We start from the raw sequence: 56,196 nt of genomic DNA on the forward strand, positions 1-56,196 counted from the left end.
CGCCATGTCCCGCGAACTGGGCGTGCAGTTCGCGCGCGAGGGCATCCGCGTCAACGCCCTGTGCCCCGGCCCGGTCAACACCCCGCTGCTCCAGGAGCTGTTCGCCAAGGACCCCGAGCGGGCCGCCCGCCGCCTGGTGCACATTCCGGTCGGCCGGTTCGCCGAGGCCGAGGAGATCGCCGCCGCCGTCGCCTTCCTGGCCAGCGACGACTCCTCCTTCGTCAACGCCAGTGACTTCCTCGTCGACGGCGGGATCTCGGGGGCGTACGTCACACCGCTGTAGGTCTCGCCCTACAGTGCCCGGATGAGCAGGACGCTCCCGCCCGGCTGGTACCCGGACCCCGACGCCCCGCACCTGGAGCGCCGGTGGGACGGGACCGCCTGGACGGACCACCGGCGCGCCCCCGAGCCCCCCGGCCCGCCACGAGCGGCCGGCGGGGCCTCCGGGCGCGCCAAGGCCGTCGCCCTCACCGCCTCCGGGGTCGTCCTCGTCGCGGCGATCGTCAGCGGGGCGTTCGCCCTCGCCCGCGGCGAGGGGGACGACATGGTGGCGGACACGGCACCGACGGTCGCGAGCCCGTCGCCCACCACGGCCTCCCCGCGACCGTCCCGCCTGGTCGACGAACTCGACGACATCAGCCTGCCGTTGCCCGACGGCTGGGTCCCCGCGAAGTACGTCACCCGCGACAACGTCGTGATGACCACCGGGGGCGGCAGGGTCTCCACCCGCACGCTGCCCGCCGGTTCCGGGAGGACCCCGGCGGCCCTCGCCGCGAAGGACATACCGCAGGCCGCCCACAGCGCCTACGACGGCATCCGCGGCCACCGGGTCATCAGGTCGGAGCGCGTGGCCGTCGCCGGATGCGCCGGATACCTGGTGCGCTGGCGGGTCAGGACGGCCCAGGGGCCCGGCGCCTACGTCCAGTCCGTGGCCTTCACCCCGCCTCGCGGCAGGACTCCGGACGCCGTAGTCGTCCGCTTCGCCTTCGACGCGGGTCCGGACGGGCCGCCGCTCACCGACATGGACCGGATCACCGAGGGGATCCGGCCGGTCGGCCGCTGATTCAGAGGAACGTGTGTCCTTCCCCGCGGTACGTCGGGACGGTCGCCGTCACCGCGTCCCCCTCGACCAGGTGCAGCTTCTCGAACCGCTCGCACAGCTCACCGGCCTTCGCGTGCCGGAACCACACCTTGTCGCCGAGCAGCAGATCGTCGGCGGGGGCGCCGAGCAGCGGGGTCTGCACCTCGCCGGGCCCCTCCTGCGGGTCGTACGTCAGCCCCTCCGGCAGATACGGCACCGGCAGCCGGTCGGGACCGGCCGCGCCGGAGGCCGGGTAGCCGCCACCGAGGACGGTCACCACACCCACCCCGGGCCTGCGGACGACGGGCATGGCGAACAGGGCCGCCGGACGCCCGCTGAAGGACGTGTAGTTGTCGAACAGCCTCGGCACGTACAGCCCCGAACCCGCGCCGATCTCCGTGACGGCGTCCTCCGCGGCGGTGTGCTGCACACTGCCCGTGCCGCCGCCGTTGACGAACTCCAGGTCCGGTACGACGGCCCGCACCGCACGCACCACGGCGGCGCGGCGCTCGGCCAGTTCCCGGCGGGCGGTGGCCTGCATCAGCCGCACGGCCCGGGAGCGCAGCGGCCGTCCGGCGACCGAGTCCCCGACGCCGGCGATGTGCCCCTCGTAGGCCATGATCCCGACGACCTCGAACCCGGGGCGCCGGGCCACCGCGCGGGCCATGTCGGCGACCTGGGCGGGGGAGTGCAGCGGCGAACGCCGGGCGCCGACGCGCACCCTGCCGCCGAGGAGCTTCAGCGAGGTGTCCAACTCCAGGCAGACCCGGATGACTTCGGTGCCGCCCGCGCGGGCCCCGTCGATGAGGGCGAGCTGCGCGGGGTCGTCGACCATCACCGTGACGGCGGCCGCGAGCTTGGGATCGGCGGCGAGTTCGGCGTATCCGGCGCGGTCGGCGGAGGGGTAGGCGAGCAGGATGTCGTCGAAGCCGCTCCGCGCCAGCCACAGGGACTCGGCGAGGGTGAAGGACATGATGCCCGCGAAGCCGTCCCTGGCCAGGACGCGTTCGAGCAGCGCACGGCACCGTACGGACTTGCTGGCGACGCGGATGGGCTTCCCCGCCGCCCGGCGGACGAGATCGTCCGCGTTGGCGTCGAATGCGTCCAGGTCCACGATCGCGAGGGGAGCGTCGAGAGGGGAGGTGGCCCGGTCGTACCGGGCCCGGTCGGCGGCGCGCGCAGTCATGAACGAAGCCTGCCAGACAGGATTACCGCAGGGTAGGGGGACGTTCCGGGCAGATGCCCCCGGCCTGCTGGACTGGTTCCCGTTCGCCCAGGAACAACCCGTAGAGTGACGCGCACGCACGCAGGGCCGTACGCCCCCCGTCGCCGCCGCGCCGGGATACCGGCCCTTCCGTGCGGGTATGCGTGCCCGGACGGCCGTCTCTCACACCTGGCGACCGCGACGAGGGCCCGCGCACGACCGAACGGCCCGGACATGAGGAAACGGGGGGTGCATGAGCACGGAAGCACGCCGCGCCTCGATTCCTCCACGGCCGGCTCAGCCGCCGACGGTGGGCGAGCCCGGTGCCGAGGACGACTTGGCCGCCCGGGAGTTCCCCGCTCCGGGCCCACCTGCGACGGACGACACCGAGTGGCAGGCCTTCGGTGAGCGCGGCCGACGGGGCGCGGGAGCGCCGGACCGGCCGGTGTTCGGCGGATTCGACTGGCAGGGCTCCGGTGAGAGCGACGGACGGGCGGCCGGTGCGCCGCGCGGGGAGCGGCCCCCCGCGCCGAGCTCCGAGGGACGTCCCCCGATACGTACGACGAACGGCTCCGGCTCGACGTCGACCAGCGGCGAGGCACGCGGCATGTCCGGCGGGCGCGGGCCCGAGACCGGCGGTCCCGCCGCGGCGACGGGAGGCAACGGCTCCGGCGCGGCGCCCGACGGGGCGGTCCACCCTGCCCCGGGCGCGTCCCGTACGGGCGACGCGTCGGCGAACCCCGGCAGCACGCCCCCGCCCCCGCCTCCGGCCTCGGCCCGCTTCCCGGACACATCACCGGCGTCCGGACGCGGCACGGCGACTTCCGCGACTCCGGGTACCGAACCACGCACGCCGAGGTCCGCGACGGCCGGCCCCGGTCCGATGCCGCCCGCCTCTGGACCGACGCCGTCCCGCTCCGATGCCGGTGGGACGGCGACGGCACAGGGAACTCCGTCGCGCTCGGTGATCCCGCCGAGGCCGGGCACCGCCCCGGCCCCCGCCGCTGACGCCGAGCCGCGCGGGTACGGCTCCGCCGCTCCCGCCCGGGGCGCCGGCTCGTCGGCGCCCGGTGTCGTGCCGCCCCGGCCGGGTTCCCGGCCCTCCGTGCCCCCGCGCCGTCCCGCCGCACCCGCCGAGACCGCCTCCGAGACGACCTTCCGGATGCGGCCGGTGCCGACGGGACCGGCGTCCACGTCCGCCACGCCTCCAGCGGCTTCCGCGGGCACCGCCGTGCCGCCCATGCCCGCAACCCGTCCCGACGCGGCGCCCGCCCGCCCCCGTACCGACCCGCCCCGTCCCGCCGCCCCCACCAGCCGGCCGACCGCCCCACCGCCTCCCACCACCCCGCCCTCCGCCTCCCCGGAGTCGCAGGGCGCGGGGTCCAGGACCCCTCTCACGCCCGACCCCGCCCTCTCCTGGAGCGCCTTCATGCCCCCGCACGCCGGGACTCCCGGCAACGGGCGGCCCGTGGTGTCGTTCGGGGAGCCGGAGGTCGGTTACAAGGAGCGGTCGTGGGGGGTGCGGATTCCTCCCCGGATCGCCGCCGTGGCCGCCTGCGTCGTGCTCGGGCTAGGACTCATCGGCGGGGCCGTGACCGGGAGTTGGCTGATCGGGGACTCCGGCGACGAAGGCGGCGGTGACGCCTTCGCCCAGGCCGGCGAGCTGTGGCACAGCGTGCCCGTCGACCAGCTGTTCCCGCCGACCGTCGACGGCCAGGGCGCGGGACCCGGCGGAGCCGACCGCACCTGGACGCGGATCGCCGTCGCCCCGGACAGCGGGTGCGGCAACGCCTTCGACCCCCTGCTCCGCAAAGCCCTCGCCCCCGTCGGCTGCGAACGCCTGCTGCGCGCCACCTACACCGACGCCACCCAGAGCTACGTCACCACCGTCGGCCTCCTGTTCACCGACGCCGACGCCCCGGCCATGCGCGAACTCGACACCCGCTTCACCCGTCAGGGCCTGGCCACCCGCACCGACCTGATGCCCCTCCCGTACGCCGCGAAGAACACCCTGGCGGCGGGCTTCGGCGCGGTGCAGCGGGCCTCCTGGACGATCTCCGTCCTCACCGACGCCCCCGTCGTCGCCTACGCCGTCTCCGGCTGGGCCGACGGCCGTACGGTCGACACCCCGGAGCCCGCCGGGACGGCCATGGAGTCCGGCGACACCAGCCCCGCCGCCCAGGCGGGTCTGGGCAACGAGGCCCAGGGCCTGGCCGACCGGATCGAACGCGCGCTGCGCAAGACCGTCACCTCGCCCCCGGAGCAGGCCTCATGAGCGTCACCACCCGCAGGGCAGGTCTCCTGAGCGTCCTCCTCGCCGCCTCCGTCGCCCTCGTCCCGCCCACCGCCGCGCACGCCGACGGCATCCGCGCCAAGCAGTGGGCCCTGGACGCCATGCACACCCAGCAGGCCTGGCAGACCACCAAGGGCGCGGGCGTCACCGTCGCCGTCCTGGACACCGGCGTCGAGAACGACCACCCCGACCTCGTCGGCAACGTCCTCACCGGCAAGGACATGATCGGCTTCGGCGCCGTACGCGGACAGCGGGCCTGGGCCCGGCACGGCACCGCCATGGCCGGCATCATCGCCGGTCACGGACACGGCGTCGGCAACGGCGACGGGGTCATGGGCATCGCCCCCGAGGCCAAGATCCTCCCCGTCCGCGTGATCCTGGAGGACGGCGACCCGGCCCGCACCAAGGCCCGCAACACCCGCGGCAACGCCCTCGCCGAGGGCATCCGCTGGGCCGCCGACCACGGCGCCGACGTCATCAACCTCTCCCTCGGCGACGACTCCGCCTCCGCGCACCCGGAGGCCGGCGAGGACGACGCCGTCCAGTACGCGCTCAAGAAGGGCGCCGTCGTCGTCGCCTCGGCGGGCAACGGCGGCGAGAAGGGCGACCACATCTCCTACCCGGCCGCCTACCCGGGCGTCATCGCCGCCACCGCTGTCGACAAGTTCGGCACCCGCGCCTCGTTCTCCACCCGCCGCTGGTACGCCACGGTCGCCGCCCCCGGCGACGACGTGGTCATCGCCGACCCCGACCACAAGTACTACGAGGGCTGGGGGACCAGCGCCGCCTCCGCGTTCGTCTCCGGCGCGGTCGCCCTCGTCAAGGCGGCCCACCCCGACCTGACGCCCGCGCAGATCAAGCGGCTCCTGGAGGACACGGCCCGCAACGCCCCGGCAGGCGGGCGCGACGACTCCCGAGGCTTCGGCTTCATCGACCCCGCGGCGGCGCTCAAGGCCGCGGACCGCCTGAAACCGGAGGGCCTGCAACCGGCCTCCTACGGCGAGAAGTACTTCGGGCCGGGCCCGGACACCGCCACGTCGGAGGACGACGCGGCCGGTTGGGCGGCCCCGCTGGCGGGCGGCCTGGGCTTCGCCCTGCTGATCGGCGCGGTGTTCCTGTGGCGCGGGCGCCGCCGTCGGCCCCACGAGGGCTTCTGAGGGACGGGGCGAAGCCTCAGCGCGCCGCCGCACTCGTGGCGTCCGCCGACGCGGGCACGTCCTCGGTCGTGAACACCGACACCGCCGCCTTCGCCGCCGCCTCCACCAGCGAAATCCCCTGCGCCTGCGTGGAGTTGCCGTTCGACAGCACGGCCACCAGATACGCGTGGCCGGCCACCGTCACCCGGCCGACGCTGTTGATGTCCCACAGCCCGGTCGTGCTGCGCGGCAGCCAGCCGTTCTTCAGCGCCCACCCGGAGCCGTCGGCCGCCGCGGACACCCCCCACCGCTGGTCGGCCTCTATCCGCTCCATGAGTCCCCGAAGATACGACCGCGAGGCCTCGCTCAGCTTCGAGTCGTCCCCGAACACCTGCTGGAGCAGGGTGAGTTGGTCGGCCGCCGTGGTCTGGGTGAGACCCCACAGCGCTCCGTCACCGCCCTCAGTGCCGGTCAGCCCGAGCTTCCGGTTGGCGGCGTCGAGCCCCGAGGCCCTCCCGATGACGTCCCACAGCGCGGACGCCGCGGTGTTGTCGCTGTTCTCGATCATCGTGGTGGCGTAGGCCTTCTCCCGCGCGCTCAGCCGCGTGCCCGCCTCCTGGTGCCGCAGCAGCAGCACCGCGAGGATGTCCACCTTCACGATGCTCGCCGTGTCGAAGGCACCGTCGCCGTGGACCGCGCCGGCGCCCGACTTCAGGTCGAGCACCGCCACGGACACCTTCTGCTCGCCCGTCACGCGCACCGGCCTCATGGCGTCGGCCAGCCGCTCGTCGAGATCCACCACCGGTTCCGCCACGGCCACCTCCTCAGTCGTGGTCGCCGGCGACGGCGGGGCCGACGGCGTCACCGCCGACGATACGGAGCCCGTCCCGGAGTGCGCCTGGGCCTTCATGTACACGGTCCCGCCGGCCGTGGCACCGACGACGGCGACGCAGGCGAGCGCGGTGTACGTCAAAGGCCGCCGGAAGGACCTGCGGACGCGGCGACGGGCGGCTGCTCTGGAGGACTCCATCCGCCGATGCTCGGGCCGCCGGCTGTGCGGCCCGTTAGGCGGACGTCAGAGCTGTGTCAACGAACTCTGAGAAACCCGTGAAAGCCGTCACAGGCGGGTTTCCGGGCCCGCACAACCGCAGCAGCAAGCCCCCTATAGGGTCGGTGACCGTGGCGAACAAGAACATTCCCGACCCCGGCTTCTCCGACGACGACGGCTCCGCCGATCCCCGGCTGAGCGCGGCGCTCGCGGCCTGGGCCGAGGACGGCGCCGCCGTGGGCCCCGTCCTGGAGGCCCTCAAGGGCGCCCGGCTGCTCGTCCCCGTGGTGGCCGTGCTCGGCGAGGTAGAGGAAGGCGAGAACGGGCTGCGCCGCGAGAAGACCAGCGACATGGCCGTCCCCACCCTCAAGGCCGGATCCCGGACCGCCCTGCCGGCCTTCACCTCCACCGACTCCCTGGCCCGCTGGGACCCGCAGGCCCGCCCCGTCGCCGTACCCCTGCACCAGGCGCTCCAGGCCGCCGCTCACGAGAAGGCCGACACCGTCGTACTGGACCTGGCGGGTCCGGTGCCCTTCGAGCTGACCGGCTCCGCGCTGCTCGCGCTCGCCGAGGGCCGCGTGAGCGCCGATCCGCTCGCCGATCCGGCCGTGGTCGGGGCCGTACGGGACGCGGTGGCCGCCGAGCCCGCCGTGCTCCGCGCCCACCTCGGGCCGGGCCGGGCCGACGGCACCCTGGCCCTCGTACTGGAGCCGACCGCCGAGCCCGCAAAGGCCGCGCGGGCCGTGGCCGAACGGCTCGCCGCCGACGAGACACTGAGGGCCCGCCTGGTGCACGGCCTCGACCTGGCAGTCCTGCCGGCCGGGGCCACGCCTCCGGGCGAGCCCTTGTACGTACGGGGATGAGTCAGCCGTAGATCGGCCCGGTGTACTTCTCACCGGGGCCCTGGCCCGGCTCGTCCGGGACCAGGGACGCCTCGCGGAAGGCCAGCTGGAGCGACTTCAGGCCGTCCCGCAGCGGGGCCGCGTGGAAGGAGCTGATCTCCGTCGCGCTGCCGTCCAGCAGGCCTGCGAGGGCGTGGATCAGCTTGCGGGCCTCGTCCAGGTCCTTGTACTTGTCGCCCTCCTCGGTCAGACCGAGCTTCACGGCGGCGGCGCTCATCAGGTTGACGGCGACCGTCACGATCACCTCGACGGCGGGGACCTCGGCGATGTCGCGGGTCATCTCGTCGAAGTCGGGGGAGTCAGGGGACGCGGGAGGGGTGTCACTCATGTCCCACACGATAGGGCCCGGTGCACGCCGGTTCGCACCACCCCCCGGATGCTGCTAACCTTGTGTGACGACCGGCCGGACATACTTGTGTGTAAGTGTGCCTGGCCCACAAGTGGAGGCTCCGATCTCCCACCCGACCGCCCTCCGGGACGGCGGGTCACCCCGGTCAGGCGGCCACCATCGTTCCGTACGGACGATGGAGTCGCCCGAAAGCGCGCCCCGCGGCATCGCGGCGGTGCTCCGGCAGTGTTTGGAGCCCCGTCTGTGATCGTCCGGGGCATTTTTTGTGCTTCGGCGCGGTTAGGTCTGACGAAAATGACATACGCGGCGGTCCGCCAGACCGCCGTGTGGTGCTAACCGAGGAGGATCCATCAGCGCCGAGCCCCGCATCAACGACCGGATTCGCGTTCCAGAGGTGCGACTTGTCGGTCCCAGTGGCGAGCAGGTGGGCATCGTCCCGCTGGCCAAGGCACTGGAGCTTGCGCAGGAGTACGACCTGGACCTGGTCGAGGTGGCGGCAACCGCCCGTCCGCCTGTGTGCAAGCTCATGGACTACGGGAAGTTCAAGTACGAGTCGGCCATGAAGGCCCGTGAGGCGCGCAAGAACCAGGCGCACACGGTCATCAAGGAGATGAAGCTCCGGCCGAAGATCGACCCGCACGACTATGACACCAAGAAGGGTCACGTCGTCCGGTTCCTCAAGCAGGGCGACAAGGTCAAGATCACGATCATGTTCCGTGGTCGCGAGCAGTCCCGGCCCGAGCTGGGCTACCGACTGCTGCAGCGTCTCGCGGAGGACGTGGCCGACCTCGGGTTCGTGGAGTCGAACCCGAAGCAGGACGGCCGAAACATGATCATGGTTCTCGGTCCGCACAAGAAGAAGACCGAGGCGATGGCCGAGGCCCGCCAGGCGCAGGAAGCCCGCAAGGCAGACGCGAAGGCCAACCCCGGCAAGTCGCAGAACGCCGCGGAGTCCGACTACGTCGAGGACGAGACCGACGTCGAGGCCGAGGCCCCGGCAGAGGCTTCCGCCGAGGCGTGACCCCGGGGGACGCGAGTCCCCAGGACACAACCGATACAAGAGCGACGCTCACCGTGCCCGGTTTCAGGACCGGGCACCGGAGCGCCACCGACGAGGAGATAACGGCGCTATGCCGAAGAACAAGTCGCACAGCGGTGCCAGCAAGCGCTTCAAGATCACCGGCTCCGGCAAGGTGCTCCGTGAGCGCGCCGGCAAGCGCCACTACCTCGAGCACAAGCCGTCGACCCTGACGCGCCGCCTCACCGGCAACGCCGAGATGGCCCCGGGCGACGCCAAGAAGATCAAGAAGCTTCTCGGCAAGTGACGTACCGGCGCCCTCGTGAGCGCCGTACGTCTGGACCGGGACCCAATCGTTTCCGGGCCGTGTGAGTCCAACCACGGCCCCGCTACAAGGAGTTAACAAGTGGCACGCGTCAAGCGGGCAGTCAACGCCCACAAGAAGCGCCGGGCGATCCTCGAGGCGGCCTCCGGCTACCGCGGTCAGCGTTCGCGCCTGTACCGCAAGGCCAAGGAGCAGGTCACCCACTCGCTGGTCTACAACTACAACGACCGCAAGAAGCGCAAGGGTGACTTCCGCCAGCTGTGGATCCAGCGCATCAACGCCGCTGCCCGCGCCAACGGCATCACGTACAACCGCTTCATCCAGGGTCTGAAGGCCGCGAACATCGAGGTCGACCGCAAGATCCTGGCCGAGCTGGCCGTCAACGACGCCACCGCCTTCGCGGCGCTCGTCGAGGTCGCCCAGAAGGCGCTGCCGGCGGACGTGAACGCCCCCAAGGCCGCGTGACGCCGCGCTTGGCCTAGGCCGACGTGACTGAGTGGACCCGCAGGCTGTGAAGCCTGCGGGTCCGCTGTTTCCCGAACACTTCCGAAGGTGAAGAGCATGCCCCCCGTCACCCCCGAGCTGATCTCCCCCCGTTCCCCCCGTGTCTCGGCCGCGCGGCGGCTCGCCAGGCGGAACTTCCGGGGGAAGGAGCGGCTGTTCCTGGCCGAGGGGCCGCAGGCCGTACGGGAGGCCGCGGGGCACGGTCTGGTGGAGCTGTTCGCCACCGTGGAGGCGGCTGAGCGGTACGCCGACATCGTCGCAGAGGCCCGGGCCGTGGGGGCCCGAGTGCACCTCGCCGCCGAGGAGGTCATCGCCGACATCTCCACCACGGTCACCCCGCAGGGGCTCGTCGGGATCTGCCGGTTCCTCGACACCCCCTTCGAGGAGATCCTCGCCGCCCGCCCCAAGCTCGTCGCCGTCCTCGCCAACGTGCGGGACCCCGGGAACGCCGGCACCGTCCTGCGGTGCGCCGACGCCGCCGGTGCCGAGGCCGTCGTACTGACCGACGCCTCCGTGGATCTCTACAACCCCAAGGCCGTACGGGCCTCCGTGGGCTCCCTGTTCCATCTGCCGGTCGCCGTGGGCGTGCCGGTGGAGGAGGCCGTGGCGGGGCTCAGGCGGGCCGGGGTGCGGATCCTCGCCGCCGACGGGGCGGGCACCGACGACCTCGACGCCGAACTCGACCAGGGCACCATGGGCGGCCCGACCGCCTGGGTGTTCGGCAACGAGGCCTGGGGGCTCCCGGAGGAGACCCGCGCACTCGCGGACGCCGTGGTGCGCGTCCCGATCCACGGGAAGGCGGAGAGCCTGAACCTCGCCACCGCGGCCGCCGTATGTCTCTATGCGTCGGCCCGTGCACAGCGCGCCCCCGGAGGGTGCCGCTCCGTCACCGGGAACCAGTAGGGTGACCAGCTCGGGGGCCCTGCGCCGGCGGAGAGGTGGGGTACGGGGATGAGTGTCGGCACGAGGAGCGCACAGGGCGTGTCCGGAGCCTGTGCCGGTGGTCCCGCCGAGCTCGGCATCGACCCCGACCAGCTGCCCGACGGCCTCGTCGTCGCGGACGAGCAGGGCCGCGTGATCTGCTTCAACACCGCCGCGGCCCGGATCACCGCCCTGCCCGCCGAGGACGCCCTCGGCCAGCGGCTGGAGAAAGCCCTCCCGTTAGAGGACCTGGAGGGACGGCGCTGGTGGCAGCTGACCGATCCCTACGGCGGCCTCGCCATCCGCAGACGGCAGCCCGAGCGGAACCTGCTGCTGCCCGGCGGCCGTGAGGTCCTCGTCTCCGCGCAGTACGTGCGCACCCGGCCCACCGGGCCCGTCCACCGCGTCGTCGTCGCCCTCCGGGACACCGAGGCCCGCCGCCGCACCGAACGCAGCCACGCCGAGCTGATCGCCACCGTCGCCCACGAACTGCGCTCCCCGCTCACCTCCGTCAAGGGCTTCACCGCGACCCTCCTCGCCAAGTGGGAGAGGTTCACCGACGACCAGAAGCGCCTGATGCTGGAGACCGTCGACGCGGACGCCGACCGGGTCACCCGCCTCATCGCCGAACTGCTCGACATCTCCCGCATCGACTCCGGACGCCTCGAGGTGCGCCGCCAGCCCGTCGACATCGGCGCGGCCGTCGGACGCCACATCCAGGCCTACGTCGCCGCAGGACTCGCCGCCGACCGGTTCCTGCTCCGCCTGGAGCAGCCGCTGCCCATGCTGTGGGCCGACCCCGACAAGATCGACCAGGTGCTCAGCAACCTGCTCGAAAATGCGGTGCGGCACGGCGAGGGAACCGTCACGATTGACATCACGCCCACGGCGTCCCCCCGCGAGGGCGAGGACACCGGCACGTCGGTCACGGTGAGCGACGAGGGTCCCGGCATCCCGGAGGAGTCCATGAACCGCGTCTTCACCCGCTTCTGGCGGGGCAGCAAGCGCGGTGGCACCGGCCTCGGGCTCTACATCGTCAAGGGCATCGTCGAAGCCCACGGCGGCACCATCACGGTCGGCCGCGGCCCCCAGGGCGGCGCCGAGTTCCGATTTACGTTGCCCGTGAGCGCTCCGGCCTATCTGACCTGAGCGCCCGCGGGCACATACGTACATCCCCACCCCGTTAGACTCGGCCTTTGGCACCCATGTGTCCCATGGACGGCCCTCTGACCTCTGAGTGAGTCGGTGACGGGGACCTTCAGCCAGCCAATCGGAAGCACGGGAAGAGATGTCGGCACCGAACAAGTCGTACGACCCTGTAGAGGTCGAGGCCCTGAAACCCGAAGAGATCGAGCGCATGCGGGACGAGGCGCTGGCCGCCTTCGCCGCGGCGGACTCCCTCGACGCGCTCCAGGAGGCCAAGGTCGCCCACACCGGCGGCACCTCCCCGCTGGCCCTCGCCAACCGCGAGATCGGCGCCCTGCCCCCGCACGCCAAGGCAGCCGCCGGCAAGCTGGTCGGCCAGGCCCGGGGCGCGGTGAACAAGGCCCTCGCCGGCCGGCAGGCCGAGCTGGAGGCCGAGCGCGACCAGCGGGTGCTGGTCGAGGAGGCGGTGGACGTCACCCTGCCGTACGACCGCGTACCGGCCGGCGCCCGCCACCCGCTCACCACGCTCTCCGAGCGCATCGAGGACGTCTTCGTGGCCATGGGCTACGAGGTCGCCGAGGGTCCGCAGGTCGAGGCCGAGTGGTTCAACTTCGACGCGCTCAACATCGGCCCGGACCACCCGGCCCGCGGTGAGCAGGACACCTTCTTCGTCGAGGGCCCCGAGGGCGGCACCGAGTCCGGTGTCGTGCTGCGCACCCACACCTCGCCCGTGCAGATCCGCTCGCTGCTCAGCCGTGAGCTGCCGGTGTACGTGATCTGCCCCGGTGTCGTCTACCGCACCGACGAGCTGGACGCCACGCACACCCCGGTCTTCCGCCAGGTCGAGCTGCTGGCCGTCGACGAGGGCCTGACCATGGCCGACCTCAAGGGCACCATGGACCACATGGTCCAGGCCCTGTTCGGCGAGGGCATGAAGACCCGGCTGCGCCCGAACTTCTTCCCCTTCACCGAGCCGTCCGCCGAGATGGACATGGTGTGCTACGTCTGCCGCGGCGAGTCCGTCGGCAACCCCGACCGCCCCTGCCGTACCTGCTCCTCGGAGGGCTGGATCGAGCTGGGCGGCTGCGGGATGGTCAACCCCAAGGTGCTGACCGCCTGTGGCGTCGACCCGCAGAAGTACAGCGGCTTCGCCTTCGGGTTCGGCATCGAGCGGATGCTGATGTTCCGCCACAACGTCGAGGACATGCGAGACATGGTCGAGGGTGACGTCCGGTTCACCCGGCCGTTCGGGATGGAGATCTGATGCGGGTCCCGCTTTCTTGGCTGCGGGAGTACGTCGACCTGCCGGCGACCGAAACCGGCCGTGACGTCCAGGCCAAGCTCGTTTCCGCAGGTCTTGAGGTCGAGACCGTCGAGCACCTCGGCGCCGACCTCAAGGGCCCCCTGGTCGTCGGCCAGGTGCTGACCATCGAGGAGCTGGAGGGCTTCAAGAAGCCGATCCGCTTCTGCACGGTCGACGTCGGCCAGGCCAACGGCACCGGCGAGCCCCAGGAGATCGTCTGCGGCGCCCGGAACTTCTCCGTCGGCGACAAGGTCGTGGTCGTGCTGCCGGGTGCCACGCTGCCCGGCGGCTTCTCGATCTCCGCGCGCAAGACCTACGGCAAGACCTCGCACGGCATGATCTGCTCCGGCGACGAGCTGGGCATGGGCGACGACGGCAGCCACGGCATCATCGTGCTGCCGCCGGAGACCGAGGTCGGCAAGGACGCCATCGAGCTCCTGGAACTGGTCGACGAGGTCCTGGACATCGCCGTCACCGCCAACCGCGGCGACTGCCTGTCCATCCGCGGTGTGGCCCGCGAGGCCGCCATCGCCTACGGCCTGCCGCTGCGCGACCCGGCGCTGCTCGACGTGCCGGGCCCGAACGCCTTCGGCTACCCGGTCCAGGTCTCCGACCCCTTCGGCTGCGACCGCTTCACCGCGCGCACCGTCACCGGGCTGAGCCCCGAGGCCCGCTCCCCGCTCTGGCTCCAGCGCCGGCTCCAGAAGGTCGGCATGCGCCCGATCTCGCTCGCCGTCGACGTCACCAACTACGTGATGATGGAGCTCGGCCAGCCCCTGCACGCCTACGACCGCTCCCTGGTCCAGGGCACCATCGGTGTCCGCAGGGCGGCCGAGGGCGAGCAGATCAAGACCCTCGACGGCGTCGAGCGGAAGCTGCACGCCGAGGACCTGGTCATCACGGACGAGCGCGGTCCGATCGGCCTCGCGGGTGTCATGGGCGGCGCCAACACCGAGATCGCCGACCACGCCGAGGGTGAAGGCACCACCGACGTGGTCATCGAGGCCGCGCACTTCGACGCCGTCTCCATCGCGCGTACGGCCCGCCGCCACAAGCTCTCCTCCGAGGCGTCCCGGCGCTTCGAGCGCGGTGTCGACCCGCAGGCCGCCGCCGCTGCCGCGCAGCGCACGGTCGACCTCCTTGTGCTGCTCGCGGGCGGCACCGCCGAGGCCGGTGTCACCGAGGTCACCGCCCCGTCGGCCCCGCACACCATCAGCGTCCCGGCGGACCACCCCGACAAGGTCGCGGGTGTCACCTACGGCCGCGAGACGGTCGTACGGCGTCTCCAGGAAGTCGGCTGCGACGTGTACGGGCAGGACGAGCTGATCGTCACCGTGCCGTCCTGGCGTCCCGACCTCCAGGAGATCAACGACCTGGCCGAAGAGGTCATCCGGCTGGAGGGCTACGAGAACCTGCCCTCCACGCTGCCCAGGCCTCCGGCCGGCCGTGGCCTGACCCACCGCCAGCGGCTGCACCGCCGGGCCGGGCGGGTGCTGGCCGGTGCCGGGTACGTCGAGGCGCCGAACTACCCGTTCGTCTCCGAGCAGGTCTTCGACCAGCTGGGCCTGGAGGCCGACGACCCGGCCCGCCGTGTCGTCAGGCTGACGAATCCGCTGAACGACGAGGAGCCCGCGCTGCGGACCTCGCTGCTGCCGGGGCTGCTCGGCGCGCTGCGGCGCAACGACGGCCGGGGTTCGCACGATCTGGCGCTGTTCGAGACCGGGCTGGTCTTCCTGCCGCGCTCGGAGCAGCGGGTGGCCGCGGTGCTGCCCGTCGACCGGCGTCCCACCGATGAGGAGATCGCCGAGCTGAACGCCGCGCTGCCCGACCAGCCGCGGCACGTGGCCGTGGTGCTCGCCGGTGCCCGGGAGCAGGCCGGCTGGTGGGGCAAGGGCCGTCCGGGCGACTGGGCCGACGCGGTCGAGGCCGGCCGCCTGGTCGCGCGTGAGGCCGGCGTCGAGCTGGTCGTGCGGGGCGGTCAGTACGGGCCCTGGCACCCGGGGCGGTGCGCCGAGTTCGTCGTCGGTGACACCGTGGTGGGTCACGCCGGCGAGCTGCATCCGCGGGTCGTGAAGGCGTTCGGGCTGCCCGCGCGCACCTGTGCGATGGAGCTGGACCTGGACGTCCTGGAGGCGGCCGGCGACGACACCCCGCAGGCACCGGGCATCTCCACCTTCCCGGTGGCCACGCAGGATGTCGCCCTGGTCGTCGACAAGTTCGTCCCGCACGCCGAGGTCGAGGCCGCGCTGCGTGCGGGCGCGGGTGAACTCCTCGAGGCGATCCGGCTGTTCGACGTGTACGAGAACGAGGAGCAGCTGGGCGACGGCAAGAAGTCGCTGGCGTACGCGTTGCGCTTCCGCGCGGCTGACCGGACGCTGACCGTGGATGAGGCTTCTGCGGCTCGGGACGCGGCGGTCGCCCTCGCGGGGGAGCGGACCGGCGCGATGCTGAGGGCCTAGTCGAGGTGGGGGCCGCGCCCCCACACCCATATCGGGTCACCTCACTCGATTGAGTGAGTTCTCCCGGCGATCCGGCCCTTTCGACCCATGCGCTCGACAGAATCGGACCGGCCTTTCGAGGCCGGTCCGATTGCGTGTGCAGGGCCTGTTTGGGGGGCCGTCGGCATGATGTGCGTCAAGGCTGCGGTTCCCCGGGCGGGGTGGTGGCGCCGTGTGATCTCGCTGGGGCTGCCCACTCTGTGGGGTGCCGTAGCGATCATCTTCGCGGTGGGCACCGGGCTGGTCGTCCATGGCCGGCGCGCGCTGCTGCGTGAGCTCAGGCAGGCCCGCCGGGTCGCGGGGGCCGCCCAGAGTGTGCTGCTGCGGCCGTTGCCCCCGCGCGTCGACGGGCTCACCGTGGCCGCGGCCCAGATGTCCGCCGACCGGGGCGCCACCATCGGCGGCGACCTGTACGAGGTGGTCGCCACGGAACACGGCGTGCGGGTCGTCATGGGCGACGTCCGCGGCCACGGCCTCGCCGCCATCGGTACGGCCGCCGCGGTCCTCGGCGGCTTCCGCGAGGCCGTCCACGACGAGCCCGACCTCGGGGGAGTGCTGCGCAGACTGGACCGCGCGCTCGCCCGCCACCTGCGCGGGCGCGCCGAACGGGACGGCACGGACTCCGAGGAGTTCGCCACCGTGCTGGTGCTGGAGATCGGCGCGGGCGGTGAGCTGCGCGCCCTCAATTGCGGGCATCCGTGGCCGTATCTGCTCAGTGGCTCAGTGGTCGAGCCACTCTCCTGCGCGGACCCGATGCCGCCCCTCGGCCCCTTCCCGCTGCCCGGCGACTTACCGGGGCTGCACTGCGGGCACCTGCTGCCGGGCGAGACCCTGGTCCTGCACACGGACGGCGCCGAGGACGCCAGGGATGCTCATGGCCGGTTCTTTTCTCTGGCCGAATGCCTGCAGGGGGCCGCGGAAGCTCCACCTCAGGCGGTATTGGGCAGGGTCTTCACGGCGTTACTGGACCACACGGGCGGCACACCGAAGGACGACGTGGCCTTACTGGTACTGAGAAACGACCGTCAACTGCAGCCCACCCAAGGGGCGCGGGGAACCGCGCGAGCAACCACATCGCACCCGCAGCCGACAACGCACCTCACCTGAACCCCGGTCGAGCCCACGGCCAGGCCACCGCACTGTACGAGGGGGAGCCGGCGGCCCGGCCGGCCTCTTGCGAGGCATTTCAGTCAACCGGGTGGAAACTCTCCGCGACAGCGCGCACACCCTACGGATTCGGACACTCCGTTCACACCCCGTGTGAAGACGAACCCACTAACCTGTCGGCACCGAGCCACCCGGGGGGCATCTATGCAGCCCAACACTCTGCTCGACGCGATCCTCGACGAAGCCGGGATCTCGCACGCGGGGCTAGCCGCACATGTGAACCAGGCCGGGAGGGCACGCGGCCTCGCGCTCAGGTACGAACACACCGCCGTGGCGCGGTGGTTGAAGGGCCAGCGCCCGCGCGGCCAGGTGCCCGACCTGATCTGCGAGGTGCTCGCCGGCCGGCTCCAACGCCCCGTCACCCTCGACGACATCGGCCTCGGCGTGCCCGGCGAACCGTCCGTCCCGCACGGCACCTCCTTGTCCGGTTTCGTCGAGCGGGCCACCGCCCTGTGGCGCTCCGACGAACAGCAGCGCCCGCACATCCTGGGCGCCCCCGCGGTCACCGGCACCCCTGCCGTCATGCCCGTGTGGGAGTGGGAGAACCCGCCCGAGGACGTCGACGTCTCCCGCGGCGGCCGGCACCGGGTCACGCACGCCGACATAGAGATGCTGCGCGCGGCCCGCACCCACTACGAGCAGATGTACCGCAAGGCCGGCGGTGTGGCGACCCGCAGCCGGATCGTCGGTTTCCTCAACGCCGAGGCCGCCCCGCTGCTGCGCGGCAGCTACACCGACGAGACGGGCCGCCAACTGCACCGCGCCACCGGCGGACTCGTCGCGGTCGCCGGCATCTGCGCCTACGACTCCGACGCCCACGGGCTCGCCCAGCGCTACTTCCACCAGGCCCTCAGGCTCGCCAAGGCCAGCGGCGACCGGGGGCTCGGGGCGTACGTCATCGCGCTGCTGGTCAACCAGTCCCTGTTCATGCGGGAGTACCGCCAGGCCGTCGCCTTCGCCGAGGCCGCGCTCCGGGCCGCGGGCAAGCACATCACCCCGGCGCTCGCCTGCGACCTCTACGCGATGCAGGCCAAGGCGTACGCCCACCTCGGCGACGGCACGACCGCGCTGTCCTGCATCCGGCGGGCCGAGCAGGCCGCCGAACGCATCCGGCGCGGATACGAGCCCGACGAGACCGGCTATGTCCAGCCGGGCCTCGTCAACGTCCAGGTGGCGGAGGCGCTTCTCAGCCTCGGCGAGCTCGCGGCGGCGGCCGCGCACGCCGCGGCCGCCGTCGACAACCCGGCCCACGACCGGGGCCGGGTGCACCGGCTCGCCATGCTCAGCACGATCGAGTTGCGCCAGGGCAACGCCGACAAGGCGGTGGCCACCGCCGTGCAGATGGCGGAACAGGCGCGGGGAATGGAGTCCCAGCGCCTGCGCGACAGACTCAGAGCGGTGCGCGAACACCTCGTCCGCAGCGGCTGCGCGGGCACGGGCGCGGCAGCCGAACTGATCGACGGCGCACTGCGCGTGCCCCTGTAGACCGGCACACGGACGCCGACACCCGACAGTCCCTGCTGCGATATTGCCACTTACTCGACGGAAGGTGGCAGAACCGTGCAGTGGACGAAACAGAACGAACAAACTGTGTATGAAAACCGCTGGTTCAGCGTCAATCTCGCCGATGTCGAGCTGCCGGACGGCCGACATCTCGACCACTTCCTGATACGGCTGAGGCCCGTCGCCGTCGCCACGGTGGTGAACGAGGCCAACGAGGTCCTGCTGCTGTGGCGCCATCGCTTCATCACCGACAGCTGGGGCTGGGAACTCGCCGCCGGAGTGGTCGAGGACGGCGAGGACATCGCCGTCGCGGCCGCCAGGGAACTCGAGGAAGAGACCGGCTGGCGGCCGGGGCCGCTCCAGCACCTCATGAGCGTGGAGCCCTCCAACGGGCTCACCGACGCCGTGCACCACATCTACTGGGCCGACGAGGGCGAGTACATCGGGCACCCCGTGGACGACTTCGAGTCCGACCGCCGGGAATGGGTCCCCCTGAAACTCGTTCCCGACATGGTCGTCCGTGGGGAGGTCCCGGCCGCCAACATGGCGGCCGCGTTACTGCTGTTGCACCATCTGAGGCTCGGTCAGGACACCTTGCCCTGATTCCCCCACCCGTCTGTCCCGAGGCCTCAGCGTCCCAGGGCCTGCCAGATCGCCACGACGAGCGCGCCCACGGCGGTGATCGCCGCGACCGCGGGAAGCGGCCAGCGGGCGTGCTCCAGGGCGATGATCCGTGCGCTCAGATCGTCGATCTCCTTGTCCGTCTCCTCCGTACGGTGACTGAGCAGGGCGAGGCCTCCCTCGACACGTGCGTACGCGACGTCGAGGCGGCGCCGTAACTCTGCGAGTTCTCCATGGACCACGGGATGCTCCGGGTCGGCGGTCACGGGTCCGCTCCTTTCCGTAGTCGTCACATCCCTTGCATGCGCATGAAGAGTCAACTCGCCTGGTGGGCGCGTGGGGAGAGTGTGCGAGGGGCATATGCGGGCCCGGCGCGCACACGGTGTGTGAATGACGCAGGCCCGGCGCTCCGAGGAGTGCCGGGCCCGCGTTCGTCGCACTGTGTCATCAGCACCCTGGAACGGACAGGGTGCGCGTCAGCCGTAGGTGTAGAACCCCGAGCCGGTCTTCCGGCCGAGCCGGCCCGCGTCGACCATGCGCTGGAGCAGCGGGGGAGCGGCGTACAGCGGCTCCTTGTACTCCTCGTACATCGAGAAGGCGACCGAGGTCACGGTGTCCAGCCCGATCAGGTCGGACAGCTTCAGCGGGCCCATCGGGTGGGCGCAGCCGAGCTCCATGCCGTTGTCGATGTCCTCGCGGCTGGCGATGCCCGACTCGAACATCCGGATCGCGGACAGGAGATACGGGATCAGCAGCGCGTTGACCACGAAACCCGAGCGGTCCTGGGCGCGGATCGCGTGCTTGCCGAGCAGCTTCTCGGCGAACTGCTGGGCGCGGGCCAGCGTGCCCTCGGAGGTGGTGAGCGCCGGGATCAGCTCGACGAGCTTCTGCACCGGGGCCGGGTTGAAGAAGTGGATGCCGACGACCTGGTCGGGCCGCGAGGTGGCGACCGCCAGCCTCACCAGCGGGATGGAGGAGGTGTTGGAGGCCAGGATCGCGTCCGGGCGGGTCACCACCTGGTCAAGCACCTGGAAGATCTCGGTCTTCACCTGCTCGTTCTCCACGACCGCCTCGATGACCAGGTCGCGGTCCGCGAACTCGCCGAGGTCGGTGGTGAAGGAGAGCCGGGCCTGGGTGGCCGCCAGCTCGTCCGCCGAGATCTTGCCGCGCTCGGCGGCCTTGGTGAGGGAGTTGAACAGCCGGGTGCGGCCGATCTCCAGGGCCTCGCCGGTGGTCTCGGCGACCTTCACGTCCAGACCGGCACGGGCGCACACCTCGGCGATGCCCGCCCCCATCTGGCCGCAGCCCACCACTCCGACGCGTGCGATGTCTCCCGCCGGGAAGTCCGTCACTTCGTCCCTTTCGCTGATCTCCACCTGGTGGCAGGTCGGCCGTGGTCCGGTCCCCTGCTCCGTTCGTGCACGTTACCCCCAAGTATCGATGATCGATCGCCGGGGTCCGGCTCCCGTCGGGCATTCTGGGGCGCGGAGACGATCCGTGACCGAGCGGATCCATGGTGTTGGGGGAGTGTGCACATGGGACGTCTGTCGCGCCGGGCCTTCGCGCTGGCCGCACTGTCCACCCTGACCTCGGCCTCGGGGGCGGCGGCCGCGCCCCGGCGTCCGAGGCGGGCGGCGAGCGAGATGCGGGGCGTGTGGCTGGCCACCGTGTCCAACCGGGACTGGCCGTCGAAGCCGGGGCTGAGCGCCGCACAGCAGCGCGCGGAACTGCTCGCCCACCTCGACCGGGCGGCGGCGGACCGTCTGAACGCGGTGATGTTCCAGGTGCGGCCCACCGCCGACGCCCTGTGGCCCTCGCCGTACGAGCCCTGGTCGCAGTACCTCACCGGCACCCAGGGCAAGAATCCCGGCTGGGATCCGCTCGGCACCGCCGTGACGGAGGCGCACCGGCGGGGCCTGCAGTTGCACGCCTGGTTCAACCCGTACCGGATCGCCAACCACGCCGATCCGACCAGGCTGGTCGCCTCCCACCCCGCCCGCAGGCACCCGGACTGGGTGGTGCCGTACGGCGGGAAGCTCTACTACAACCCCGGGCTGCCCGAGGTCCGCGCCTTCGTCCAGGACGCGATCCTCGACGCCGTGCACAAGTACCCGGTGGACGCGGTGCACTTCGACGACTACTTCTACCCGTACCCGGTGGCCGGCCAGACCTTCGACGACGACGCCGCCTACGACGCGTACGGCGGTGCCTTCTCCAACCGGGCCGACTGGCGGCGGGACAACATCGACAGGCTGGTCCTGGAGACCGCGGCCCGTATCAAGAGGATCCGGCCGACCACCCAGTTCGGCATCAGCCCCTTCGGGGTGTGGCGCAACGCGGCCACCGACCCGCTCGGCTCGGACACGCGCGCGGGCGTGCAGTCGTACGACGACAACTACGCGGACACCCGCAAGTGGGTGCGCGAGGGCTGGATCGACTACCTGGTGCCGCAGCTCTACTGGAACATCGGCCTCGCGGCCGCCGACTACGCCGAGCTCGTGCCCTGGTGGGCGGAGCAGGCGCAGGGGAGCAGGACCAGGCTCTACCTGGGCGAGGCCCTCTACAAGGCGGGGGACCCGGCGCAGCCGGCCGCCTGGCAGGACCCCGCGGAGCTGTCCCGGCACCTCACGCTCGCGCGCGAGTACAAGCAGGTGCGCGGGCACGTGTTCTTCGCCGCGCGCGAGGTCGCCTCCGACCCGGTCGGGGCGATGGCGCGGGTGGTCGCCGACCACTACCAGGAGCCGGCGGCTCCCCCGCGCCGTATCACCGGCCGGTCTGCTGGAACCGGTGCCTGATCTCGGTGTCGGGGCCGGGTGAGCACACACCCTCGTGCCCGTCCTCGAAGCGGACGCGGTACGGGGGGTTGCCCGCCTGGCCCATCACCTCGACGATCTCGCCGACCTTGTCCTGCTGTCCGACCACCCTGCCGTGCTGGACAAGCTGGTCGCCCACGGTTGCGCGCATCAGCGGTGCCTCCTCACCAAGTGAGCGGTCCGTGGCCTGATTTTACGGCGCGGGGGCCCACTCGGAGCCGACGCGTACGCGCCGCTCAACCCCGCGCCCGCTGGGTGACCGCGATGCACACCAGCACCGCCGCGGCCGTCAGCGGGGCGGCCACCGTCAGGTGCTCGCCGAGGAGCAGCACCGACCACACCAGTGTGAGCAGGGGCTGGGCAAGCTGCAACTGGCTGGCCTTGGGGATCCCGATCGCCGCCATGCCCCGGTACCAGACCACCAGCCCGACGAACTGCGAGCCCGCCGCCACCCACAGCAGCCCGGCCACGCTGTGCGCGGTGAGGTGCACGGGCTCGTACGACAGCGCGAGCGCCGCCGCCGGCACGCTGAACGGCAGGCACAGCACCAGCGCCCACGCGATGACCTGCCAGCCCGGCATGACCCGGGCCAGCCGGCCGCCCTCGGTGTAACCGGCCGCGCATACCAGCAGCGCGGCGAAGAGATACAGGTCGGCGGTGGTCAGGGCGCCGCCGCTCTGCTGCACGGTGAAGGCGACCACGGCGGCGGCGCCCGCCAGCGCGGCCGTCCAGAACGTGCGCGAGGGGCGGGTGCCCATGCGCAGGGCGGACAGCAGCGCGGTCGTCAGGGGCAGCAGACCGACCACGACGGCGGCGTGCGCGGTGGTGGACGTCCGCAGGGCGAGCGTGGTCAGCAACGGGAACCCGACGACCACCCCGGCGGCCACGACCGCGAGCCCCGGCCGGTCACGGCGGCTCGGCCACGGCACCCGGAGCGCCAGCAGACAGCCGCCCGCGATCAGTGCCGCGAGCACGCTCCGCACGGCGACGAGGGACCACGGCCCGAAGCCCTCGAGGCCCCACGCGGTGGCGGGGAAGGTGAGGGAGAACGCGGCGACACCGAGGGCGGCCTGGGTGGTGCCGAAGGTCCTGACCGGCGTGCCGACCGCTATCCCGGTCGGTGCGGTAGCGCTACTCTGTGCTCTCATGCAAGAGCGTAGCAGCGTCACCGAACTGGCAGAACAGTTGCGACGGGAGCTGAACCGCTACTCCCCAGGTGGAAAGCTCCCGTCGAGCCGGGCTCTCGTCGACCGGTTCCGGGTCAGCCCGGTCACCGTCTCCCGCGCCCTCGCCCAGCTCGCCGCCGAGGGGCTGGTGGTCACCCGCCCCGGCGCCGGCGCCTTCCGCGCGGCGGCCCGCACCACCGTCGCCGCGCCCGGGGACACCTCGTGGCAGGAGGTCGCGCTGAGCGCGGACGGCGCCGCCGACCTCGTACCGCGCTCGGTGGACGCGTCCGGCGTCCTGGTCTCGCTGGCCGCCCCGCCGCCCGGGGTGATCGAGTTCAACGGCGGCTATCTGCACCCCTCCCTCCAGCCGGAGCGCGCGATGTCCGCCGCCCTGGCCCGCGCGGGCCGCCGCCCCGGAGCCTGGGGGCGGCCGCCGACGGAGGGACTGCCGGAACTGCGCGAGTGGTTCGCGCGGAACATCGGCGGCGCGGTCACGGCCGCGGAGGTGCTGATCACGGCGGGCGGCCAGTCGGCGCTCACGACGGTACTGCGGGCACTGGCCCCGCCCGGGGCGCCGGTGCTCGTCGAGTCGCCCACCTATCCCGGCATGCTGGCGATCGCGCGCTCCGCCGGCCTGCGCCCCGTGCCCGTCCCGGTGGACGCGGACGGAGTGAAGCCGGACCTGCTCGCCGACGCCTTCCGGGCCACCGGCGCCCGGGTGTTCGTCTGCCAGCCGCTGTTCCAGAACCCGACCGGCGCGGTGCTGGCCCCCGAACGCCGGGGCGAGGTGCTGCGGATCGCCCGCGAGGCCGGCGCGTTCGTCGTCGAGGACGACTTCGTACGACGGCTCGTGCACGAGGACGCGGGCCCGCTGCCGCGTCCGCTGGCCGCCGACGACCCCGACGGAGTCGTCGTCCACGTCAGCTCGCTGACCAAGGCGACCTCGCCGAGCTTCCGGGTGAGCGCGCTCGCCGCACGCGGCCCGGTGCTGGAGCGCCTGCGCGCGATCCAGATCGTCGACACCTTCTTCGTGCCCCGCCCGCTCCAGGAGGCGGCCCTGGAACTCGTCGGCTCCCCGGCCTGGCCCCGCCATCTGCGGGCGATCTCGGCGGAGTTGAAAGCCCGCCGCGACACCTTGACGACGGCCCTGCGGCTCGGCCTCCCCGAACTCGCCCTCCCGCACATCCCGTCGGGCGGCTACCACCTGTGGCTGCGCCTGCCCGACGGCACGGAGTCCGCCCTGACCTCGGCCGCCCTCCGCGCGGGCGTCGCGATCACCCCCGGCCGCCCGTACTTCAGCGCGGAGCCCCCGGCGGGCCATGTGCGGCTGAGCTTCGCGGCGGTGGCGGGCCCGCAGGAGATCCAGGAGGGCGTACGGCGGCTCCGTACGGCCTGCGAGGAGGTCCTCTAGACCCGGATGACGACGGCCGCGGACTACGCGTGGCTCAAGGAGCGCTACGAACTCATGTCCGCAGCATCGCACCCGGCACTGACAACGCCCCGCGCCGACCGCGAAAACCGTTCGACGCCGACGCCCGTGAGCTGGGAATCTCCCGGCATGAACGACACCCCGCCCCTCGCCGAGGGCTACGAGATCTCCACCGACCCCGACCGTATCGACGCGGAGCGCGTGCACCGCTGGCTGTCGACCGACGCGTACTGGGCGATCGGGCGGTCGCGCGAGAAGCAGGACCGGGCGATCGCGGGATCGCTCAACTTCGGGGTGTACGAGGTGGAATCGGGGGATCAGGTGGCCTATGCCCGGGTGGTCACCGACCTGGCGAGCTTCGCGTGGCTGTGTGACGTGTACGTGGACCGTTGCGCGCGGGGCAAGGGGATAGGTACCGCGTTGGTCGGATCCGTGCGCGAGCACCTGCGGCCCTACGGCCTCAGGCGGATCCTGCTCGCCACCCACGACGCCCACGGAGTGTACGAGAAGCTGGGGTTCGCCCCGCTCGCCGAGCCGGACCGGTGGATGGCGCTCGTCTTCGGGCAGTGAGCCGCGGCGCACCCAGGGTAACCGCCCGGTAACGCCTCTTGACCTGCGCACTTTCGCGGCTCACGATCGCCGCATGCAACTACGGGTCACGTTCGTCGCCGCCGCGCGCAGCTCCTCGCTGCTCGCCGAACGGTTCGAGGACGACCGTCCGCTCGACCAGGCCGGCTGGGACGAGGTGCTGCGCGTGGCGCACGATCTGCTGCCGCTCGCGGCGGCCGAGCTGCGGTACTGCTCGCCCACGCCGCGCAGCCGCGCCACCGGGGACGCCCTCGGTTACTCCCCTCTGGTCCAACTCGGCCTGCGCGACTGTGACATGGGGCGCTGGCGCGGGCTGACCCTCGGCGAGGCGATGGCCCGCGAACCCGAGTCCGTCGACGCCTGGCTCGCCGACCCGCGCGCGACCCCGCACGGCGGCGAGTCGCTCCTGACCTTCATCTCGCGGGTGGGGGAGTGGCTCGACACCCGGCCGGTGGAGGACGGCGGCAGGGTCGTCGCCGTCGCGGAGCCCGCCGTGATCCGGGCCGCGCTGGTGTACGCGCTGAAGGCCCCGCCGTCGACGTACTGGAACATCGACGTACGTCCCCTGTCGGCGACCACGGTGACCGGCAGGGCCGGCCGGTGGAGCCTGCGCTTCGAGGGGGTTCCTGCGCAGCCTGCTCGGGCGTAGCGGGGGTTCCGCGGAAGCTCACGGTGGTGGTGTGGGGCCAGTGGGGCCGGGTGCCGGTCCGGGGGGGATGGGGTGCGTGGCGTCGGCCCTCGTGCGGGTGGCCGTTGCGGTTTCGCGTGATGGGTCGCGCGCCGTCTTGTGCAGGGACGTGCCCGTGTTGCCCGCCGGGCCCGGCCCCGCCCGTTGAGGTGCCGTTGGTCTCGGGTGGTCAGGGGGTGGGTGTGCCGGCTGTGCGGGTGCTCGCCGGCCCGCGGGTGTAGTCCGTCGTCAGGACCAGGTTCTTCGCCGGGCCCCCGACCCGCCACACCGTGCGCCAGTGGTCCGCGTCCAGGACGGTGAACTCGCCGCGGTAGAGGTCCGCCGCGCAGGGGTGGTCGGCGATGTGGTGGCCGGAGGCCAGGTCCAGGTCGTGGAAAGGGCGTCCGTCGGAGAAGCGGACGTCCGCCGTGCCCGGTGTCCGGCCCGGCAGGAGGCGCAGGGTCCGTTCGGCGGGGCGCGGCACGCCCTGCCAGACGAAGGTGCCCGATTCCCGGGACAGCAGCCCACCGCCCTCCAGTTGGCCGAAAGTGGTGGTGCCCGTGAACTCCCCCTCGTCCCCGCTCGCCAGATCCCGCACGGTTCGCTCGGTCCGCCAGCTCCCCGCCAGATACGTCAGCGCGTCCGCCACCGGCCAGAACTCGCCCATCCCCGCCTCACTTCCGACACTTTCGATACCGCGCGACCCGTTGACGCTCCGGATCACCCTCCCTATCTTGCCGTTCGAAGTGCTGATCACTGTCTGATATTTCGAACCGACTTCGGTAGAACCCCACTTCGACAGAGCCGCGGAGCATCCATGTCACGCACCCGCTGGAGACTCGGTCTCGGCGCCACCGCCTTCCTGGTGGCCGCCGGTCTGATCCCCGCCCCCGCCCACGCCGAGGACGTCACCGACTACGCGATCACCGTCGACCCGGCCGCCAGGGGCGCGAAGATCGACGACACGATGTACGGCGTGTTCTTCGAGGACATCAACCGCGCCGCCGACGGCGGTCTGTACGCCGAGCTCGTACAGAACCGGTCCTTCGAGTACTCCACCGCCGACAACACCTCGTACACCCCGCTGACCTCGTGGACGGTCGACGGCACCGCCCAGGTCGTGAACGACGGCGGACGGCTCAACGCGCGCAACCGCAACTACCTCTCCCTGACCGCCGGTTCATCCGTCACCAACGCCGGATACAACACCGGCATCCACGTCGACGAGGGCAAGAGGTACGACTTCTCGGTGTGGGCCCGCGCGGACGCCGGCACGGCCCTCACCGTCTCCCTGCGGGACGCCGACGGCACGCTCGCCACCGCCCGCGAGGTGGCCGTGACCAAGAGCGGCTGGGCCAAGTACAAGGCCACCTTCACCGCCACCCGGACCAGCAGCGACGGCCGCCTGACCGTGGCCTCCTCGGCCCCGGCCGCCCTCGACATGGTGTCCCTCTTCCCGCGCGACACCTACCGCGGCGAACCCAACGGCCTGCGCAAGGACCTCGCCGAGAAGATCGCCGCCCTGCACCCGGGCTTCGTCCGCTTCCCGGGCGGCTGCCTGGTGAACACGGGGCCCATGGAGGACTACAGCGAGGCCTCCGGCTGGCAGCGCAAGCGCTCCTACCAGTGGAAGGACACCGTCGGCCCGGTAGAGCAGCGCGCGACCAACTCCAACTTCTGGGGCTACAACCAGAGTTACGGCCTCGGCTACTACGAGTACTTCCGCCTCTCCGAGGACATCGGCGCCATGCCGCTGCCCGTCGTCCCCGCCCTGGTGACCGGCTGCGGCCAGAACCAGGCCGTCGCCGACGAGGCACTGCTCAAGCGCCACATCCAGGACACCCTCGACCTCATCGAGTTCGCCAACGGACCGGCGAGTTCGACGTGGGGCAAGGTGCGCGCCCGGATGGGCCACGCCAAGCCGTTCCACCTCACCCACATCGAGGTCGGCAACGAGGAGAACCTGCCGAACGAGTTCTTCGCCCGGTTCAAGGAGTTCCGCGCCGCCATCCAGGCGAAGTACCCGAAGATCCAGGTGATCTCCAACTCCGGTCCGGACGACTCCGGTACGACCTTCGACACGGCCTGGCAGCTCAACAAGGACGCCAAGGTCGACATGGTCGACGAGCACTACTACAACAGCCCGCAGTGGTTCCTGCAGAACAACGACCGCTACGACTCCTACGACCGCAAGGGCCCGAAGGTCTTCCTCGGCGAGTACGCCTCCCAGGGCAACACCTTCAAGAACGGCCTGACCGAGGCCGCGTTCATGACCGGCCTGGAGCGCAACGCGGACGTCGTCAAACTCGCCTCCTACGCCCCGCTGTTCGCCAACGAGGACTACGTCCAGTGGCGCCCGGACCTGATCTGGTTCAACAACCACGCCTCCTGGAACTCCGCCAACTACGAGGTCCAGAAGCTGTTCATGAACAACGTCGGCGACCGCGTGGTGCCCTCCACGGCCACCGGCACGCCCTCGCTGCTCGCCCCGATCACCGGCGCCGTGGGCCTCTCGACCTGGGCGACGACGGCGGCGTACGACGACGTGAAGGTCACGGACGCCGACGGCCGGGCGCTGCTCACCGACGACTTCTCCTCCGGCGCCGCGCAGTGGACCCACACCGGCGCGGGCAGCTGGAGCGTCCAGGACGGGCAGTACGTGCAGACGGACGTGAACGCCGAGAACACCATGGTCTCGGCCGGCGACCCGTCCTGGCACGACTACGACCTGAAGGTGAAGGCCACCAAGAAGGCCGGCAAGGAGGGCTTCCTCGTCGCCTTCGGCGTCAAGGACACCGGCAACTACTACTGGTGGAACATCGGCGGCTGGAACAACACCCAGTCCGCCGTCGAACAGGCCGTGGACGGCGGCAAGTCGACGCTGATCTCCAAGGCCGGGTCGGTCGAGACCGGCCGGGCCTACGACATCGACGTCAAGGTGCGCGGCCGTCAGGTGACCCTCTACCTCGACGGTCAGGAGTGGGGCAGCTTCACCGACGACAAGCCGGCCGAGCCGTTCCGCCAGGTCGTCACCAAGGACGACAAGACCGGTGACCTGATCGTCAAGGTCGTCAACGCCCAGGACTCGGCCGCCCGTACGGCCGTCGACCTGGGCGGCGCCAAGGTCGCCTCCAGGGCCCGGGTGACCACCCTGGCGGCCGCCCCCGACGCCGTGAACAGCGAGACGTCGACCGCGGTCGCCCCGGTCACGTCCACCTTCGACGGGGTCGCCGGGACGTTCTCGTACACCTTCCCGGCGAACTCGGTCACCTTCCTGAGGATCCGGCAGAGGTAGCCGACGGGTCGGCGGGCTGCTGTCCGACGGGCAGCAGTCCCCGCTCGCCGAACACCTCGCCTTTTCCGTTCGCTTTTCGGTGGCTCGGAATTCATTTCGTCGCCATCGGCGGGAGTACAACCAACCGGATTGGCCCTCCGTCTAAATCGGCGCAGAAACAACGCGCTGGGGTGAAGACCCCGGACGGGGGCTCGAATTGACCAGTCAACAGGGCGTGCGACCGACCATCCCGCCCGAACCGAAGACCGCGGACGACGTCATAGGTGAGCGGCCGCCCCTGAGTGTGCCGGGGCGGCCGGGCCGTTCGACCCCCGGCCCGGGGCAGGCCGCCCTGCTGGCGGCGACGATCACCGTCGTCGTGCTCTGCGCGGCCGACGCCGTGGCCCGCAGCTACCCCTTCGGGCCGCGCACCCGCAACGTCAACGACCTGGGCAACCAGTACGTGCCGTTCCACGCCCACCTGTGGGACCTGCTGCACGGACGGGCCACCGGCGGCCTCCTCGTCAACTGGCAGTCGGGATTCGGCACCAGCTTCCTGCCCGACCTCGGCACCTACCTCACCAGCCCGTTCGCGCTGCTCGTGGCGGTGTTCCCGCGCGACGAGATCGACCTCGCGGTGTACGTGATCACCGTGCTGAAGATCGCGTGCGCGGGCGCCGCCATGGCCTGGCTGCTGCTGAGGCTGCGCCCCGGGCGCTGGTGGGCGGCGGGCCTGCTGGGCGCGTCCTACGCCCTGTGCGGCTGGACCGTGGCGACCGCGTCGTACAACCTGATGTGGCTCGACGGGCTGATTGCCCTGCCGTTGCTGTGCCTGGTCGGCGAGTGGGTCCTGACCGGCCGGCGCCCGCTCCTGGCCGTGCTGGTCGTGACGGCCGCCTGGATCGCCAACTTCTACACCGCGTACATGGCCACCCTCGCCGCCGCTCTCGTGTTCCTGCTGCGGCTGTGGCTCACCGACCTGCCGCGCCGCCGCAGGCTCACCGCGGCGGGCCGGGCCGTCCTGACCTTCGCCCTCGGCATGGGCCTGGCCGCACCCCTGGTGACGGTCGTGTACTTCGGCAGCGCGCACGCCTCCGAGGGCCGGTTCACGCAGTTCGCGCCCTCGGGCACGGAGGACCTGCTGGCCCGGCTGCTGCCGACGACGTACAGCTTCGGTTCCCCGGCGCTCTTCGTCGGCACCACGGCACTGCTGCTCGCCCTCGCCCTGCCCTTCCACCGGGCCGCCCCCCGCCGGGTGCGGGCCGGGTGGACGCTGCTCGTGCTCCTGGTGACCCTCTCCATGCAGTGGGGCCCGACCCATCTGATGTGGCACGCCTTCGCCGAGCCGCAGGGCAGTTCGTACCGCCAGACCTTCGTGGTCTGCGCCCTCCTGGTGATCGCGGCCTGGCACACGCTCTCCTACGGCCCTCCCGACCGGCGGGCCCTGGGAGCCGCGGCCGGACTCCTCGCGTCGATCGCGGCCGTCGCGAGCGGCAGTCAGCTGGTCCGTTCCTTCGCCTGGCCGGTGTTCCTTGCGGCGGCCGTGGGCGCGCTGCTCGGACTGGTCCTGCTCGGCCGGAGAACCCCGGTGCTGCGTATGGCCCCGGCCGCGCTCGCCGCCGTACTGCTCATCGCGACGCAGCTGGGCGAGGCCACCGCCACCGACGCCGTGGCCACCCGGATGCGGTTCGGGCACATGGACGACTACGCCCCCTGGGGCGACCGGCAGCAGGACCAGGCGGACGCCCTCGCACAGGCCGACGGCTGGCCCCGCTACCGCACCGACCCGGGCCGCGAACAGACCGTCGGCAACGACCCGTTGGAGGTCGGCGGACAGGGCGCCCAGTACTACAGCAGCCACACCTCCGCCGTGCTCAGCAGCACCCTCACCGCGCTCGGCGGCGGCTGGACCTCGGGCGGCCGCAGCCTGCAGAGCCTGGACAACGCGGTCACGGACGCCATCTTCTCCGTCGGCGCCCGGCTGCACTCCCCGCCGGACCCGCACCAGAACTGGTTCCCCCAGGACGGCACCGGAGTGACCGTGACCCACGAGGACGTGCCGCCCCTGGTGACGGTACGGCCGACCGGCGCGACCGGTGCCTTCGGACCGTCCCCGTTCCGCAACCAGGAACTCCTGCTGGGCGCCCGCGTCTACACCCTGCCCCGCATCACCGTCCTCAACGGCGCCGGGAAGCGGCCCGACCGCAGCACCGACCAGCGGCCGGGCGTGCGCACCGGAGGGAAGGCGACGATCACCGCGCGGTGTCCGGCCGGGAACGAGGTCTACCTCTGGGCGCCGTACTTCGCGGGCACCGCACGGCTCACCGGCCCCTCCGCCCAGGGGCCGACCGGCCGGTTCCGGGCCGACTGGCGGCCCCTCACCAAGATCGCCGCCATGGAGCGGCTCGGCACGGTCCCGGACTCCGGGCGCCTGACGATCGAGCTGTCCGCGAACCGGATGGGCGTCGTGCCGGACCAGGCGGTCGGCTGCCTGGACACCGGCCGGCTGCGGACCGCCGTACACCGGCTCAAGGCCACCGGCGCCACCAAGGTGACCGTCTCCGGTTCGGGCGGCACGATCCGGGCCGAGCTCCCCGCGGGCAGCAAGGGCGTCGCCGTGGTCGCCGCGCCCCGGATCGCCGGCTGGCGCTGCGCCTCCGGCGACGCGGCCGCCGTCCCCGCGAAGGAGTACCACGGGCTGATCGCCGTACCGCTCGACGGCACCTCGACGAGTGTCACCTGCGGTTTCCGTCCACCTGGTCTGCGTCTGGGGACGGGGGTCGGGGGCGGTGCGCTCTTGGCTCTCGTCGGGTTCGGGGTAGCTGGGGTCGTGCGTCGGCGGAGGGTGTGACTCCGTGTGACTATGCGGCTCCTGACGACGGCGGGCGCGACACCTGTCGTGGGCGCCTGCCGTGTGGTGGCCTCTCAGTCCCGCGGTGCGACGCGGATACGGTTCCCGTCAGGATCGGCCGCGAGGAAGGTCGGTCCGAACCCCGCGTCATGAGGCTGCTGCAGGATCGTGACGCCCTTGGACTGCCACTGCTCGAAGATCGTGTCGACCTCGTCGGGCCCACCGCCGACGGCCAGGCACACCTCACTGGTACGCGGGACGTCCGGTGACAGATCCTCGAACCGGCCAGACCACAGCGCGAGGTCAGCGCCCGGCCCGAGGCTGAAGGTGATGTATCCCGGAGTCTCGAACGAGGGGCTCATGCCAAGGAGGCCGCCGTAGAAACGGGCCGCGGCGGGCGCGTCGTTCACATAGACGATGGACACGACTGATGTGGTCATGGATGTTCCTTCTCGCAGGTCGTAGGTACGCAGCCACCAGCCTGACCGGAATATGCGCCGTATCGTGTCGTAATTCCTGAAAAACTTGGGCTGTGACCCCAGACCGCTTTTTCAGCCTGATGCTGCTCCTCGAATCGAGGGACGCGGTGACCACACAGGAACTTGCCTCGGCGCTCGGGGTGTCCCTTCGAACCATCACCCGGGACCTGAACTGGCTCCGCGACGCCGGTCTGCCGGTGACCGCCCAACGGGGCCGCGTCGGAGGCGTGAGCATGCTGCCCGGGTCCGGGCTCGATCTCACGCGACTCACGCCGGGCGAGCGTGATCACCTCTCGCTGACCGGGCTGGATGAGAAGCAACGACGGGAGCTCGACGCATCGGTCGAAAGCCGGCGCGCGCTCTCCAAGATCGTCGCTACTCGGTCACGTCGAGTTCATGAACTCCTGCCGCTCACCGACGTGGTGCACGTGGACAGCCGCCCCTGGCTCCGGACACGAGCTTCCGGCACGACTCCGGCTTCGCTGATCGGCTCAGTGCGGCGAGGCCGCCGGCTACGGATCGAGTACGACAGTCCACGCGAGCCGGGCCCACGCGACCTGGTCGTGGATCCCTACGGGCTGTTGGCCAAGGCCGGCATCTGGTACCTCGTCGCCGACTGTGCCCAAGTGCCGCAGATGTACCGACTCGAACGGATCACGACGTGCCAAGAAGTCGACCAGCCGCGGCGGATCCGCGAGCACCAGACCCTGGCCACCGTCGCAGCGGCGCTCGTTGATCAGTGGGAACACCACCACACGATCGAGGTCAGCGCCACCATCGACCAAGCCCAGATCGAGCGAGCGCGACGGATCTTTGGCCAACGACTCGTCCGGGACGACCATGAGGCATCCGCCACCGGCCACAAGGTGACGATCCGCTTCCGCTGTCTGGAGGACGTGCGAGCACTACTGCCGTTCGGGAGCGCCATCACTGTGCACGGCCCCACCGAAGCCAGGGCTCACCTCCGCGCCCTCGCCACCGACCTTGCCCAGCACTACGCGCCGTCACCAACGTCCTGCGCATCCCAAGTGGCATGTGCTGACCAGGTCCGTTCCCTGTCAAGTCCTACCTGTTGAACCTCTACGACCCGCCCGAGCCCTCGCAGGGTTGCCGAGCCGGCCGCAGTCAGGCTCCGCGCGTGGTGTCGGGCGCTTGCCCGGGTGTCGGCTTCGGCGCCCAGGCGGAGAGGAGTTCGTAACCGACGTGGGCGGCGGCCACGCCGGTGATCTCGGCGTGGTCATAGGCGGGGGCCACTTCGACGATGTCCGCGCCCACGACATTCAGCCCACTCGTCGCGCGCAGCATCATGAGCAGTTCGCGGGAAGTGAGCCCGCCGGACTCCGGCGTACCGGTGCCCGGTGCGAACGCGGGATCCAGGACGTCGATGTCGACCGAGATGTAGACCGGGCGGTCCTGGAGGCGGGCGCGCATCCGCTCGACGGTGCCCCGCACGCCTATGTCCTCGATCTCCTCGCAGCGGATGGGCGTGAATCCGAGGGCGCGGTCCTGCTTCATGTCACCCGGGCCGTACAGGCCGCCGCGGATGCCGACGTGCATGCAGCCCTCGGGGTCGAGCAGTCCTTCCTCGGCGGCTCTGCGGAAGGGGGTGCCGTGCAGGTAGGGCGAGTTGAAGTAGGTGTCCCACGTGTCGAGGTGTGCGTCGAAGTGCAGGACGGAGACCGGCCCGTGCTGGGCGTGCAGGGCCCGCAGGACGGGCAGGGCGATGGTGTGGTCGCCGCCGAGGACGAGCAGCTTCCCGGCGCGGTCGAGGACGGCGCGGGTGCCGTCCTCGATGGCCGTGATCGCGGCCGGGATGTCGTATGGGTGGGCGGCGATGTCGCCGAGGTCGACCACCTGCTGGCCGAGGAAGGGCCAGGCGTCGGCCTCCGGGTTGTACGGCCGCAGCAGACGGGAGCTGATGCGGATGTGCTGTGGGCCGAAGCGGGCGCCGGGGCGGTAGCTCACACCTGCGTCGAAGGGCACGCCGACGACCGCGACGTCCAGGTCTCCGGTCTCGTGGGGGCGGGGAAGAGAGGCGAAGGTGGTGGGTCCGGCGAAGCGGGGGACCTGGGTGAAGTCGACCTGGCCGACCACTTGGTCGAGGTGGACCCGTGGCTGCGAGGGCAGGGGGAGGCTCACTGCGCTGTCCTTCGTGTCGTGGGGATGCAGGGTGCGGGTGTGCGCGGGGGGGCCAGGTGCGCTGGTGACGACAGGTGGCCGACTGCCGGGGGGCCTACAGACCGATCACGGTGGTCTTGAGTTCGGTGTAGTGGTCGACGGCGGCCGAGCCGAGCTCACGGCCGAATCCGGACGCCTTCACGCCGCCGAAGGGCAACGTCGGGTGGAAGATGCCGTAGGTATTGGCCCAGACCGTGCCGGCGCGCAGGCCGCGGGCGACGCGGTGCACCCGGGAGACGTCCTTGCTCCACACGGAGGAGGCCAGGCCGTAGGCGGTGCCGTTGGCGAGGCGGATCGCCTCTGCCTCGTCGTTGAAGGGCAGCACACTCAGGACGGGCCCGAACACCTCCTCCCGCTCGACGGTCTGGCCTGGGCGGACACCGGTGACCAGGGTCGGTGCGACGAAGAAGCCGTCCTCCGCCGGCAGCGAGCACGCGGTTTGCACGTGGGCGCCCTCCGCGGCGGCCTTCTCCACCAGCGTGACGACATGGTCACGCTGCTTGGCCGAGATGAGCGGGCCCAGCGTCGTGCCGGGTGCCAGACCGTGGCCGAGTGAGGTCGCGTCCGCCGTCCTCCGCAGGAGTTCGGTGACGAATTCGTCGTGGACGCGGCGGTCGACCAGCAGGCGGCTGCCGGCGACACACACCTGGCCGGCGTTGGTCCAGATGCCGGCCATCACGCCCTCGACGGCCGCGTCCATGTCGGCGTCCGCGAAGACGATCTGTGGGCTCTTGCCGCCGAGTTCCAGGCTCACCCTGGTCGTCGTGGTGGCGGCGGCGCGCATGACCGACTGGCCGGTGCGGGTCGAGCCGGTGAAGGCGATCTTGGCGACGCCTTCGGCCGCGGTGAGGGCCGCACCGGTCGCGCCGGCACCGGGTACGACATTGACCACACCGTCCGGGATGCCGGTCTGTGCGCACAACTGGGCGAAGTACGCGGTCGACAGCACCGTCTGTTCCGACGGCTTGGCGACGAATGTATTGCCGAAGGCGAGTGCGGGCGCGAGCTTGTACATCAGGATGGGCAGCGGATAGTTCCAGGGCGTGATCGCCGCGCACACCCCGAGCGGCTCGCGGGTTCCGGTCGCCAGGAAACTGCGGGGTGCGGGATAGACAGCACCCTCTACCTTCGTGGCCCAACCCGCGTAGTAGCGCAGCACGGCGACGGCCTCGTCGACGTCCAGTCGGGCCTCGGCCAGGGTCTTGCCCGTGTCCAGCGCTTCGAGCTGGGCGACGGTCTCCGTGGTCCCTTCGAGGAGGTCGGCCAGGAGGCGCAGCTCGGACTCCCGCTGCTCGGGGTCGAGTTCACTCCAGCGGCCGTCGTCGAAGGCGGTGCGAGCGGCCGCCACGGCGTCGTTCACGTCCTGGGCGGATGCGGCGGCGTACTCGGTGAGAGTCAGTCCGGTGCCCGGGTCGATCACCGGGATGACGTCGTCGGAGCGGGCAGTGCGGAAGGAACCGCCGATGAACGGCTCCAGCGGCGGCTTCTCCAGCCAGGCGCGGGTGGAGGCCAGGAGGTTGTCGCGCACGACAGGCGCGAGACGGGTGGTCATGGCTGTTCACTCTCCGGTGTCGATGACGGAGTCATGGCCGTCACCACTGGGTGGCGATGTACTTGGTCTCCAGGAACTCGTGAATGCCGTGGCGACCGCCTTCGCGGCCGATGCCGCTCTGCTTGATTCCGCCGAACGGAGCCGCGGGGTCGGAGAAGACCCCGGTGTTCAGGCCGACCATGCCCGACTCCAGCCGCTCCGCCACACCGAGTCCACGACGCAGATCCTGCGTGTAGACGTACGAGCCCAGCCCCATCTCGGTGCTGTTGGCCATGCTGATCGCCTCGTCCTCGGTGTCGAAGGAGACGATGGGGGCGACCGGACCGAACAGTTCGTGGCCGAGCACGGGGGCGGTCGGCGGGACGTCGTCGATCAGGGTGGGTGGGAAGTAGTAGCCCGTGCCATCTGGAGCGCTGCCACCCAGGACGACCCTGCCTCCCGAGTCCACGGCGGACTGCACCGCCTCGGCCAGCGTGTCGCGCGCGGATGCGGATGCCAGTGGGCCCACTTGCACGGAGGGAACGGTGCCGGGCCCGACCTCCAGGGCGGAGAGGCCGTCGGCGAGGCGGGTGACGAACGCGTCGTGCACGGATCTGTGCACGTAGAAGCGGTTGGCGGCGGTGCACGCCTCGGCATTGTGACGCATCTTGGCGACCAGTGCTCCGGCGACCGCCGCGTCGATGTCCGCGTCCTCGAAGACGAGGAACGGGGCGTTGCCGCCCAGCTCCATGGACGTCTTCAGCACGCGCTCGGCGGCCTGCGCGAGCAGGGCGCTGCCGACCCGGGTGGATCCGGTGAAGGACAGGGCCCGCACCGGGCCGTCGGCGACCAGCTCGGCGGTCACTGTGACGTCACGGGAGGTCGGTACGACATTGACCACTCCGGCGGGAACGCCTGCTTCGGCGAGCAGCCCGGCCAGGAACAGCGCGGTCAGCGGTGTCTGCCAGGACGGTTTGACGACGACCGAGCAGCCCGCGGCGAGCGCGGGTGCGACCTTTCGCGTGACCATGGCGGCCGGCAGGTTCCACGGAGTGAGCAGCAGGGACACACCGACCGGCTGCGAGATCTCGATGATGCGCTTGTCACCGGCCGGCGACAGGCTGAGGTGACCGTCGATCCGGACCGCTTCCTCGCTGTACCAGCGGAAGAACTCCGCCGCGTAGACGACTTCTGCCTCGGCATCCGCGCGGGCCTTGCCGTTCTCGGCGGTGATGAGCGCCGCGAGCTGATCCTTCGCGCCGATGGTCAACTCGTAGGCACGGCGCAGGATCTCAGCGCGTTCGCGGGGAGGACGCCGGCTCCAGGCCGGGAGCGCGGCGGCGGCTGCCGCGGCGGCTGCCTTGGCGTCCTCGACGTCCGCGTCGGCGACTTCGGCGATGACCTGTTGGGTGGCGGGGTCCTCCACCTGGAAGGTGCCGGCGTTCGCGGCCTTCCGCCAGGTCCCGTCTATGAAGAGGTCGGTGGGAGTGGTGGGGATCACGAGGACACCTCTGCGGGATGGTTCGGGCGGAACTCGTCGTTGTCGGAGCCGAGTCGGGGCACCGGCCCCGGTCGTGCTCCCTGGCCGTCGAAGAGCAGGGGCAGGCGTGGCAGGCTGAGAACCGATCCGTCCGGGCGCCGGGCGCGCGCGTCGTCGATGGGGGCGAACAGGCCGCGGTGGGCGAGCTGTGCACAGGCGCGGACGTCGGCGACGGTCTGCACGACTCCGGCCGGCTGACCCGCGGCACGCAGCGCCGCCGCCGCCTCGTGGCGGTCCATGTCCTTGGCCCACTCCTCCAGCAGCGGGACGATGCGGTCCGCCATGTGTTCCGCGCGCTTGAGGGTGGTATCGAGCTCGGGGTCCGCCTCCAGCTCCGGATTCCCCAGCGCGGCGCAGCAGCGCCGCCACATCTCGTCGGTGGGGATGACGATGGACACCCACGCTCCGTCGCCGGCCCGGAAGGCACCGACCGGGCTGAAGCGGTCGATGCCGCGCGTGGGCACCTCACCGGTGTACTCGTGCAGCGTCAGGGGGCGTTCCAGGAAGGCCGCGCCGATGTCGTACATGGCGGCGTCGACGTGGGAGCCCTGCCCGGTGGCGGCCCTTCCGACGAGAGCGGTGAGGATGCCGATGGTGCCGTAGATGCCGGACATCAGGTCCATCGTGCCCATCGGGGCCAGGCCGGGCGGGCCGTCCTGCTCACCGATGAGGCTGGACAGGCCGCTCATGCCCTGGATGACCGAGTCGAAGGCCGGCCACCGCGCGTACGGCCCGCCGGTCGTGCCGAAGCCGGAGATCTCGCAGATCACCAGGCGGGGGTGGCGCTCGCGCAGCACATCGGGTGCCAGCCCCTGCCGGGCGAGTGAGCCCGGGCGCAGGTTGCTGACCAGGACGTCGGCCGTCCCGAGGAGTTGGTCGAAGACCTCCCGGTCGTCCTCGGCGCCCAGGTCCAGCTCGACGGACTTCTTGCCGCGGTTGTACGAGGCGAAGCCGCCGCTGATGTAGTCGTCGTCGGGTCCGACCTTGGGGTCGTACCAGCGACGGGGGTCCCCGGATCCCGGCCGTTCCACCTTGATCACTTCCGCGCCGGCGTCGGCCAGCATCTGCGTGCAGTACGGGGCGGCGATGAACTGCTCCAGCGACACCACACGGATGCCGTCGAGCAAGTGGAGTCCGTCAGACATGGGTCCCTCCAGAAGTGCCGGCGACCAGCGCCACAGGGCGGAAGTCGAGGACGTCCACCGGCTCGGCCTCGGGTCGCAGGGTCCGTCCCCGGAGCCGGAAGCCGATGAGCGCACCGTCAGTGACCGGCAGGATGTCTTCGACGGTCAGGTCGAACGACAGCAGGTCGTCTTCGAAACAGGGGGCGAGGTGGTCGCACGAGCGCCAGCCGACGACCGCTGCCAGCCCCGGTACCAGCCGGGACAGTGACGCCTGGGCGAGAGCGACGGTGTGACCGCCGTAGACCAGCCGCCGGCCTCGCTGCCCGCGGGCGGGATCGCGATGGGCGGCGGCTTGGTTCTGGGTCAGGCGTACGAGGTCCAGGGCGCCGCTGATCGAGTCGCGCAGCGGATCGGCCGCCTGGAAGCCCTCGGCGGGCAGCGGAGCTCGCGACAGCCGGGCGAGATCCCAGTGCCCGGGCACGGCGGGCAGGAAGTCCGCGAGGGGGCGGGTGGAGTCGGCACTGCCGATGTCTCCGGCCTCTTCCAGGCGGCCCTGGTCGCGCAGGGGCAGCAGGGCCAGACGCTCCAGAGAGGCGACCAGGGCGCCGTGCTCGTCACGCGTCTCGACGGAGAGCAGGACCTTGGCCCGTCTGCCCTTGCCGTTGTCGCGTGTGAAGGCACGGGCGACGGGGGTGACGGTCGAGGTCACCGTCGTTCCGATGTGCACCTGTCGGTGCAAGGTGACGTCGCGGTAGAAGAGGTTGGCGATGACGATCTTCGTTGCGACGGTCGACTGACCGATGGCGACCTGCAGGGCGAGCGCCGAGTTCACCACTCGCGCGTCCGCGCCGGTGACCGCGTGCGACAGCGGTGTACTGAGGGAGAGCCGGGCCGGGTCACCGCTGAGGGCCTGGTACAGGGCGGCGGTGCCCTCGTCGACGGTGATGGCCGGCGCGCTGGGCAGGGGTTCACCGATGACGAAGTCGTCGCCGTAGGGCCCGTCCCAGGGGAGGGCTGTGTTCTGTTCGCTCATTGCCGGCCTTCCGCGAGGATGCGGCGGGCGTGGTCGACGACGGGTTTGTCGACCATGGATCCGTCCACGGCGATCGCGCCGTCGGCGGGTGCGTCGGCCGCGGCGGTCGTCACCCGGCGTGCCCAGGCGACCATGTCGGCCGAGGGAGCGAACGCCCGTTGTACGTGCTCGAGTTGAGCTGGATGGATACAGAGTTTGCCGGTGAAGCCGAGGCCGCTCTGTCGTTGGCAGTCGGCCCGGAGCCGGGGCTCGTCCCCGACAGCGGTGGTGGGACCGGCAATCGCCGGGACGGCGGCGCAGGCCGCCGCGTTCACGATCCGCGCCTGGGCCCAGGAGGTGTCCTGGGCATGGAGCCCGCCCGCCGCGGCGAGTGCCGCACGGTAGTCCAGCTCGCCGAACATCACGGCCCGTACGGCCGGGTGGGCAGCGATGGCGCGGGCGTCCTCGACTCCGTCGGGGCTTTCGACGAGCGCCACGAGCGGCAGGTCCGTGCGGGCCGCGATCTCGCGCACAGTGTCGGGGGTGGCTTTGGGCAGCACGAGGGCGTCGAGGTGTTCTCTCTGCGTGTTCGCGAGGGTGAGGTCTGCGGCCAGGTGTGTTGAACCGACCGCGTTGACGCGCAGCCAAAGCGGTCGTCGTGCCGAGGCGAGCGGGCGTGCCGACGTGCGTACCAGCGAGCGCGCTGCGTCCTTGCCAGTGGCGGCGACGCCGTCTTCGAGGTCGACCATCAGGACCGAGGCGGTGGAGGTCCGGGCCTTGTGCAGGAACCGCCCGGAGGAGGCGGGCACCGCCAGCACGGTCCGGGGAAGGAGCACGCTCATGCCGGGCTGAACCTCACCGGGAGGGAGGCCAGGCCGTTGACGAAGTTGGAGTGCAGGCGCACCGGTTCGCCGCTGACCTCGATGTCCGGCAGACGGGCGAACAGTTCCTCGAAGAAGATCGTCATCTCCTTGCGGGCCAGTACCGCCCCCAGGCAGAAGTGGGGGCCACCGCCGCCGAAAGCCACGTGCTGCTCCTCCGGCCGTTCGAAGTCGAGCTCACCGGCCCGTTCGAACGCGCGCTCGTCGCGGTTCGCGGAGGTGTACCAGAGCACGACCTTGTCGCCCTTGGCGATCGGCTGCCCGGCGATCTGCGTGTCCCGGGTCGCGGTGCGCCGGAAGTACATCACCGGGGTCGCCCAGCGGACGATCTCCTCCACCGCGCGTGGCGCGAGCCGATGGAAGTCCCCCTGCCAGCTACGCCGCTGTTCGGGGTGGAGCGACAGGGCGTACATGCCCTGCCCGATGCTGGTCGCCGTCGTTTCGATGCCGGCGGTCACCAACAGGGCGAAGAACACCGCGATCTCGTGGTCGCTCATCCGCTGCCCGTCGACCTCGGCGGCCAGCAGGCGTCGCAGGAACGAGGCCGAGTCGTCGACCTGTTCCCGTGCCCGCGCGACCAGTTCCTCGGCGTAGGCGATGATCTCCAGCATGGCGTCGTAAGCCTCGGCGGTGCCGTACGCGGACAGTGCGGTGCCGGTGAGCGCGACGAGCCGGGGCCGGTCGTCGGCGGGGACGCCGAGCAGCTCGCAGATGATCTGCGCCGGGAAGTCACCGACGATGTCCTGCATGAAGTCGCACGAGCCCTTGTCGGCGACGCGGTCGATGCACCGGCGGGCGTGTGCGCGGATCGTGTCGCTGAGGGCCTCGACGGTACGGGGGGTGAGGACCCGGTTGACGATGGCCCGGTGGTGGGAGTGCGCGGCGCCGCTCATGTTGAGCATCCCACCGAAGATGTGGACCATCTCGGGCGTCATGTCGACGATCTCGGTGCCGTGAGCGGAGGTGAAGGTGTCCTGGTCGCGGCTGACCTCGACCAGTTCCTGGTAGCGGACCACCGACCAGAACCCCCGGCCGCCCTCGGGGAACCAGGAGGAGGACGGCTCGTCGTGCCAGTGCACGGCGCCTTCCCGGCGCATCGCGGCGAACGCCGCCTGCGGATCCGGTTGTGTCCAGAACTCCGGCAGGGCCGGGTTGGTGGGTGTGTCGATGTCATGCATGAGGTTCGGCCTGTTCTGCTGGCTGTGGGAAGGGAGGGGTGCCGAACGGCTCAGAGGTCGAGGACGAGCTTGCGGGACAGGCAGCGGCCGACGCAGATCATCATCGTCTCGTTGCTGTCGCGCTCCTCCGGGGTGAGGACCTGGTCGCGGTGGTCGGGCGTGCCGTCGAGGACGGCCGTCTCGCAGGAGCCGCAGTAGCCCTCCTCGCAGGAGAAGGGGACCTGCGGCACGACTTCTCGGACCACGTCGATCAGCCGCTTGTCCGCCGGCACGGTCAGGGTCCGTGCGGAGCGTGCGAGTTCGACCTCGAACGAGGTGTCGGTGTCGGTTCGCTCGCCGTCGGGCACGGGCTTGGCACCGAAGCGCTCCAGGTGGAGCGTGCCGGCGGGCAGCAATGTTTCGCTGAGTGTCTCGGCGGCCTGGAGCATCGGCTCGGGACCGCACGCGTAGACCGCGGTTCCCTCGGGCAGGTCGGCGAAGGCGGCGGCGAAGTCCGGATGCCCCAGCTCGTCCTGCGGCACCAGCGCCACCTCGCCCCCGGAGGAGGCGGCCAGTTCGGAGAGTTCGGCCGTGTAGGCCATGGACGACCGGGTCCGCCCGCCGTAGATGAGCGTCCAGGGAGTCCCCGCGGCGGCGGCTCGCCGCACCATCGCCAGGATCGGAGTGACACCGATGCCGCCGGCCAGGAAGAGATACCGGTCGGCCTCGGCCAGGCGGAAGTGGTTGCGAGGTCCGCGTATGGACAGCAGTGAGCCCTCGGTGAGCCGGTCGTGGACTTCGGCGGAGCCGCCTCGGCCATCCGGCTCCCGGAGCACGGCCACGACGTACTCGTCGGAGCGTTCCCCGGTCCCGCACAGGGAGTACTGCCTGACCGTTCCCGACGGCAGGACGAGGTCGATGTGCGCGCCGGGCTCCCATGCCTCGAACGGCCCGTCGGCCGTTTCGGCCGGTACGAGGGTCAGCTCCACCACGCCCTCGGCCGCCTCACGCCGGCCGGCGATCCTCACTCGCCGGTCCCCGGCACTCGACGCCTGCTCTTGCGGACTCACCGGTCGGTCTCCGGCAATGCTGGTGCTCATGACCCGTGTCTCACTTTCTTTCTGATCGTCCGCCGGCGAACGCCCGGACACTCCACCGGTCAGGCGGCGGAGTTCTGACGAAGCGCGAACGCCATCTCGGCTCCTGCGTCGGCCACGACATCGGTGCCGTTGACCCACGTGGCCTGCGCACTGGCCAGGAACTCGACGACAGCGGCGATCTCCTCAGGACGCCCGTTGCGCCCACCGGCGAGTTCCGTCAGGGGGTCCAGCTCCGCGTGTCCCATCGACGCGTAGAACGAGGGCAGGAGGGGAGTCTCGACCGCACCCGGACTCACGGTGTTGAGGCGCACGTGACCGCGGTAGCGCTGGGCGGCGAGGGAGGTCCACACGATGAGGGCCTCCTTGCTGCGCGCATAGGCGTCCTTGCCGTCGCGGAGCAGAGCGGCGCCTGTGTCGACGCCGCTACGGAAGTCCGGCGTTTCGATCAGCCGGGTCACCTCGGCGAGGTGATCGCGCCAGTACCAGCCGGCGGTGGACGCCACGCTGACGACGGCGCCGCCCTCGTTCATGCGCGGCACCAGCCGGTCGGTCAGGTGGCGCAGCCCGAAGAAGTTGACGCCGAGGATCAGCGGGACCGGGGAGGCTCCGGAGACCCCGGCCACGTTGCACAGGACATCGGCAGGCCGGTCCAGCGCGTCCACGGCCCTGTCGATCGACGAGCAGTCGTTCAGATCGGTCTCGACGAAGTGAACCGGGGAGCCCGGCTTCCTGCGGTCGAGAACGATGACCTCGTCCCCCAGCGCCGTGAAACGACGGACGACGGCTTCACCGATGCCCGACGCCCCTCCGGTGACCACGACGGTGCGTGACCTGGTCATCGACTTCCCCTTACGAACCCGCGGCAACTCACTGCTGCGCCGTAGGGGCACGGCAGCGCCGGACACCCTCACGATGACATGAGGAGACTGGTTCGGCAAGGGAATCTAACGAGTGCATGCATCTTAAGGCGGTAATTTTGCAGATCTACCTCGCCGTGGAAGCCTTTTTCTCACGGGGTCCTACAGGGCGGACCAGGTGTACGGAAGCTTGTGGATGTCGATGTAGTTGAAGGTCTCCGTGGTCAGCACCCCCGGGATGCCGCGCAGGACGCTCCCGGTCAGGCGGTACAGATCGGCCCTGTCGGCGCAACTCACCTCCAGCAGGAGGTCGTAGGGGCCGATCGTGGCGGCCACGACATCGATCTCCGGCACCTGACGCAGTCGCTCCACGACCTCGGGCAGGGGGCCCTGCACGCGCACTCCCACGCCGGCCTGCACCCGATGGCCGTAGCGGAGTTGGTTGGTGATGGTGACGATCTGCACGAGGCCGTTGTCGAGGAGGCGCAGCACCCGCCGGCGCGCTTGGGCGTACGGGACGCCCGACTCCTCGGCGAGTTGGCGGTAGCTGGCGCGCCCGTCCCGCTGCAGTACCCGGATCAGCGCCCTGTCGGCCTCGTCGAGTTCATCGGCGGAACGACGGGGGACCGGGGGGTGTTGCCGCGCGCCGCCGAGGAGAGCGTGATGCGACCCGGCGGGCTCGTACTTCTCCACGGAGAGGTACTGCATGGTCAGGCACTGGGCGACACCGGGCAGCGTGCGGACCGACTCGTCGAGGATCCGCAGCAGGTCGCGGTCATCCCGGGCCACCAGCTCGGCGACGATGTCGAACACTCCGGCCGTCTGTACGACGAGATCGGCTGCCGGAAGAGCGTTCAGCGCGCGAGCGATGGGCAGGGCCGGGCCGCTCACCGTGATCCCGAGCAGTGCGAAGCTCTCCAGCCCGAGCAGGGGGGCGGGGACGCTCCCCACCACCTGGATGACGTCTTCTGCGATCAGGCGTTTGAGCCGCTCACGGACCGCGTCCCCCGACAGGTCCACACCGGCGCCCAGTTCCGCATACCCGGCCCTCCCGTTCGCCGTGAGAAGTCTGATCAACTTCTCGTCCACGGGGTCAAGTGCCGCCCCGGATCTGGGGGTCTCCGGATCGGCGCTCCGGTCATCGTGCTGCCGTGGCATGAGCAATACCTCCGCGTGTAGGACCCCCGAGGGGGTCCGCACACTACACTTCGAAACCAGGGAATTTTGCAATCTGGTTCGGTGCACCAGCGTTTTGGACGTGTGCCCTGGGGTGCGGCGGTTCACCTGCGGTCGGCAGGGATCAGTCGCGGACCTCGGGACCCGCTGCATCCGAGCCGGAAGGCGAGGGCAGGGACGCGTCCCGCGTGGCCGTTCCGTGCGGACTCCAGCTCTGGAGGAAGTCCCGCACCTCCTGCTCCAGCCGGGCGGAGGAGTAGGTGGACGGGTCCAGGGCGGCCATGACGCCGAGGCCGTCGACGAATGTGGCCAGGGTCAAGGCCGCGCGGGCCGCCTCCCAGGGCGGGGCAAGGATTCCTTCCTCGATGCAGGACTCGACCAGCCCCCGTATCCGGCCGTGGTAGTCCTGGTGCTCCTCCAGTACCGCCTCGGCGAGCGCCGGATGGTCCGCCACTCGCCCCATGAACCCGAGCCAGATCTTGAAGTCCAGTCGCGACTGGGCATCCACGGGGAGCGCGCGGAGAAGAACGCCCACGAGGCGTTCGAGCGGGGGTGTCTCTGATGTCGGGCCCAGCTCCTGCTCGCGCTGGAGGGCCAGCCTGTAGGCGAAGAGGAGCAAGTCGTCACGGTCGCGGAAGTAGTGGGCGACCACGCCCCGCGTCCACCCTGCCTCAGCGGCCACGGAGCGGATCGTGGCCCCCTCGATGCCCTCGCGTTCCACCACCGCCCACAGGGCGCGGGCGAGATCCTTCTTGCGCTCGCCGTGGTCGACGATCTTGGGCACGCTTCCTCCTGTGTTACGCCTGACTCGGCGACTGTTGCGAATGCCCTGCTCCGGTGCTGGTCAGAGCCGTGCCGGAGGTCGGTGGTCGCCATTTTTGCATTCACCCTCTTGACGCCGACCCAGCCCCGGGTTTTTATGACACCGTCATGTTAAAGCGGGGTTGTCGTCACGCTCCGTCGTCTCCGCGGCCCCCATGCCGTCACTCCATTGCCCTCGCGTGGCCGTCCCGCCGCCATCAGCAGGCACAGCCGGACACCGGGTGGACCCCCATACCCCGTCACTTGCTCTGCCTTCCGGTTTGTCCGCATACCTGCCCGAAGGGAACCCCCGATGCCACCGACTGCCGACGGCACCATCGAAACGAACTCCGAGCGTGGCAGCACGGAGGGTCACGCCCACACCCTCAAACCGGGTGTGCTCGGTGTGACCGCGGTGGCCTTCCTCGTCATCTCAGCCGCCGCCCCGCTGAATCTCCTGGCCGGCTACGGCCCCCTGGGCTACATGGTCGGCGGGCTCGGTGCCCCGGCCGGGTTCGTGCTCGCCGGCCTGGTGCTCGCCACCTTCGTCGCCGGTTTCATGGCGATGAGCCGGTACATGCACCGCCCGGGCACGTTCTACGCCTACGTCGAGCGCGGGCTGGGCAAGGACCTGGGCCGCGGGGCCGCCGCGGTGGCGCTGATCTCCTACCTGGCGATCCAGGTGGGCGCGATGGGCATTCTGGCCACGGTCACCCAGTCACTGATCGACAACTTCTTCGGCCTCCACGTCCACTGGGCGATCATCGCTGTCGCCCTCCAGGTGATCGTCTGGTACCTGGGGCGGCGGGGCATCGACATCGGCACGAAGGTCCTGGGAGTCCTGCTGTTCGCCGAGATCGGCATCCTCGCCGTCATCGCCGTGTGCGTGCTGGTCGAGGGAGGCAGCAGCGAGGGCATCCACGCCGGTTCGTTCGCCCCGTCGAACGTCTTCACCTCCGGCATGGCGGCGTCGTCCGTCGTCTGGTTCGGTGCCTTCCTCGGTATCGAGTACACCGCGATCTACCGAGCGGAGACCAGGAACCCCGAGCGCACCCTCCCCCGCGCCGCATACGTCTCCCTGAGCTTTCTGGCCGTCTTCTACTGCTTCGTCAGCTGGGCCATCGTCCAGGCTTTCGGTGACTCGGCCATCGCGACGGCGGCCGGTGACCACCCGACGGACATGGTCTACCTGGTCGCCGAACGCTACGTCGGTACCTGGGCCGGCGATGTGACGCAGATCCTGATGGTCACCAGCAGCATCGCCTCCGGCCTGGCCTACTTCAACGCCATCAGCCGCTACGGGCACAGCATGTCCAGCGAGGGCATGCTGCCCAAGAGGATGTCGCGCGTGCATCCCGTGTACCGCTCCCCGAACAACGGCAACCTGCAGGCCATCATCACCGTCGGCGCGGTCTTCCTGTTCACCGCAGTGGGCCTCGACCCCTACACGAACATGACGGTCTGGATGAGCACGCCCGGTGTCCTCGGCATCATCGTGCTGATGACCCTGACCGCGGTAGCCGTCGTCGTCTTCTTCTGGCGCAGGCAGCAGTCCTCGCGCGACCGCTGGATCGTCGCGGTGTCCTCCGCCTCCGCACTCCTGCTCGGGACGGTGACGTACCTGCTCATCGACAATGTCGCGCTCATGACCGGCAGCACGGGAGCCGTCAACGCCTTCGCCGTCACCCTGCCGTTCGCCGCCCTGCTCCTCGTGGCGGTCGTCAGCCGCCTTCGACGCGGGCACGGTGCCGTCGCGGCCGCCGACACCGACGCATGACCCCGAGAACCGAAAAGAGCCACACCTCATGCACGCTCAAACCGTCTTCCTCGGAGGCCCCGTCCACACCGTGGACGCCGCGCGTCCCTGGTGCACCGCGGTGGCGGTCCGCGAGGGCCGCATCGTCGCCGTCGGTCAGGAAAGTGATGTACGGGACCTCATCGGATCGCGGACCGAAGTCGTCGACCTCCAGGGCAAGCTCCTGCTTCCCGGCTTCCAGGACGCCCACGTCCACCCCGTCTTCGCCGGCCTCCAGCTCCTTGACTGCGACCTGGGCTCTGCCCGGAGCGCCGACGACTGTCTCGCGGTCGTCGCGGATTATGCGGCGAGCCACCCCGAACGGTCCTGGATCAGGGGTGGAGGCTGGACCTTCACCGCCTTCGGCACCGCCATGCCCACCAGGGAGCTGCTGGACAGCGTGGTCGGCGACAGGCCGGTCTACCTCTCCGTACGTGACGTCCACAGCGCCTGGGTCAACAGCCGCGCCCTGGAACTGGCCGGCATCGACGAGCGCACCGACGATCCCGCGGGCGGCCGGATCGAACGCGACGCGAACGGCCGCCCCTCCGGGGTCCTCCACGAGCAGGCCATGGAGCTGGTGGCACGGTTCCTCCCGGAGCCGACCATGGACGACCTGCGGGCCGCTCTCGCTACCGGGCAGCGCCACCTCCATGCTCTGGGCATCACTGCCTGGCAGGACGCCTTTGTCGGTTCGTACGGCGGCCAGCCCGACCCCCTCGACGTATACCTCGACGGGGCACGCTCCGGCCTGCTGACCGCCCGGGTACGCGGCGCCCTGGGGTGGGACCCGGATCGGGGCCTCGAGCAGGTTGGCTCGCTGATCGAGCGCAGGGAACGCGGCCGAGCCGGCCGGTTCACGGCGGGCACGGTCAAGATCGTCCAGGACGGCATCCCCGAGAACGGGACGGCCGCGCTCACCGATCCGTACCTGGACAAATGCGGCTGCCCCACGGACAACCGCGGCCACTCCATGGTGGAGCCCGAACGCCTCAAGCGTGCCGTCACGCAACTCGACGCCCACGGATTCCAGCTGCACTTCCACGCCATCGGAGACCGGGCGCTCACAGAGATCCTTGACGCCCTGGAACACGCTCGGAAGGCCAACGGCGACACCGGGCTGCGCCACCACATCGCCCACCTCCAGGTCGTACGGCCCGAAGACGTCTCCCGCTTCCGAGCACTGGACGTAGCCGCCAACATCCAGCCCCTCTGGGCCGCCCACGACGACCAGATGGACGACCTGTGCATTCCGGTCCTGGGCGAGCAACGCGCCGCCTGGCAGTTCCCCTTCGGGGATCTCTGGCGCGCCGGCGTCACCCTCGCCGCCGGCAGTGACTGGGGTGTCACCTCGGCCGACCCCCTCCTGGGCATCCACGTCGCGGTCAACCGCGTCCTCCCCGAAGTACACGGCAAGCGTGAGGTGTTCCTGCCCGAGCAGCGCCTCGACCTGGCCACCGCGATCCGCGCCTACACGTCCGGCAGCGCCTACGCCAACCACTTGGACGACACCGGCTCCATCACCGTCGGCAACCGCGCCGACCTGGTGCTCCTCGACCGCAACCCCTTCGACGGACCACCCGAGCACATCGCCCACACGCGAGTCCTGCGCACCTACATCGAGGGCACCCTCGTGCACGCCGCCGACTGATCCGCAGATCAACACCGCACTCCAACACATCGAGGTAGATTTTTCATGGCCCCCGCCATTCGTCCCCCCGAGACCGCCCAGGCACTGCCCCGCGAGGCGTACCTGTCGCAGGAGCACTTCCAGAAGGAACTGGAAAGGATCTTCTACTCGACGTGGCAATACGCCGGACACGTCTCGGAGTTCCCGGCCACCGGTTCCTACAAGCGCTTCGCCGTCGGCGACGTCGACCTCCTCCTGGTCCGTGCCGGCGACGGCGCGATCAACGCACTGCACAACGTGTGCCGTCACCGCGGGGCACAACTCGTCTCCGACGAGACCGGAACCTGCAAACGCGCCCTGACCTGCCACTACCACGGCTGGGCCTACAACCACGACGGCAGCCTCCGCGGCGCTCCCAAGATGGGCGAGGACTTCGACAAGACCCAGTTCGGTCTGAAGCGCGCCCACACCGAGATCTGGAACGGCTGCGTCTTCGTGCACCTCGGCGACCAGACCCCCACCCCGGTCCGCGAAAGCCTCGCCGAGGTCGTCTGGCCCTACGCCGACCTCGACCGGGCCAAGGTCGCCGAGGTCGCCACCTACGAGGTGGAGACCAACTGGAAGATCTGCTGGGAGAACGCCCTCGAGTGCTACCACTGCGCGATCAACCACCCCGAACTCGTTCGCGTCTTCGACCAGGACGGTGACGCCGGCGGCGCCGACGGAGGCGACGACTACGTCTACTTCGTCAACCCGCTCCTCGGCGACTCGCTCTCGGTGACGCTCTCGGGCAACCTGGAAAGCAAGGTTCTCTTCGAGTGCACCACCCCCCTGGACGAGGCACGCGGCTTCTTCCAGTGGCACACGTCGACCTTCGAGATGGTCGCCAGCCCGGACTGCGTCGCCGTGATGACCTACACGCCGCTGGCTCCCCACCGCACTCGCATCACCCAGACCTTCCTCGTGCCCGAGAAGGCCGAAGCCGGCACGGACTACGACCCCGGCACTCTCTTCGAACTGCACAAGCTGGCACGCGAACAGGACAACCAACTCTGCACCTCGGTACAGAAGGGCGTCACCAACCCCGCCTACGTCCCAGGCCCCTTCAACGACATCTATGAGGTCGAGAACCTCCGCTTCCTGGACGTCTACTGGAAACTCATGGGCGACACCTCCGGCAGCGACTGACCGACTGGCTGTCGCGCGATGCCCGCTTCACAGGCGGCGGACGCCTCCTGCGAGCCCGCGGTCCTGGCCGGATTTCCGCCCGATCACGAGACCTGAGCACGCTGCGGTAGAGGCCGAGCCCATCTACCGCAGCTACTACCTCACCATCGACAAGGCGGAGACCCTTCTCAACCCCGTCACCGTGAAGAGCCGGCCGTTCGCCGCCGCAGAGGATGCCTGCTCCCCGGCGTCTCCGCGTCACGCGTTGGATGCCAGATCGCGTCCGATGAGCTCCTTCATGATCTCGGTGGTGCCGCCGTAGATCGTCTGAACTCTTGTGTCGACGAACGCACGGGCGACCGGATACTCCGTCATATAGCCGTAGCCGCCGTGCAGTTGCAGGCAACGGTCGATGACCCGCTTCTGCAGTTCGCTCACGTACCACTTGCCTTTCGCCGCGTCCACGGCGGTCAGTTCACCGGCGTTGTAAGCGTGTACCGAGCGGTCGACGTAGGCCTCGGCGACGTCGATCTCGGTGGCCATCTCGGCGAGTTCGAAGCGGATGTGCTGGAGGTCGCCGATGGGGTGGCCGAAAGCCCGGCGCTCGAAGCAGTAGGCACGGGTCAGATCGAAGACCGCCCGGCTGGTCGCGATGGCCGTGGCCGTCACGCCGAGACGCTCCCGGGGCAGGTGGCTCATGAGCTCCTGGAGGCCCGATCCCACCGGCCCGAGGACGTTGGCGGCCGGTACCCGCACGTCCTCGAAGAACAGTTCGGCCGTGTCCTGGCCGGGCAGTCCGATCTTGTCCAGTTTGCGGCCGCGGGCGAAGCCGGGCATGTCCCGCTCGACCACCAGGAGAGTGAAGCCCCGCGAGCCGCCTTCGGGATCCGTACGCGCGGCGACGATCACCAGATCGGCCATGATGCCACTGGTGATGAAGGTCTTCTGTCCGTTCAGGACCCAGTCGTCGCCGTCGCGGCGGGCCGAGGTGCGGATGCCCCGCAGGTCGCTGCCGGTCCCGGGTTCGGTCATCGCCAGCGCTCCGATGATCTCGCCTGAGGCGAAGCCCGGCAGCCAGCGCCGCTTCTGTTCGTCCGTGGTCAGGTCCAGCAGATAGTGCAGCACCAGGTCGTCCTGGAGGGAGACGGTGAGACCGAAGGAGAGCGCGTGGACGCGGGCGATCTCCTCGCAGACGACCATGCGATAGCGGTAGTCCCGCTCGCCGGCGCCGCCGTGCTCCTCGCCGATCTGCAGGCCGTAGACACCCTGCCGGGCAGCCGCGGCGAACACCTTGCGGTCGATCCACCGGTCGGCCTCCCACCGCTGGTGGTGGGGGACGACCTCACGCGCGAGGAACTCGCGGACGGTCTCCCGGTACTGCTCGTGATCGTCTGTGTACAGGCCCCGTCGCATCAGGTCAGCCGAGCCTCTCGATGATGGTGACGTTGGCCTGACCGCCGCCCTCGCACATGGTCTGCAGACCGTAGCGGCCGCCGGTGCGCTCCAGTTCGTGGAGCAGGGTGGTCATCAGCCGTGTCCCGGTGGCCCCGAGCGGGTGACCGAGGGCGATGGCACCGCCGTTGACGTTGACCCGGGCCGGATCTGCGCCGATGTCGGCCTGCCAGGCGAGCACCACGGAGGCGAACGCCTCGTTGATCTCGACGAGATCGATGTCGTCGATGGCGAGTCCGGACTTCTTGAGGGCGTGCTCCGTGGCAGGGATGGGAGCGGTGAGCATCATGACCGGGTCGGAGCCGCGCACCGACATGTGGTGGATGCGGGCCCGGGGTGTGAGGGAGTGAGTGCGCACGGCGGCCTCCGAGGCGATCAGCATCGCGGAGGAGGCGTCGGAGATCTGGCTGGCCACCGCGGCGGTCAGCCGCCCGCCGGGCGTCAGTGTCGCGAGTCCCGCCATCTTCTCCAGTGTGGTGTCCGGCCGCGGGCCCTCGTCCGACACGACCCCTTCGAACGGAATGATCTCGGCGTCGAACCGGCCCTCCCGCTGGGCCGTCAGCGCCCGGCGGTGACTCTCCAGCGCGAACTCCTCCATGACCGAGCGTTCCACACCCCACTTCTCCGCGATCATCTCAGCGCCGCGGAACTGGGAGATCTCCTGGTCGCCGTAACGGGCGTGCCAGCCCTTGCAGTCGGTCCACGGATCGGTCGACCCATAGGGCTCGCCGGCGGTGAACCCGGACAGGATGGGGAACTGGCTCATCTTCTGCACACCGCCGGCCACGATGAGGTCGGCCGTGCCGGACATGACGGCCTGCGCGGCGAAGTGGACCGCCTGCTGGGACGAGCCGCACTGCCGGTCGATGGTCGTACCGGGCACCGACTCGGGCAGCCCGGCGGCCAGCGCGCTGGTCCGCGCGATGTCGCCGGCCTGCGACCCGATCTGGTCGAGGCAGCCGAGAATGACATCGTCGACGGCGGCGGGGTCGAAGTCGTGGCGTGCGACCAGTGAGCGGATGACGTGGGCGGCGAGATCGGCCGGGTGCGTTCCGGCGAAGCCGCCGCCGCGTTTGCCGACCGGGGTGCGTACCGCGTCGACGATGTAGGCCTCGGGCATGACGGTCCTCCAGTGTGCTGTGCGAAGGGGTGATGAGGGCGGGCCCGGGGTCAGGGCACACCCAGGCCGTGCCGCACCAGGCTCTGCGCGGTGCGGATGACACCGGTCAGCGAACCCTGCCGTGGGTTCCACCACTCCGGCGTCCAGTTGAGGGCTCCCATGACGAGCATGCGCGCCGCTCGCAGGTCGATGTCGTTCCTGATGGCACCCGCGGCCCTGGCTCTCGCCAGCAGGTCCCGCCACAGGTCGAGGTAGGCGCCGCTGTCCGCCCGCAGGCGGGCCCGTATGTCCTCGGGCAGCTGCCCGCTGTTGCGGCTGACCGCGGTCGCGAAGTCCGACAGGTGCAGCTCGACCCGCAGATGTGCCTCGACGGCGGCACAGATCCGGTCCATCGGGGGAGTGTCGTCGGGCAGCGCGGCCAGCGCGGTCTCGACGTGCTCCCGAAGCCGCAGCTGGCCGACCGCCATCACCTCGGCGATCAGCTCCTCGCGGGAGGGGAAGTAGTAGTACACGGCGGGCGGACGCACACCGGCCCGTTCGGCGATGTCGGACAGCCTGGTCGCGGAGTAGCCCTTGAGACTCAGCGTCCGAGCGGCCGCGGCGAGAATGCGGTTCCGGGTCGCCGCCGCCTTGACGGCCGGGGTTCTTGTGCCGTGTGCGCTGGTGCCGTTTCTGCTGGTGGTGTTCACTGAGCGCGCCTCCTACGGCATCGAGTAGCCGCCGCTGACCGAGAAGACCTGGCCCGTCACCTGCCGGGCGCGGCGTGCCGAGGAGAGCCAGACCACGGCGTCCGCGATGTCCTCCGGCGTGGTGAGCCGGCGCAGTGGGATGTTCTTGCGGACTGCCTCGATCTGCCGGTCGTCGAAGACGGCGCCTTGGCCGTGCCGGGTCCACAGGCTGCCCGTCCCGATCGCGTCCGGACTCTGGGGGACGACGAGTCCCGGGCAGACGACGTTGGACCGGATGCCGTCCCGGCCGTGCTCCCGGGCGACCGTGCGGGCGAAGGCGATCACCGCGGCCTTGGTCGCCCCGTACACCCCCTGCCGTATCTCCCCGAAGGCGGCGTCGCTGGAGATGAACACGATGGATCCGTGGCCCTCGGGCCGCATCGCGTCGAGGGCCGCACGGGTGCACTCGACGGAACCGAACAGATTGAGGTCCACCATCCGCCGCCAGCCGTCGCGGTCCGCGTCCTGGGCGACGAACCCCGGCAGGCTCAGCCCCGCGTTGTTCACGAGCACGTCGATTCCGCCCCAGGCGGCGGCGATGTGTTCGACGGCCGAGGCGCCGGCGCCCTCGGCCGTCAGATCGATGACGGCGACCTCCGCCCCGGCCGCTCCCCGCTCCAGGGCTTCGGCACGTGTCTTGGCGGCCTGCTCCGCGTCGATGTCGCAGATCAGCACACGGGCGCCTTCCGCGGCGAAGCCGTGCACGATGCCCCGCCCGATGTTCGAGGCGCCACCGGTGACCAACACCCGTGCCCCGCCGAGTTCCAGATCCATCCGCTCGCTCCCTCGTGGTGCGCGGCCCGCTGCCAACCCTTGACCCGTTGCACAACCGTTGACCCGCTGCGATTTATGAATCTAGATTAGATTCAAAATTCTGACCAGCCCCGGAGCGCGACATGAAGATCTTCAACGGACTAGCCGGACTCGCAGCCGCGGCAGGCGTGTCGCTCGGCACCACCGACTGGGTCGAGGTGGACCAGGAGCGCATCGACCAATTCGCCGACGCCACGGGGGACCACCAGTGGATCCATGTGGACGCCGGGCGCGCTGCCCAGGGGCCCTTCGGTTCCACCATCGCGCACGGCCTGCTCACGCTGTCCCTGCTGCCGGTGTTCCTGCAGCGGCTCTACCAGGTCGAGGGGGTGAGCATGGCCGTGAACTACGGGCTCGACAAGGTGCGCTTCCCCGCCCCGGTGCCCGTCGGTGCCAAGCTGCGGGCCACCTCCACGATCACCGAGGTCACACCGCTCGACGGCGCGGTCCAGCTGAAGCTGTCGACGGTCATCGAGATCGAGGGCGGCGCGAAGCCGGCCTGCGTCGTGGACTCCGTCGTACGGTATCTCGGCTGATGGGCGGGCGGATGGGTGGGCTGATAGCGGGCCGGTCCGCGATCGTCACGGGCGCCGGCCAGGGGATCGGCCTGGCAATAGCGCGGCTGCTGCACGAGCACGGCGCACGGGTGACCGTGGCCGACGTGGACGCCGGACGCGCGGAGCGGGCCGCAGCCGACATCGGCGGTGACGACCCGGCTTCCGTACTGGCTCTCGGCTGTGACGTCACGGACGAGACGGCGGTCGAGAACATGGTGGGGCGGGCCGTCGAGCGGTTCGGCGCGTTGGACGTACTGGTGAACAACGCGGGGATCACCCGTGACGCCTCGCTGAGGAAGATGACCGCGGAGGACTTCGACGCCGTGATCGGCGTGCACCTCAGGGGGACCTGGCTCGGCGTCCGGGCGGCCGCGGCGGTGATGCGCGAGGCCAGAAGCGGCTCGATCGTGAACATCTCCTCGCTGTCCGGGAAGTCCGGCAACCCCGGCCAGACCAACTACAGCGCGGCCAAGGCGGGGATCGTCGGCATGACGAAGGCGGCGGCCAAGGAACTCGCCCACCACGGAGTGCGGGTCAACGCGGTGCAGCCCGGCCTGATCCGCACCGCCATGACCGAGGCGATGCCGCCGGACGTCTTCGCGGCCCGCGAGGCCGACGTGCCCATGAGGCGGGCGGGACGGCCCGAGGAGGTCGCCGGGGCCGTCCTCTTTCTCGCGAGCGAGCTGTCCAGCTACACGACCGGCGCGGTTCTCGAGGTGGGGGGCGGGCGGTCGATGTGAGTACCCAGGTCACCCAGGTGGTGCGTACGCGCGTGGAGGGTGCGGTCGGCCACGTCCTGCTCGATCGCCCCGAGGTGATGAACGCGATCACGGTCGAACTCGGCGCACAGCTGGAGCGCGCCCTGACGGAGGTGGCGTCAGCGGCACGGGTCGTCCTGATCCGTGGCGCGGGAGGCAACTTCTGCGCCGGCGGCGACTTCAAGGAGCTGCAGCGGCTGCGGGCCGGCGGACCGGGGGCGATGACGCCGCTGTTCGACAACTTCGGCCGGGCCTGCGCCCTCATCGCGACCCTGCCGGTCCCCGTGGTGGCCGTCGTCGAGGGATACGCCATGGCCGGCGGCTTCGAACTGATGCAGTCCTGCGACATCGCTCTGGTGCGCGAGGACGCCCGGATCTCCGACACGCATGCCAACTTCGGCCAGGTGCCGGGCGGCGGCGGCACCCAGCGGCTGCCCCGCCTCGTGGGCCGTCAGCGGGCCCTGGCCCACATCCTCACCGGGGACCGCCTGTCGGGCACGGAGGCCGTGGCCTGGGGGCTGGCGTACCGGTGC

Annotated in this window: 52 protein-coding genes and 1 pseudogene (2 of these 53 running past the window's edge); 28 read left to right on the forward strand and 25 right to left on the reverse strand. The window is 70.9% G+C overall.

All coding sequences use genetic code 11. The annotated features are described in order from the left end of the window. Together ACFYZ8_RS25420 and ACFYZ8_RS25425 are read left to right on the forward strand one after the other, a co-directional pair. Nucleotides 1–283, forward strand: the final stretch of a protein-coding gene (locus tag ACFYZ8_RS25420; RefSeq protein WP_388535997.1) for a 3-oxoacyl-ACP reductase. Its footprint begins 536 nt before the window's first position; only the last 283 of its 819 coding nucleotides appear in the window; the start codon falls outside the window, past its left edge; the stop codon is at nt 281–283. A 21-nt stretch (nt 284–304) separates the two neighbouring features. Further along, on the forward strand, nt 305–1,063 hold the full coding sequence (locus tag ACFYZ8_RS25425; RefSeq protein WP_388535994.1) for a DUF2510 domain-containing protein: 759 nt from the start codon (nt 305–307) through the stop codon (nt 1,061–1,063). A 1-nt stretch (nt 1,064) separates the two neighbouring features. Here ACFYZ8_RS25425 and ACFYZ8_RS25430 read toward each other — a convergent pair whose 3' ends face one another. Further along, nucleotides 1,065–2,267, reverse strand: coding sequence for an amino acid deaminase/aldolase (locus ACFYZ8_RS25430; protein ID WP_388535992.1), 1,203 nt, complete (start codon nt 2,265–2,267; stop codon nt 1,065–1,067). A 315-nt stretch (nt 2,268–2,582) separates the two neighbouring features. Next, entirely contained in the window at nt 2,583–3,527 is a 945-nt protein-coding gene (locus tag ACFYZ8_RS25435; RefSeq protein ID WP_388535990.1) for a hypothetical protein, read from the reverse strand. Between the two features lie 229 nt (nt 3,528–3,756). Between ACFYZ8_RS25435 and ACFYZ8_RS25440 the strand changes: the two genes are divergently transcribed. Beyond that, nucleotides 3,757–4,560, forward strand: a complete 804-nt coding sequence (locus ACFYZ8_RS25440) for a hypothetical protein (protein ID WP_388536333.1) — start codon at nt 3,757–3,759, stop codon at nt 4,558–4,560. Continuing rightward, nucleotides 4,557–5,735, forward strand: a complete 1,179-nt coding sequence (gene mycP / locus ACFYZ8_RS25445; RefSeq protein WP_388535989.1) for a type VII secretion-associated serine protease mycosin — start codon at nt 4,557–4,559, stop codon at nt 5,733–5,735. The genes ACFYZ8_RS25440 and mycP overlap by 4 nt, the downstream gene beginning before the upstream one ends. Before the next feature lie 16 nt (nt 5,736–5,751). Here the strand turns inward: mycP and ACFYZ8_RS25450 are convergent, their stop codons facing one another. After that, a complete protein-coding gene (locus tag ACFYZ8_RS25450; RefSeq protein WP_388535986.1) occupies nt 5,752–6,744 on the reverse strand; it encodes a serine hydrolase in 993 nt (330 codons plus the stop codon). 149 nt (nt 6,745–6,893) lie between these two features. Here ACFYZ8_RS25450 and ACFYZ8_RS25455 point away from each other — a divergent pair, with 149 nt between their 5' ends. Then, nucleotides 6,894–7,625 carry an SseB family protein gene (locus ACFYZ8_RS25455; RefSeq protein WP_388535983.1) on the forward strand — a complete coding sequence of 244 codons (732 nt, stop codon included), beginning with the start codon at nt 6,894–6,896 and terminating at the stop codon, nt 7,623–7,625. A gap of 1 nt (nt 7,626) precedes the next feature. On the opposite strand, the gene ACFYZ8_RS25460 is transcribed toward ACFYZ8_RS25455, so the two are convergent. Next, complete coding sequence (locus ACFYZ8_RS25460; RefSeq protein WP_359035386.1) at nt 7,627–7,992, reverse strand: DUF1844 domain-containing protein; 366 nt, start codon at nt 7,990–7,992, stop codon at nt 7,627–7,629. A 345-nt stretch (nt 7,993–8,337) separates the two neighbouring features. Here ACFYZ8_RS25460 and infC point away from each other — a divergent pair. The 10 genes and pseudogenes from infC to ACFYZ8_RS25510 all read left to right on the forward strand — a co-directional run bounded on the left by infC (nt 8,338) and on the right by ACFYZ8_RS25510 (nt 19,001). Next, a pseudogene (gene infC / locus ACFYZ8_RS25465) lies at nt 8,338–9,034 on the forward strand (translation initiation factor IF-3). A 109-nt stretch (nt 9,035–9,143) separates the two neighbouring features. Then, nucleotides 9,144–9,338, forward strand: a complete 195-nt coding sequence (rpmI, locus tag ACFYZ8_RS25470; protein WP_234762671.1) for a 50S ribosomal protein L35 — start codon at nt 9,144–9,146, stop codon at nt 9,336–9,338. A gap of 99 nt (nt 9,339–9,437) precedes the next feature. Then, complete coding sequence (rplT, locus tag ACFYZ8_RS25475) at nt 9,438–9,821, forward strand: 50S ribosomal protein L20 (protein ID WP_007380809.1); 384 nt, start codon at nt 9,438–9,440, stop codon at nt 9,819–9,821. Between the two features lie 96 nt (nt 9,822–9,917). Further along, on the forward strand, nt 9,918–10,763 hold the full coding sequence (locus tag ACFYZ8_RS25480) for an RNA methyltransferase (RefSeq protein ID WP_359035389.1): 846 nt from the start codon (nt 9,918–9,920) through the stop codon (nt 10,761–10,763). A 48-nt stretch (nt 10,764–10,811) separates the two neighbouring features. Continuing rightward, nucleotides 10,812–11,930, forward strand: a complete 1,119-nt coding sequence (locus tag ACFYZ8_RS25485) for an ATP-binding protein (protein ID WP_359035391.1) — start codon at nt 10,812–10,814, stop codon at nt 11,928–11,930. A 139-nt stretch (nt 11,931–12,069) separates the two neighbouring features. After that, the gene (pheS, locus tag ACFYZ8_RS25490; RefSeq protein ID WP_059207882.1) at nt 12,070–13,191 is read left to right on the forward strand and encodes a phenylalanine--tRNA ligase subunit alpha; all 1,122 of its coding nucleotides are present in this window, start codon (nt 12,070–12,072) and stop codon (nt 13,189–13,191) included. After that, nucleotides 13,191–15,689, forward strand: coding sequence for a phenylalanine--tRNA ligase subunit beta (pheT, locus tag ACFYZ8_RS25495; RefSeq protein WP_388535977.1), 2,499 nt, complete (start codon nt 13,191–13,193; stop codon nt 15,687–15,689). Before pheS ends, pheT begins: the two co-directional genes overlap by 1 nt. 165 nt (nt 15,690–15,854) lie before the next feature. Then, on the forward strand, nt 15,855–16,835 hold the full coding sequence (locus ACFYZ8_RS25500) for a PP2C family protein-serine/threonine phosphatase (RefSeq protein ID WP_388535975.1): 981 nt from the start codon (nt 15,855–15,857) through the stop codon (nt 16,833–16,835). Between the two features lie 204 nt (nt 16,836–17,039). Beyond that, entirely contained in the window at nt 17,040–18,380 is a 1,341-nt protein-coding gene (locus ACFYZ8_RS25505) for a transcriptional regulator (protein WP_359035398.1), read from the forward strand. Between the two features lie 75 nt (nt 18,381–18,455). Continuing rightward, complete coding sequence (locus ACFYZ8_RS25510; RefSeq protein WP_359035400.1) at nt 18,456–19,001, forward strand: NUDIX hydrolase; 546 nt, start codon at nt 18,456–18,458, stop codon at nt 18,999–19,001. Nucleotides 19,002–19,027: 26 nt separating this feature from the next. On the opposite strand, the gene ACFYZ8_RS25515 is transcribed toward ACFYZ8_RS25510, so the two are convergent. Next, a complete protein-coding gene (locus tag ACFYZ8_RS25515) occupies nt 19,028–19,285 on the reverse strand; it encodes a hypothetical protein (RefSeq protein WP_123759604.1) in 258 nt (85 codons plus the stop codon). Between the two features lie 210 nt (nt 19,286–19,495). Continuing rightward, nucleotides 19,496–20,371 (reverse strand): 3-hydroxybutyryl-CoA dehydrogenase, encoded by an 876-nt coding sequence (locus ACFYZ8_RS25520; protein WP_388535970.1) that lies wholly within the window; start codon nt 20,369–20,371, stop codon nt 19,496–19,498. Nucleotides 20,372–20,554: 183 nt separating this feature from the next. Between ACFYZ8_RS25520 and ACFYZ8_RS25525 the strand changes: the two genes are divergently transcribed. Then, complete coding sequence (locus tag ACFYZ8_RS25525; protein ID WP_388535968.1) at nt 20,555–21,814, forward strand: glycoside hydrolase family 10 protein; 1,260 nt, start codon at nt 20,555–20,557, stop codon at nt 21,812–21,814. On the opposite strand, the gene ACFYZ8_RS25530 is transcribed toward ACFYZ8_RS25525, so the two are convergent. Further along, entirely contained in the window at nt 21,783–21,983 is a 201-nt protein-coding gene (locus ACFYZ8_RS25530; RefSeq protein WP_356099965.1) for a DUF1918 domain-containing protein, read from the reverse strand. The genes ACFYZ8_RS25525 and ACFYZ8_RS25530 overlap by 32 nt on opposite strands. Nucleotides 21,984–22,068: 85 nt before the next feature. After that, nucleotides 22,069–22,980, reverse strand: coding sequence for a DMT family transporter (locus ACFYZ8_RS25535; protein WP_388535966.1), 912 nt, complete (start codon nt 22,978–22,980; stop codon nt 22,069–22,071). Here ACFYZ8_RS25535 and ACFYZ8_RS25540 point away from each other — a divergent pair. From ACFYZ8_RS25540 to ACFYZ8_RS25550, 3 genes are all read left to right on the forward strand, one after another. After that, nucleotides 22,979–24,409, forward strand: coding sequence for a PLP-dependent aminotransferase family protein (locus tag ACFYZ8_RS25540; protein ID WP_388535963.1), 1,431 nt, complete (start codon nt 22,979–22,981; stop codon nt 24,407–24,409). The genes ACFYZ8_RS25535 and ACFYZ8_RS25540 overlap by 2 nt on opposite strands. Nucleotides 24,410–24,556: 147 nt before the next feature. Next, nucleotides 24,557–24,997, forward strand: a complete 441-nt coding sequence (locus ACFYZ8_RS25545) for a GNAT family N-acetyltransferase (protein WP_388535960.1) — start codon at nt 24,557–24,559, stop codon at nt 24,995–24,997. 73 nt (nt 24,998–25,070) lie between these two features. After that, on the forward strand, nt 25,071–25,664 hold the full coding sequence (locus ACFYZ8_RS25550) for a histidine phosphatase family protein (RefSeq protein ID WP_359035413.1): 594 nt from the start codon (nt 25,071–25,073) through the stop codon (nt 25,662–25,664). Between the two features lie 208 nt (nt 25,665–25,872). On the opposite strand, the gene ACFYZ8_RS25555 is transcribed toward ACFYZ8_RS25550, so the two are convergent. Then, nucleotides 25,873–26,349 (reverse strand): DUF6314 family protein, encoded by a 477-nt coding sequence (locus tag ACFYZ8_RS25555; RefSeq protein WP_388535957.1) that lies wholly within the window; start codon nt 26,347–26,349, stop codon nt 25,873–25,875. A 150-nt stretch (nt 26,350–26,499) separates the two neighbouring features. Here ACFYZ8_RS25555 and ACFYZ8_RS25560 point away from each other — a divergent pair, with 150 nt between their 5' ends. Both ACFYZ8_RS25560 and ACFYZ8_RS25565 read left to right on the forward strand, forming a co-directional pair. After that, a complete protein-coding gene (locus tag ACFYZ8_RS25560) occupies nt 26,500–28,977 on the forward strand; it encodes an alpha-L-arabinofuranosidase C-terminal domain-containing protein (protein WP_388535955.1) in 2,478 nt (825 codons plus the stop codon). Nucleotides 28,978–29,191: 214 nt separating this feature from the next. Next, the gene (locus ACFYZ8_RS25565) at nt 29,192–31,807 is read left to right on the forward strand and encodes a YfhO family protein (protein ID WP_388535952.1); all 2,616 of its coding nucleotides are present in this window, start codon (nt 29,192–29,194) and stop codon (nt 31,805–31,807) included. A 74-nt stretch (nt 31,808–31,881) separates the two neighbouring features. Here ACFYZ8_RS25565 and ACFYZ8_RS25570 read toward each other — a convergent pair whose 3' ends face one another. After that, entirely contained in the window at nt 31,882–32,247 is a 366-nt protein-coding gene (locus ACFYZ8_RS25570; RefSeq protein WP_388535949.1) for a VOC family protein, read from the reverse strand. A gap of 92 nt (nt 32,248–32,339) precedes the next feature. Between ACFYZ8_RS25570 and ACFYZ8_RS25575 the strand changes: the two genes are divergently transcribed. Beyond that, nucleotides 32,340–33,362 carry a helix-turn-helix transcriptional regulator gene (locus ACFYZ8_RS25575; protein ID WP_388535947.1) on the forward strand — a complete coding sequence of 341 codons (1,023 nt, stop codon included), beginning with the start codon at nt 32,340–32,342 and terminating at the stop codon, nt 33,360–33,362. 49 nt (nt 33,363–33,411) lie between these two features. Here ACFYZ8_RS25575 and speB read toward each other — a convergent pair whose 3' ends face one another. The 11 genes from speB to ACFYZ8_RS25630 all read right to left on the reverse strand — a co-directional run bounded on the left by speB (nt 33,412) and on the right by ACFYZ8_RS25630 (nt 45,626). Continuing rightward, entirely contained in the window at nt 33,412–34,425 is a 1,014-nt protein-coding gene (gene speB / locus ACFYZ8_RS25580) for an agmatinase (protein WP_388535945.1), read from the reverse strand. A gap of 94 nt (nt 34,426–34,519) precedes the next feature. Beyond that, nucleotides 34,520–36,016, reverse strand: coding sequence for an aldehyde dehydrogenase family protein (locus ACFYZ8_RS25585; protein ID WP_388535942.1), 1,497 nt, complete (start codon nt 36,014–36,016; stop codon nt 34,520–34,522). A gap of 40 nt (nt 36,017–36,056) precedes the next feature. Further along, entirely contained in the window at nt 36,057–37,493 is a 1,437-nt protein-coding gene (locus ACFYZ8_RS25590; protein ID WP_388536332.1) for an NAD-dependent succinate-semialdehyde dehydrogenase, read from the reverse strand. Beyond that, on the reverse strand, nt 37,493–38,680 hold the full coding sequence (locus tag ACFYZ8_RS25595; RefSeq protein ID WP_388535940.1) for a CaiB/BaiF CoA transferase family protein: 1,188 nt from the start codon (nt 38,678–38,680) through the stop codon (nt 37,493–37,495). The genes ACFYZ8_RS25590 and ACFYZ8_RS25595 overlap by 1 nt, the downstream gene beginning before the upstream one ends. Next, complete coding sequence (locus ACFYZ8_RS25600) at nt 38,673–39,692, reverse strand: hypothetical protein (RefSeq protein WP_388535938.1); 1,020 nt, start codon at nt 39,690–39,692, stop codon at nt 38,673–38,675. The genes ACFYZ8_RS25595 and ACFYZ8_RS25600 overlap by 8 nt, the downstream gene beginning before the upstream one ends. Then, nucleotides 39,689–40,513 (reverse strand): HpcH/HpaI aldolase/citrate lyase family protein, encoded by an 825-nt coding sequence (locus ACFYZ8_RS25605; protein WP_388535935.1) that lies wholly within the window; start codon nt 40,511–40,513, stop codon nt 39,689–39,691. Before ACFYZ8_RS25605 ends, ACFYZ8_RS25600 begins: the two co-directional genes overlap by 4 nt. Then, the gene (locus tag ACFYZ8_RS25610) at nt 40,510–41,730 is read right to left on the reverse strand and encodes a cytochrome P450 (RefSeq protein ID WP_388535933.1); all 1,221 of its coding nucleotides are present in this window, start codon (nt 41,728–41,730) and stop codon (nt 40,510–40,512) included. Before ACFYZ8_RS25610 ends, ACFYZ8_RS25605 begins: the two co-directional genes overlap by 4 nt. 50 nt (nt 41,731–41,780) lie before the next feature. Beyond that, a complete protein-coding gene (locus ACFYZ8_RS25615; protein WP_388535930.1) occupies nt 41,781–42,737 on the reverse strand; it encodes a PDR/VanB family oxidoreductase in 957 nt (318 codons plus the stop codon). Between the two features lie 131 nt (nt 42,738–42,868). Continuing rightward, nucleotides 42,869–43,648 (reverse strand): coniferyl-alcohol dehydrogenase, encoded by a 780-nt coding sequence (locus ACFYZ8_RS25620; RefSeq protein WP_388535927.1) that lies wholly within the window; start codon nt 43,646–43,648, stop codon nt 42,869–42,871. A 180-nt stretch (nt 43,649–43,828) separates the two neighbouring features. After that, nucleotides 43,829–44,755 carry an Lrp/AsnC family transcriptional regulator gene (locus ACFYZ8_RS25625; protein WP_388535925.1) on the reverse strand — a complete coding sequence of 309 codons (927 nt, stop codon included), beginning with the start codon at nt 44,753–44,755 and terminating at the stop codon, nt 43,829–43,831. A 211-nt stretch (nt 44,756–44,966) separates the two neighbouring features. Beyond that, a complete protein-coding gene (locus ACFYZ8_RS25630; RefSeq protein ID WP_359035444.1) occupies nt 44,967–45,626 on the reverse strand; it encodes a TetR/AcrR family transcriptional regulator in 660 nt (219 codons plus the stop codon). Nucleotides 45,627–45,956: 330 nt separating this feature from the next. On the opposite strand from ACFYZ8_RS25630, the gene ACFYZ8_RS25635 reads away from it, so the two are divergent. Genes ACFYZ8_RS25635 through ACFYZ8_RS25645 form a run of 3 tightly spaced genes read left to right on the forward strand, consistent with a single transcriptional unit; the run spans nt 45,957 to nt 50,256 of the window. Continuing rightward, entirely contained in the window at nt 45,957–47,420 is a 1,464-nt protein-coding gene (locus tag ACFYZ8_RS25635) for an APC family permease (RefSeq protein ID WP_388535922.1), read from the forward strand. A 28-nt stretch (nt 47,421–47,448) separates the two neighbouring features. Further along, nucleotides 47,449–49,089 (forward strand): amidohydrolase, encoded by a 1,641-nt coding sequence (locus tag ACFYZ8_RS25640; protein ID WP_388535920.1) that lies wholly within the window; start codon nt 47,449–47,451, stop codon nt 49,087–49,089. Between the two features lie 45 nt (nt 49,090–49,134). Beyond that, entirely contained in the window at nt 49,135–50,256 is a 1,122-nt protein-coding gene (locus ACFYZ8_RS25645; protein WP_388535917.1) for an aromatic ring-hydroxylating dioxygenase subunit alpha, read from the forward strand. Nucleotides 50,257–50,493: 237 nt separating this feature from the next. Here ACFYZ8_RS25645 and ACFYZ8_RS25650 read toward each other — a convergent pair whose 3' ends face one another. Genes ACFYZ8_RS25650 through ACFYZ8_RS25665 form a run of 4 tightly spaced genes read right to left on the reverse strand, consistent with a single transcriptional unit; the run spans nt 50,494 to nt 54,309 of the window. Beyond that, nucleotides 50,494–51,648: an acyl-CoA dehydrogenase family protein gene (locus ACFYZ8_RS25650; protein WP_388535916.1), complete on the reverse strand. Its 1,155-nt coding sequence runs from the start codon at nt 51,646–51,648 to the stop codon at nt 50,494–50,496. Between the two features lie 4 nt (nt 51,649–51,652). Then, nucleotides 51,653–52,807 carry an acetyl-CoA C-acetyltransferase gene (locus ACFYZ8_RS25655; protein WP_388535914.1) on the reverse strand — a complete coding sequence of 385 codons (1,155 nt, stop codon included), beginning with the start codon at nt 52,805–52,807 and terminating at the stop codon, nt 51,653–51,655. Between the two features lie 50 nt (nt 52,808–52,857). Continuing rightward, on the reverse strand, nt 52,858–53,496 hold the full coding sequence (locus tag ACFYZ8_RS25660) for a TetR/AcrR family transcriptional regulator (RefSeq protein ID WP_388535912.1): 639 nt from the start codon (nt 53,494–53,496) through the stop codon (nt 52,858–52,860). A gap of 12 nt (nt 53,497–53,508) precedes the next feature. Further along, the gene (locus tag ACFYZ8_RS25665; RefSeq protein ID WP_388535909.1) at nt 53,509–54,309 is read right to left on the reverse strand and encodes an SDR family NAD(P)-dependent oxidoreductase; all 801 of its coding nucleotides are present in this window, start codon (nt 54,307–54,309) and stop codon (nt 53,509–53,511) included. Between the two features lie 122 nt (nt 54,310–54,431). On the opposite strand from ACFYZ8_RS25665, the gene ACFYZ8_RS25670 reads away from it, so the two are divergent. The 3 genes in view from ACFYZ8_RS25670 to ACFYZ8_RS25680 are tightly spaced (at most 11 nt apart) and all read left to right on the forward strand, a layout consistent with a single transcriptional unit that may run on beyond the window. Next, nucleotides 54,432–54,884, forward strand: a complete 453-nt coding sequence (locus ACFYZ8_RS25670; RefSeq protein ID WP_362663185.1) for a MaoC family dehydratase — start codon at nt 54,432–54,434, stop codon at nt 54,882–54,884. Nucleotides 54,885–54,895: 11 nt separating this feature from the next. Beyond that, nucleotides 54,896–55,645, forward strand: coding sequence for a 3-oxoacyl-ACP reductase FabG (gene fabG, locus ACFYZ8_RS25675; protein ID WP_388535906.1), 750 nt, complete (start codon nt 54,896–54,898; stop codon nt 55,643–55,645). Next, nucleotides 55,642–56,196 carry the 5' portion of an enoyl-CoA hydratase/isomerase family protein gene (locus ACFYZ8_RS25680; protein WP_388535904.1) on the forward strand. 219 nt of this gene lie beyond the right edge of the window, so the window shows 555 of its 774 coding nt (coding positions 1–555); it begins with the start codon at nt 55,642–55,644; the stop codon falls past the right edge of the window. The genes fabG and ACFYZ8_RS25680 overlap by 4 nt, the downstream gene beginning before the upstream one ends.

Origin of the sequence: Streptomyces sp. NPDC001668, from assembly GCF_042893155.1 — a bacterium.
In the GTDB taxonomy this organism is placed as follows: Bacteria; Actinomycetota; Actinomycetes; order Streptomycetales; family Streptomycetaceae; genus Streptomyces.

Bases quoted from the DNA above. Each gene is read 5' to 3' on its own strand.
- ACFYZ8_RS25425 (WP_388535994.1), top strand. From the start codon at position 305: ATGAGCAGGACGCTCCCGCCCGGCTGGTACCCGGACCCCGACGCCCCG.
- ACFYZ8_RS25430 (WP_388535992.1), bottom strand. From the start codon at position 2,267: ATGACTGCGCGCGCCGCCGACCGGGCCCGGTACGACCGGGCCACCTCC.
- ACFYZ8_RS25435 (WP_388535990.1), bottom strand. From the start codon at position 3,527: ATGGGCGGCACGGCGGTGCCCGCGGAAGCCGCTGGAGGCGTGGCGGAC.
- mycP (WP_388535989.1), top strand. From the start codon at position 4,557: ATGAGCGTCACCACCCGCAGGGCAGGTCTCCTGAGCGTCCTCCTCGCC.
- ACFYZ8_RS25450 (WP_388535986.1), bottom strand. From the start codon at position 6,744: ATGGAGTCCTCCAGAGCAGCCGCCCGTCGCCGCGTCCGCAGGTCCTTC.
- ACFYZ8_RS25460 (WP_359035386.1), bottom strand. From the start codon at position 7,992: ATGAGTGACACCCCTCCCGCGTCCCCTGACTCCCCCGACTTCGACGAG.
- rpmI (WP_234762671.1), top strand. From the start codon at position 9,144: ATGCCGAAGAACAAGTCGCACAGCGGTGCCAGCAAGCGCTTCAAGATC.
- ACFYZ8_RS25480 (WP_359035389.1), top strand. From the start codon at position 9,918: ATGCCCCCCGTCACCCCCGAGCTGATCTCCCCCCGTTCCCCCCGTGTC.
- ACFYZ8_RS25485 (WP_359035391.1), top strand. From the start codon at position 10,812: ATGAGTGTCGGCACGAGGAGCGCACAGGGCGTGTCCGGAGCCTGTGCC.
- pheS (WP_059207882.1), top strand. From the start codon at position 12,070: ATGTCGGCACCGAACAAGTCGTACGACCCTGTAGAGGTCGAGGCCCTG.
- pheT (WP_388535977.1), top strand. From the start codon at position 13,191: ATGCGGGTCCCGCTTTCTTGGCTGCGGGAGTACGTCGACCTGCCGGCG.
- ACFYZ8_RS25500 (WP_388535975.1), top strand. From the start codon at position 15,855: ATGATGTGCGTCAAGGCTGCGGTTCCCCGGGCGGGGTGGTGGCGCCGT.
- ACFYZ8_RS25505 (WP_359035398.1), top strand. From the start codon at position 17,040: ATGCAGCCCAACACTCTGCTCGACGCGATCCTCGACGAAGCCGGGATC.
- ACFYZ8_RS25525 (WP_388535968.1), top strand. From the start codon at position 20,555: ATGGGACGTCTGTCGCGCCGGGCCTTCGCGCTGGCCGCACTGTCCACC.
- ACFYZ8_RS25530 (WP_356099965.1), bottom strand. From the start codon at position 21,983: ATGCGCGCAACCGTGGGCGACCAGCTTGTCCAGCACGGCAGGGTGGTC.
- ACFYZ8_RS25540 (WP_388535963.1), top strand. From the start codon at position 22,979: ATGCAAGAGCGTAGCAGCGTCACCGAACTGGCAGAACAGTTGCGACGG.
- ACFYZ8_RS25535 (WP_388535966.1), bottom strand. From the start codon at position 22,980: ATGAGAGCACAGAGTAGCGCTACCGCACCGACCGGGATAGCGGTCGGC.
- ACFYZ8_RS25545 (WP_388535960.1), top strand. From the start codon at position 24,557: ATGAACGACACCCCGCCCCTCGCCGAGGGCTACGAGATCTCCACCGAC.
- ACFYZ8_RS25550 (WP_359035413.1), top strand. From the start codon at position 25,071: ATGCAACTACGGGTCACGTTCGTCGCCGCCGCGCGCAGCTCCTCGCTG.
- ACFYZ8_RS25555 (WP_388535957.1), bottom strand. From the start codon at position 26,349: ATGGGCGAGTTCTGGCCGGTGGCGGACGCGCTGACGTATCTGGCGGGG.
- ACFYZ8_RS25560 (WP_388535955.1), top strand. From the start codon at position 26,500: ATGTCACGCACCCGCTGGAGACTCGGTCTCGGCGCCACCGCCTTCCTG.
- ACFYZ8_RS25570 (WP_388535949.1), bottom strand. From the start codon at position 32,247: ATGACCACATCAGTCGTGTCCATCGTCTATGTGAACGACGCGCCCGCC.
- ACFYZ8_RS25585 (WP_388535942.1), bottom strand. From the start codon at position 36,016: ATGACCACCCGTCTCGCGCCTGTCGTGCGCGACAACCTCCTGGCCTCC.
- ACFYZ8_RS25595 (WP_388535940.1), bottom strand. From the start codon at position 38,680: ATGTCTGACGGACTCCACTTGCTCGACGGCATCCGTGTGGTGTCGCTG.
- ACFYZ8_RS25600 (WP_388535938.1), bottom strand. From the start codon at position 39,692: ATGAGCGAACAGAACACAGCCCTCCCCTGGGACGGGCCCTACGGCGAC.
- ACFYZ8_RS25605 (WP_388535935.1), bottom strand. From the start codon at position 40,513: ATGAGCGTGCTCCTTCCCCGGACCGTGCTGGCGGTGCCCGCCTCCTCC.
- ACFYZ8_RS25610 (WP_388535933.1), bottom strand. From the start codon at position 41,730: ATGCATGACATCGACACACCCACCAACCCGGCCCTGCCGGAGTTCTGG.
- ACFYZ8_RS25620 (WP_388535927.1), bottom strand. From the start codon at position 43,648: ATGACCAGGTCACGCACCGTCGTGGTCACCGGAGGGGCGTCGGGCATC.
- ACFYZ8_RS25635 (WP_388535922.1), top strand. From the start codon at position 45,957: ATGCCACCGACTGCCGACGGCACCATCGAAACGAACTCCGAGCGTGGC.
- ACFYZ8_RS25640 (WP_388535920.1), top strand. From the start codon at position 47,449: ATGCACGCTCAAACCGTCTTCCTCGGAGGCCCCGTCCACACCGTGGAC.
- ACFYZ8_RS25645 (WP_388535917.1), top strand. From the start codon at position 49,135: ATGGCCCCCGCCATTCGTCCCCCCGAGACCGCCCAGGCACTGCCCCGC.
- ACFYZ8_RS25650 (WP_388535916.1), bottom strand. From the start codon at position 51,648: ATGCGACGGGGCCTGTACACAGACGATCACGAGCAGTACCGGGAGACC.
- ACFYZ8_RS25655 (WP_388535914.1), bottom strand. From the start codon at position 52,807: ATGCCCGAGGCCTACATCGTCGACGCGGTACGCACCCCGGTCGGCAAA.
- ACFYZ8_RS25665 (WP_388535909.1), bottom strand. From the start codon at position 54,309: ATGGATCTGGAACTCGGCGGGGCACGGGTGTTGGTCACCGGTGGCGCC.
- ACFYZ8_RS25670 (WP_362663185.1), top strand. From the start codon at position 54,432: ATGAAGATCTTCAACGGACTAGCCGGACTCGCAGCCGCGGCAGGCGTG.
- fabG (WP_388535906.1), top strand. From the start codon at position 54,896: ATGGGTGGGCTGATAGCGGGCCGGTCCGCGATCGTCACGGGCGCCGGC.